The sequence below is a fragment of the Paraburkholderia oxyphila NBRC 105797 genome (assembly GCF_000685075.1).
GTDB lineage: Bacteria > Pseudomonadota > Gammaproteobacteria > Burkholderiales > Burkholderiaceae > Paraburkholderia > Paraburkholderia oxyphila.
This window is the reverse complement of the sequence record NZ_BAYD01000061.1, coordinates 1-57,671: the sequence shown is the minus strand read 5'-3', so window position 1 is coordinate 57,671 and position 57,671 is coordinate 1. Positions and strand designations below refer to the sequence as shown.

At 58.2% G+C, this 57,671-nt stretch carries 52 protein-coding genes and 4 pseudogenes (1 of these 56 running past the window's edge); 27 read left to right on the top strand and 29 right to left on the bottom strand.

Annotated features, from left to right (window positions below):
- On the top strand, positions 1-199 hold the final stretch of the coding sequence (locus BO1_RS30890) for an enolase C-terminal domain-like protein (protein ID WP_028220851.1). 896 nt of this gene lie to the left of the window's left edge; 199 of the gene's 1,095 nt are visible here — the last part of the coding sequence; the start codon falls outside the window, past its left edge; its stop codon occupies positions 197-199.
- 736 nt (positions 200-935) lie between these two features.
- A complete protein-coding gene (locus BO1_RS58160) occupies positions 936-1,655 on the top strand; it encodes an HAD-IA family hydrolase (protein WP_167338412.1) in 720 nt (239 codons plus the stop codon).
- Positions 1,656-1,868: 213 nt separating this feature from the next.
- Here BO1_RS58160 and BO1_RS61405 read toward each other — a convergent pair.
- Together BO1_RS61405 and BO1_RS53480 are read right to left on the bottom strand one after the other, a co-directional pair.
- Positions 1,869-2,126: pseudogene (locus BO1_RS61405) on the bottom strand (SDR family NAD(P)-dependent oxidoreductase); the annotation flags it as partial.
- Between the two features lie 23 nt (positions 2,127-2,149).
- Complete coding sequence (locus BO1_RS53480) at positions 2,150-3,568, bottom strand: MFS transporter (protein ID WP_407670022.1); 1,419 nt, start codon at positions 3,566-3,568, stop codon at positions 2,150-2,152.
- Between the two features lie 209 nt (positions 3,569-3,777).
- On the opposite strand from BO1_RS53480, the gene BO1_RS30875 reads away from it, so the two are divergent.
- Positions 3,778-4,728 carry a LysR family transcriptional regulator gene (locus tag BO1_RS30875; RefSeq protein WP_028220850.1) on the top strand — a complete coding sequence of 317 codons (951 nt, stop codon included), beginning with the start codon at positions 3,778-3,780 and terminating at the stop codon, positions 4,726-4,728.
- A gap of 69 nt (positions 4,729-4,797) precedes the next feature.
- On the opposite strand, the pseudogene BO1_RS61400 reads toward BO1_RS30875, so the two are convergent.
- Positions 4,798-4,984 (bottom strand): annotated as a pseudogene (locus BO1_RS61400) (IS3 family transposase); the annotation flags it as partial.
- A 326-nt stretch (positions 4,985-5,310) separates the two neighbouring features.
- Between BO1_RS61400 and BO1_RS30870 the strand changes: the two are divergent.
- From BO1_RS30870 to BO1_RS53475, 4 genes are all read left to right on the top strand, one after another.
- Positions 5,311-5,985, top strand: coding sequence for a haloacid dehalogenase type II (locus BO1_RS30870; protein ID WP_028220849.1), 675 nt, complete (start codon positions 5,311-5,313; stop codon positions 5,983-5,985).
- 34 nt (positions 5,986-6,019) lie between these two features.
- A complete protein-coding gene (locus tag BO1_RS58155) occupies positions 6,020-6,955 on the top strand; it encodes a LysR family transcriptional regulator (RefSeq protein WP_084688295.1) in 936 nt (311 codons plus the stop codon).
- 278 nt (positions 6,956-7,233) lie between these two features.
- Positions 7,234-8,550 carry a chloride channel protein gene (locus tag BO1_RS30865; protein WP_028220848.1) on the top strand — a complete coding sequence of 439 codons (1,317 nt, stop codon included), beginning with the start codon at positions 7,234-7,236 and terminating at the stop codon, positions 8,548-8,550.
- 802 nt (positions 8,551-9,352) lie between these two features.
- A complete protein-coding gene (locus BO1_RS53475) occupies positions 9,353-10,348 on the top strand; it encodes a pyridoxamine 5'-phosphate oxidase family protein (protein WP_043287287.1) in 996 nt (331 codons plus the stop codon).
- Between the two features lie 263 nt (positions 10,349-10,611).
- Here the strand turns inward: BO1_RS53475 and BO1_RS30855 are convergent, their stop codons facing one another.
- The 4 genes from BO1_RS30855 to BO1_RS30840 form a co-directional block, all read right to left on the bottom strand.
- On the bottom strand, positions 10,612-11,649 hold the full coding sequence (locus tag BO1_RS30855; RefSeq protein WP_245643948.1) for an MlaA family lipoprotein: 1,038 nt from the start codon (positions 11,647-11,649) through the stop codon (positions 10,612-10,614).
- 465 nt (positions 11,650-12,114) lie between these two features.
- Positions 12,115-12,816 (bottom strand): alpha/beta fold hydrolase, encoded by a 702-nt coding sequence (locus tag BO1_RS30850; RefSeq protein WP_028220846.1) that lies wholly within the window; start codon positions 12,814-12,816, stop codon positions 12,115-12,117.
- Positions 12,817-13,127: 311 nt separating this feature from the next.
- Complete coding sequence (locus tag BO1_RS30845) at positions 13,128-13,898, bottom strand: SDR family oxidoreductase (protein WP_028220845.1); 771 nt, start codon at positions 13,896-13,898, stop codon at positions 13,128-13,130.
- 394 nt (positions 13,899-14,292) lie between these two features.
- A complete protein-coding gene (locus BO1_RS30840; protein ID WP_028220844.1) occupies positions 14,293-15,186 on the bottom strand; it encodes a LysR family transcriptional regulator in 894 nt (297 codons plus the stop codon).
- Positions 15,187-15,657: 471 nt separating this feature from the next.
- On the opposite strand from BO1_RS30840, the gene BO1_RS30835 reads away from it, so the two are divergent.
- A complete protein-coding gene (locus BO1_RS30835; RefSeq protein ID WP_028220843.1) occupies positions 15,658-15,975 on the top strand; it encodes a DUF4148 domain-containing protein in 318 nt (105 codons plus the stop codon).
- 704 nt (positions 15,976-16,679) lie between these two features.
- Positions 16,680-17,264, top strand: coding sequence for a CGNR zinc finger domain-containing protein (locus tag BO1_RS30825; RefSeq protein ID WP_028220841.1), 585 nt, complete (start codon positions 16,680-16,682; stop codon positions 17,262-17,264).
- A 265-nt stretch (positions 17,265-17,529) separates the two neighbouring features.
- Here BO1_RS30825 and BO1_RS30820 read toward each other — a convergent pair whose 3' ends face one another.
- Positions 17,530-18,102, bottom strand: coding sequence for a CGNR zinc finger domain-containing protein (locus BO1_RS30820; RefSeq protein WP_028220840.1), 573 nt, complete (start codon positions 18,100-18,102; stop codon positions 17,530-17,532).
- Positions 18,103-18,402: 300 nt separating this feature from the next.
- On the opposite strand from BO1_RS30820, the gene BO1_RS30815 reads away from it, so the two are divergent.
- Positions 18,403-19,311, top strand: a complete 909-nt coding sequence (locus BO1_RS30815) for a LysR family transcriptional regulator (RefSeq protein WP_028220839.1) — start codon at positions 18,403-18,405, stop codon at positions 19,309-19,311.
- 421 nt (positions 19,312-19,732) lie between these two features.
- Here BO1_RS30815 and BO1_RS30810 read toward each other — a convergent pair whose 3' ends face one another.
- From BO1_RS30810 to BO1_RS58140, 5 genes and pseudogenes are all read right to left on the bottom strand, one after another.
- Positions 19,733-20,710, bottom strand: a complete 978-nt coding sequence (locus BO1_RS30810) for a zinc-binding alcohol dehydrogenase family protein (protein WP_028220838.1) — start codon at positions 20,708-20,710, stop codon at positions 19,733-19,735.
- A gap of 68 nt (positions 20,711-20,778) precedes the next feature.
- Positions 20,779-21,048 (bottom strand): hypothetical protein, encoded by a 270-nt coding sequence (locus BO1_RS59610; RefSeq protein ID WP_156992486.1) that lies wholly within the window; start codon positions 21,046-21,048, stop codon positions 20,779-20,781.
- Positions 21,049-21,574: 526 nt separating this feature from the next.
- Positions 21,575-22,098 (bottom strand): annotated as a pseudogene (locus tag BO1_RS58145) (pyruvate kinase); the annotation flags it as partial.
- Between the two features lie 220 nt (positions 22,099-22,318).
- Entirely contained in the window at positions 22,319-23,341 is a 1,023-nt protein-coding gene (locus BO1_RS30790) for a LysR family transcriptional regulator (protein WP_245643947.1), read from the bottom strand.
- 438 nt (positions 23,342-23,779) lie between these two features.
- Positions 23,780-24,133, bottom strand: a complete 354-nt coding sequence (locus tag BO1_RS58140; protein ID WP_084688291.1) for a BON domain-containing protein — start codon at positions 24,131-24,133, stop codon at positions 23,780-23,782.
- Between the two features lie 671 nt (positions 24,134-24,804).
- Between BO1_RS58140 and BO1_RS56610 the strand changes: the two genes are divergently transcribed.
- From BO1_RS56610 to BO1_RS62125, 7 genes are all read left to right on the top strand, one after another.
- A complete protein-coding gene (locus BO1_RS56610) occupies positions 24,805-25,434 on the top strand; it encodes a hypothetical protein (protein ID WP_052409668.1) in 630 nt (209 codons plus the stop codon).
- Positions 25,435-25,490: 56 nt separating this feature from the next.
- On the top strand, positions 25,491-26,933 hold the full coding sequence (locus tag BO1_RS30780; protein ID WP_028220834.1) for a catalase: 1,443 nt from the start codon (positions 25,491-25,493) through the stop codon (positions 26,931-26,933).
- A 348-nt stretch (positions 26,934-27,281) separates the two neighbouring features.
- Complete coding sequence (locus tag BO1_RS30775; RefSeq protein WP_028220833.1) at positions 27,282-28,922, top strand: L-lactate permease; 1,641 nt, start codon at positions 27,282-27,284, stop codon at positions 28,920-28,922.
- Between the two features lie 720 nt (positions 28,923-29,642).
- A complete protein-coding gene (locus BO1_RS53460) occupies positions 29,643-30,173 on the top strand; it encodes a DUF417 family protein (protein ID WP_043287283.1) in 531 nt (176 codons plus the stop codon).
- A gap of 529 nt (positions 30,174-30,702) precedes the next feature.
- Positions 30,703-32,118 (top strand): MFS transporter, encoded by a 1,416-nt coding sequence (locus tag BO1_RS53455; protein ID WP_084688289.1) that lies wholly within the window; start codon positions 30,703-30,705, stop codon positions 32,116-32,118.
- On the top strand, positions 32,102-33,073 hold the full coding sequence (locus BO1_RS30750) for a D-2-hydroxyacid dehydrogenase (RefSeq protein WP_028220831.1): 972 nt from the start codon (positions 32,102-32,104) through the stop codon (positions 33,071-33,073). Before BO1_RS53455 ends, BO1_RS30750 begins: the two co-directional genes overlap by 17 nt.
- A 419-nt stretch (positions 33,074-33,492) precedes the next feature.
- Positions 33,493-33,705: a CGNR zinc finger domain-containing protein gene (locus tag BO1_RS62125; protein ID WP_156992484.1), complete on the top strand. Its 213-nt coding sequence runs from the start codon at positions 33,493-33,495 to the stop codon at positions 33,703-33,705.
- Positions 33,706-33,744: 39 nt separating this feature from the next.
- On the opposite strand, the gene BO1_RS30745 is transcribed toward BO1_RS62125, so the two are convergent.
- Together BO1_RS30745 and BO1_RS61800 are read right to left on the bottom strand one after the other, a co-directional pair.
- On the bottom strand, positions 33,745-34,500 hold the full coding sequence (locus BO1_RS30745) for an aldolase (RefSeq protein WP_174490618.1): 756 nt from the start codon (positions 34,498-34,500) through the stop codon (positions 33,745-33,747).
- 300 nt (positions 34,501-34,800) lie between these two features.
- Positions 34,801-34,935, bottom strand: a complete 135-nt coding sequence (locus BO1_RS61800; protein WP_281179215.1) for a hypothetical protein — start codon at positions 34,933-34,935, stop codon at positions 34,801-34,803.
- Between the two features lie 446 nt (positions 34,936-35,381).
- Here BO1_RS61800 and grxC (BO1_RS30735) point away from each other — a divergent pair, with 446 nt between their 5' ends.
- Both grxC (BO1_RS30735) and BO1_RS59600 read left to right on the top strand, forming a co-directional pair.
- Positions 35,382-35,648, top strand: a complete 267-nt coding sequence (gene grxC / locus BO1_RS30735; RefSeq protein WP_028220829.1) for a glutaredoxin 3 — start codon at positions 35,382-35,384, stop codon at positions 35,646-35,648.
- A 150-nt stretch (positions 35,649-35,798) separates the two neighbouring features.
- Positions 35,799-36,038, top strand: coding sequence for a hypothetical protein (locus BO1_RS59600; RefSeq protein WP_156992482.1), 240 nt, complete (start codon positions 35,799-35,801; stop codon positions 36,036-36,038).
- Between the two features lie 407 nt (positions 36,039-36,445).
- On the opposite strand, the gene BO1_RS30730 is transcribed toward BO1_RS59600, so the two are convergent.
- The gene (locus BO1_RS30730; protein WP_028220828.1) at positions 36,446-37,843 is read right to left on the bottom strand and encodes a dihydrolipoyl dehydrogenase; all 1,398 of its coding nucleotides are present in this window, start codon (positions 37,841-37,843) and stop codon (positions 36,446-36,448) included.
- Between the two features lie 312 nt (positions 37,844-38,155).
- On the opposite strand from BO1_RS30730, the gene BO1_RS30725 reads away from it, so the two are divergent.
- The 4 genes from BO1_RS30725 to BO1_RS30710 all read left to right on the top strand — a co-directional run bounded on the left by BO1_RS30725 (position 38,156) and on the right by BO1_RS30710 (position 42,068).
- On the top strand, positions 38,156-39,001 hold the full coding sequence (locus BO1_RS30725; protein WP_028220827.1) for an NHL repeat-containing protein: 846 nt from the start codon (positions 38,156-38,158) through the stop codon (positions 38,999-39,001).
- Between the two features lie 386 nt (positions 39,002-39,387).
- Positions 39,388-40,287, top strand: coding sequence for a cytochrome c biogenesis protein CcdA (locus tag BO1_RS30720; RefSeq protein ID WP_028220826.1), 900 nt, complete (start codon positions 39,388-39,390; stop codon positions 40,285-40,287).
- A 284-nt stretch (positions 40,288-40,571) separates the two neighbouring features.
- A complete protein-coding gene (locus BO1_RS30715; RefSeq protein ID WP_028220825.1) occupies positions 40,572-41,111 on the top strand; it encodes a carboxymuconolactone decarboxylase family protein in 540 nt (179 codons plus the stop codon).
- A gap of 288 nt (positions 41,112-41,399) precedes the next feature.
- The gene (locus tag BO1_RS30710; protein WP_028220824.1) at positions 41,400-42,068 is read left to right on the top strand and encodes a peroxiredoxin-like family protein; all 669 of its coding nucleotides are present in this window, start codon (positions 41,400-41,402) and stop codon (positions 42,066-42,068) included.
- Positions 42,069-42,090: 22 nt separating this feature from the next.
- On the opposite strand, the gene BO1_RS62120 is transcribed toward BO1_RS30710, so the two are convergent.
- From BO1_RS62120 to BO1_RS62315, 3 genes and pseudogenes are all read right to left on the bottom strand, one after another.
- Entirely contained in the window at positions 42,091-42,462 is a 372-nt protein-coding gene (locus tag BO1_RS62120) for a hypothetical protein (RefSeq protein WP_156992480.1), read from the bottom strand.
- A gap of 65 nt (positions 42,463-42,527) precedes the next feature.
- Positions 42,528-43,850, bottom strand: a complete 1,323-nt coding sequence (locus BO1_RS30700; protein WP_028220823.1) for a TIGR00366 family protein — start codon at positions 43,848-43,850, stop codon at positions 42,528-42,530.
- 447 nt (positions 43,851-44,297) lie between these two features.
- Positions 44,298-44,484 (bottom strand): annotated as a pseudogene (locus BO1_RS62315) (IS6 family transposase); the annotation flags it as partial.
- Positions 44,485-44,713: 229 nt separating this feature from the next.
- On the opposite strand from BO1_RS62315, the gene BO1_RS30690 reads away from it, so the two are divergent.
- The 3 genes from BO1_RS30690 (at position 44,714) to BO1_RS62115 (ending at position 48,209) form a co-directional block, all read left to right on the top strand.
- On the top strand, positions 44,714-46,759 hold the full coding sequence (locus BO1_RS30690) for an FUSC family protein (RefSeq protein WP_028220821.1): 2,046 nt from the start codon (positions 44,714-44,716) through the stop codon (positions 46,757-46,759).
- Between the two features lie 600 nt (positions 46,760-47,359).
- Positions 47,360-47,941 carry a carboxymuconolactone decarboxylase family protein gene (locus tag BO1_RS30685; protein ID WP_028220820.1) on the top strand — a complete coding sequence of 194 codons (582 nt, stop codon included), beginning with the start codon at positions 47,360-47,362 and terminating at the stop codon, positions 47,939-47,941.
- Positions 47,934-48,209, top strand: a complete 276-nt coding sequence (locus BO1_RS62115; RefSeq protein ID WP_028220819.1) for a thioredoxin domain-containing protein — start codon at positions 47,934-47,936, stop codon at positions 48,207-48,209. Before BO1_RS30685 ends, BO1_RS62115 begins: the two co-directional genes overlap by 8 nt.
- A 648-nt stretch (positions 48,210-48,857) precedes the next feature.
- Here BO1_RS62115 and grxC (BO1_RS58125) read toward each other — a convergent pair.
- From grxC (BO1_RS58125) to BO1_RS30665, 3 genes are all read right to left on the bottom strand, one after another.
- Positions 48,858-49,127, bottom strand: a complete 270-nt coding sequence (grxC, locus tag BO1_RS58125) for a glutaredoxin 3 (protein WP_028220818.1) — start codon at positions 49,125-49,127, stop codon at positions 48,858-48,860.
- Between the two features lie 42 nt (positions 49,128-49,169).
- A complete protein-coding gene (locus tag BO1_RS58120) occupies positions 49,170-49,514 on the bottom strand; it encodes a DUF4148 domain-containing protein (protein ID WP_084688287.1) in 345 nt (114 codons plus the stop codon).
- A 232-nt stretch (positions 49,515-49,746) separates the two neighbouring features.
- On the bottom strand, positions 49,747-50,697 hold the full coding sequence (locus tag BO1_RS30665; RefSeq protein ID WP_028220817.1) for an AraC family transcriptional regulator: 951 nt from the start codon (positions 50,695-50,697) through the stop codon (positions 49,747-49,749).
- 487 nt (positions 50,698-51,184) lie between these two features.
- On the opposite strand from BO1_RS30665, the gene BO1_RS58115 reads away from it, so the two are divergent.
- On the top strand, positions 51,185-51,499 hold the full coding sequence (locus BO1_RS58115; protein ID WP_084688286.1) for a DUF4148 domain-containing protein: 315 nt from the start codon (positions 51,185-51,187) through the stop codon (positions 51,497-51,499).
- A gap of 97 nt (positions 51,500-51,596) precedes the next feature.
- On the opposite strand, the gene BO1_RS30660 is transcribed toward BO1_RS58115, so the two are convergent.
- The 7 genes from BO1_RS30660 to BO1_RS30625 form a co-directional block, all read right to left on the bottom strand.
- On the bottom strand, positions 51,597-52,130 hold the full coding sequence (locus BO1_RS30660; RefSeq protein ID WP_028220816.1) for an MCP four helix bundle domain-containing protein: 534 nt from the start codon (positions 52,128-52,130) through the stop codon (positions 51,597-51,599).
- A complete protein-coding gene (locus BO1_RS30655) occupies positions 52,127-52,414 on the bottom strand; it encodes a DUF1330 domain-containing protein (protein WP_028220815.1) in 288 nt (95 codons plus the stop codon). The genes BO1_RS30660 and BO1_RS30655 overlap by 4 nt, the downstream gene beginning before the upstream one ends.
- 175 nt (positions 52,415-52,589) lie before the next feature.
- Positions 52,590-54,572: an acetate--CoA ligase gene (gene acs, locus BO1_RS30650; protein WP_028220814.1), complete on the bottom strand. Its 1,983-nt coding sequence runs from the start codon at positions 54,570-54,572 to the stop codon at positions 52,590-52,592.
- A 129-nt stretch (positions 54,573-54,701) separates the two neighbouring features.
- Complete coding sequence (locus tag BO1_RS30645; protein WP_043287279.1) at positions 54,702-55,430, bottom strand: cysteine hydrolase family protein; 729 nt, start codon at positions 55,428-55,430, stop codon at positions 54,702-54,704.
- Between the two features lie 202 nt (positions 55,431-55,632).
- Positions 55,633-56,343, bottom strand: a complete 711-nt coding sequence (locus BO1_RS30635; RefSeq protein WP_028220812.1) for an SDR family NAD(P)-dependent oxidoreductase — start codon at positions 56,341-56,343, stop codon at positions 55,633-55,635.
- Positions 56,344-56,532: 189 nt separating this feature from the next.
- Entirely contained in the window at positions 56,533-57,258 is a 726-nt protein-coding gene (locus BO1_RS53450; RefSeq protein WP_084688284.1) for an ANTAR domain-containing response regulator, read from the bottom strand.
- A partial coding sequence (locus BO1_RS30625) for a transporter substrate-binding protein (protein WP_028220811.1) occupies positions 57,259-57,671 on the bottom strand: 413 nt, incomplete at its 5' end. It abuts the gene before it with no gap.

The following is a 57,671-nucleotide window of genomic DNA, read 5'->3' as shown; positions in this document are numbered from 1 at the left end:
GTCGCATCTGTTTCCTGAAATAAGCGCCCATCTGCTGGCGGCGACACCCACAATGCACTGGTTAGAGTATTTAGACTGGGCCGATCCAATACTTGAAGAGCCGCTGCGCATCGAGAATGGAATGGCTATGCTGACCAGCAAGCCGGGGAACGGAATCACGTGGAATGCCGACGGCATTGAAAAGTATCGGCTAGATTAAATAGCCGACGGCAGAATCGAATAGGGAGTGGGCCATTAACGTTACAACAAAAGCGAATCGATACTCTCGATTGCAGCGTCCCCTGTCCACCATCATCAACGGTGCTCCCACCGCTTTATGCGCCTCCAACTTCTCCGGGCATGCGAAAACCGCTCGCATGCCTACCGCTCACTACAACCGCCATGCGGCATCCGGGGGGACCGGACGTCCACGAAGGTCCCAAAATCTGTTGCGCACACCATTCCTGCGAGGAATGATTGTTATGCGTGCGCGACCTCTACCAACGGAGATCTTGAAAGTCGAACATGTGGAGAAAGCGATTTCAGGCCTCGGGGCCGAGATGGAGGGAGGGCCGCGCGGGTAATGACGAAAGCGAAACGTACGGAACGTAAGCTCCAATCTGACAAACAAAAAGTGCTTCACAAGCGTGGCGCGGCGGAACGGTTACGGATGCCACGTCAGATTGGGGCGCGCTGGGTTGGAAAGGTCATTGCGAGCGCGACGCTTTCTCATCATTCACCCTTTGCTTAGGTTGCGTTAGCGCGCTGACGCTGTTTCACTCGCAACATGACCACGCTCGATTTTCCGACCGGAAACGTTGCGGTTCAGATCGCTCCTCGAGATGCAGGTGGCTCGATCAAGGGGGTTGGGCCTTTATTGGCGATGCGGCGTACGGAACGAACTCATACGTATGTAGATCGGTGGAGGTATGATTTGCTGGACTGGAAATGTCGATATGATTAAGGGCAATTCGCTGGGTATTGAGGCACTGGCATTAGATACCGGAGGTACGATCTTTAATTGGCACGACCGCTTTGTTCGGGCGTTCGAAGAGTGGGTCGAACCGGTCGACGCGGTTCTGTGGCGCGACGTCGTGAACGATTGGCGACAGCGTTCCCTCAAGACAGTGCTAGGAAAAGAGCGTGCTGAAGACAGCATGGACATGGTGCATCAAAGAACGCTTGAAGAAACGCTTGCAAAATTCGGGCTGTCACACGTCGACGCTGCGCGCCGAACGAAGATATTGGACGCCTGGTATGACCTGGAAGCGTGGGACGATTTTCCAGCCTCGATCCGTTCGATTCGAGAAAAGTATCCTGTTGTCTCCTTGACGGTGCTTCCTGTGGCGTTGGTCATGGAGAACTCACGACGTAACGATTTGGTCTGGGACGCAATAATCTCGTGCGAAATGACAGGGGTGTATAAGCCTCATCCACAGGCATACCTGAGAGCGGCTGCGTGGTTAAAGCTGAAACCTTCGGCGATTCTGATGGTTGCCTGTCACAATGTTGATCTCAATGCGGCAAAAAATCTGGGCATGAGGACGGCATTTGTTCACCGCCCCGAAGAATGGGGACCGGTGCATCGTCCCGATGCGGGTCCAAACATGGATTACGATTTTGTTGTGGAAAGCTTCGATGATCTGGCGTACGAGCTTTTGTCCGACCGTCAGTAGCCGCACCGCCCCGTCCTGCCTGATACGGCACACGGCAGCGCGGTTCTCGCGCAGCACAATGATTTGCTTCGACAAAGCATCCAAAAACGAAAGCGTGTCGGCCGATCTCTCCAAGCTGCTCTGCACCTCTGCTTGGGCGGATCCGGTGCAGATTGAGCCGGCGGCATTTGACTTCGCGCTGATCCCACATCCGGACCTGTCGGAGCGCTGCGTGCCAGCGCAGTTGACGAACGCATCGAGTCGCTTCCAGCGCGCTGCAACGGCATCAGCGACGCGCCGGCCGTCGACATCCCGGCTGACATCAGCATCGAAGACCAACGTTTCTGCGCCAGTTCCGCGGCACACCGATTCGACGCTCCATGCCGCTTCGCGCGTGCTGCTGTCGAAGTTTCCGATCGCCACCGACCAGCCCGCTCGGGCAAAACGCATTGCGGTGGCCGCGCCGATGCCTTTCGCAGCGCCTGTGATCATGCAAGCGGGGGGCGCGAAATGTGTCATATGGTGTTCGTTGAGGTCATGTTCGATGTTGCAGGCGCGGAGGATCGGACGGAGGCCGGTGGCCGCAATGGCAGCAGCAGCGAGAGTCCCGCGCCAAGCAACAGCGCCACGGCTATGACCGTTATGCCGGGCAAAAGCTTGCCACCGCTCAGATCGGCCAGCCAGCCAACGATGAATGGGCTGACAAAGCCCGCGAGGTTGCCGGTACAGTTGATCAAGGCGATAGCCGCGGCCGCTCCCGCGCCTCCGATCAGTGCCGTAGGAATGCTCCAGAAAACGGGGGCAATCGAATTGATCCCAATCGCGGCGATAACGAGTGCGAGCAAGGCGACGGCAGTGTTCGAGGCGAACCAAACCGATGACAGCAGCCCAAGTGCGCCGAGCGCGCAGCATACCGCCACATAACGATGCCGTTTGTCGCGGCGGTCCGCGTGACGAGCAATCACGACCATCGCCACCGCGCTGATCAGTGACGGTACCGCCGCCAGCCACCCGATACTGCCGACGTTTGCTACGCCGCTCGCCTTGATGATCGTCGGCACCCAGAATGCGAGCCCGTAGTTACCCATCGCAATGCAAAAATATAGGAGTCCCAGTAGCCATACGCGGCCGTTCACGAAGGCGCGGCGTACTGAACAATCGACACGTGTCGCCGCATCACGAGCGAGTTCGACGGCGAGACACGCCTTCTCGTCAGAACTCAGCCAGCGCACCGACTCGATCCGGTCATAGAGTAAGAACGGTGCCGCAACACCGACTCCCAGCGAAGCGAGTCCTTCCAGCAAAAAGAGCCATTGCCATCCTGCCAAGCCGCGTACGCCGTTGAGATGTGCCATCACCCAGCCCGACATCGGCCCACCGATCACGCCAGACAAAGGAATCGCAGTCATGAATAGCGCGATGATTTGTGCACGACGTGCTGACGAGAACCAGTTAGACAAATATAGGATAACGCCGGGGAAGAAGCCCGCCTCGGCCACACCAAGCAGAAAGCGCAGCACGTAAAACGATGTGGCGCCATTCACGAACATCGTCAGGCTGGAGACAATCGCCCACGTGATCATAATCCTCGCAATCCAACGGCGAGCGCCTACTCGGTTCAGAATAAGGTTGCTCGGTACTTCGAAAATGAAATAACCGAGAAAGAAAATGCCTGCGCCCGCGCCATAGGCACTCTCGCCCAGTCTCAAATCGCTCAGCATCTGCAACTTGGCGAAGCTCACATTGACCCGGTCGATGTACGCGACCACAAATGCAAGGAACAAGAAGGGCAAAATGCGACACGCAACTTTGCGGTACAACGCGCTGTTCCGATGCGGATTCCACGCAGCGTCGCCCCCTGCTGGGCTGACGGATGCCGTGATCGATGGCGCAGCGCTGTCCGGCATGTACCGCTCGAATGACCGAATATTCATGATGTCTCCTGCGCGCGCAGGCGCGCTCCCGTTGCGTGGGCGGAACAAGGTCCACCCCGCTGGGTTATACCGTCCCCTCTCTGCCGAGCGTTCAAGTCCGGCGAACAGGCGTCTGGAGCCAAGAGTAGCGAGGCAACGCACGGATCTGCAAATCAATCTTTCGGCACACTCTATAACCGCGAGGTTATATTGAATGAGGGAAAACACCGATGCACAACACTGACTCAATCCAACGCTTCTTCCGCAGCGGGCTGAAGCTGCCGCATTTGCGTGTCCTTGTCGCACTCGCTGATCTCGGTCAGGTCACACGTGTGGCCAGCGCCTTTCACGTCACGCAGCCAGCGGTCTCCAGGCAGATTTCGGAGATAGAAAGCGCGCTAGGGGTTGCTGTCGTCAGCCGTATCGGCAACAAGCTCGAGTTGACGGCGATCGGTCAGGTGATCGTTGCGTGTGGCCGCGAGGTGCTGCGCCAACTCGAACTCGCACGGCGCGATGTCAGCGCGCTAGCATCCGGCACGGGCGGTCTTGTGCGCGTGGGAGCGGTCGTAACCATTCCCGATCCGCTCGTCGCAAACTCTGTTCATATATTCATGCGACGTGCTCCGAACGCGTCATTTTCGTTCTTTGAGGCGACACTCGACCGATTACTCAAGATGCTCGAAGACGGAGATCTCGATGTTGCGATCGGCCGCAATCGCATGACGAGTACACAGGTGCAACTGAAGCAGGAAGTCCTGCTGCAGGACCCTTTCGTATTCGTCGTTGGCGCAGCGCATCCACTAGGCGCACCCGACCGCCATCCTTGCTGGGAGGATCTGCGGCCATGCCACTGGATCACGCCGCAACTCGGTTCGCCTGCTCACGCAACGTTGATTGGAACACTTGAGGCGCACAACATTGCGCCTGCTGCGGGGAGCGTCGCGTCAAGCTCGCTGGCGCTTAATCTGTCGCTATTGAAACGTGGCGATTTCGTTTCCATACTGCCTATTTCAATCGCGCGTCAACACGTGGTGCGCGGATACATGCGCGTGCTCCCACTACCGCCTGTGGAACCACTCGGCGAAGTCGTTGCCCACTGGCGCGCCAGCATTGGCTCGCCGGCTACAAAGCTCTTCATCGAGTGCCTCTCCGAGGCATCGAGCGAACTGCTTACGGAATGACGCCCGGCAACAATTGTGCGATCGCGGACTACCCGGTGCATCGCGGTCACCCGACATTCCGGTAACTTATGCGACCCGAAGCCTGTGCCTGAAATCAGTTGTGGTTCGGTAACAGCAGTTGTGACGTGCCCGAATGCCCTTCTCACTCGTCAGACGCTCCACACGCCTTGCTGGCCACAAGCACGTGTACACGAATCTCATCGGTCATGCGCGGCGAGTCACCGGCGCCCCTGAACGCTACCCGGATGGAGCGAATCGGACCATCCTCCCCGATTTAAGAGAACGTAGGCCAGACGCCGATCCTCCGTCCCGTGGCTCAACGGGAAAACACTTTTGCATTTTGTCGCGACACTGAAAATGCGCGGCTCTTTCGCCACCTCTTAAAGTAGGGACGGTTGGGAGCCAGATTCGCTACCGCCCTTGCCACGCAAGGTCTACGGGAGCTGCGGTTGTCGTACTTGCGCCTTCCAAACCAGAGAGCTTGTCCGATTCGCGCGACAGGGTTCTATGCCTGTTCCAAGTTGACAAAAACCGTATTAACCGGTTAATCTGGTTTACACATTATTCTTGTCGGAGAAAGCAATGGCGACTAATACTCAGACGTTTGTTTTTGATGCGTACGGTACTTTGCTCGACGTCAACGCAGCGGTTAAGAAAGAGATCGCGTCGTTTGGAGAGACCGGGGAGGCGTTTGCCGGATTGTGGCGAACACGTCAACTTGAGTATTGCTGGACACGGACGTTGATGAACCGATACGCGAACTTCTGGGCTGTAACGGAAGAGGCGCTGGACTACGCTTTGCGATCATTCAATTTGGATCAGGATCGGAAGCTCCGTGAAAGACTACTTAAATCGTATTTCGAGTTGAGTGCGCATCCAGATGCACGCGACGCATTGCGTCTATTGAAGGCAAAGGGCGCCAGATTGGCGGTGCTGTCAAACGGAACGAATGATATGCTTCAAGCAGCACTGGAAGCGGGTGGATTGCTGGAGTATATGGATGCGGTGCTGTCAGTTGATGATCTCAAGATCTACAAACCGGATCCACGAGTGTATCAATACGTGTGTGACCGACTCGACGTAACGCCGGAAAAGGTGGTGTTCGTTTCGTCCAACAGTTGGGACCTCGCAGGCGGCTCGTCGTTTGGGTTCAAGGTTGCACGGATAAATCGGACAGGTGGGGCGCGCGAATATGAATTCGCAGATTTCCACAGTGAGCATAGGTCACTCGTAGAACTTGCGGAGCTTGCGCAGTAGTCTGATTGGTCGATATCAATCTCTGGAGGCGGTCATGGCCGAGATGCTTGCAAATGCGCGAATTTTCATACGCGTGGTTGAGTGTGGGTCGTTTACGGCAACCGCAAACGAGTTCGATTCGACACCCGGAATCATCTCGCGTGCGGTTTCGACTCTGGAGGATCATCTTGGTGCCTTGTTGATTCATCGAACGACGAGGCACCTTTCGATCACAGACGTGGGCGATCGGTACTATCGGCGTTTGAAGACGATCCTCGCCGACCTTGACCTTGCCAATGCGGAAGCTAGCGGTGCAACATCTCTTCCACAAGGGCGGATCCGGATTCATTCGATGCCAGGGCTAGCAGAGAGTCATATGACCGCAGCACTGGTTGCCTGGCAGGAAGCGAACCCGGACGTGAGCGTCGAACTGAAGATTGCGCAACGTATGCCTAGTCTTGTGGAAGAAGGATTCGATGTGTCCTTATTGGCTACCCCAAAATTGCCAGATTCTGGGTACATGGCGAAGACGTTGGGCTCAACGTACGGGATACTCGCTGCGTCGCCGAGTTACCTTGAAAAGCACGGTACGCCCACGAGTATCGATGAATTGAAAGAACATCGACTGGTCCGACTTGAGAGCCCATTGGGCCCAACAGACGAGTGGATTCTTGACGGGCCGGAGAGACATATAAGTATTTCAGTGCCCGTTTCTCACTTTCAAGCGAATTCAGCAAGTGCGATCGCATTTGCACTGCGCTCCGGAAGAGGAATAGGGACGCTTGCGAGTTACAACATTGTCGATGACCTGAGAAGTGGAGCGTTGGTGCGGGTATTGCCGCAGTATCGGCTTCGCGCATTTAGTATCGTTGCCTTGTATCCCAATCGCCGGTATCTGGACGCAAAAATATCAAGATTGTTGGATTTTTTGGTGGATCATGTAACACCGACTATTGCGACCATTCACAGAACTATTGAAGAGTTCAGTTAGCAGTGGACGAATTAGCGACATGGCACTGTAAATCTGGGCCGGAACAATGCTCCAGCGGACCGTCGTGGAGGCTATTGATTTGTTGCGACGTAGCAAGCTGTTGCTTACGAGTTCGGACGCGCTGCATTCGAAGGCTTGATTCTCCAGCGGATGTTGCCAGCAACTGTTGCAAACTTTGAGTTACTAGTACGGCATGCCCTCCGAGACTAATTCCGGTGAGGCATGACGGACAGAACTCATGCAATGGGTAGATTTTATATTTTGCTTAAGCGGATCGTATGCAGATAGCGGCACTGGCGGACAGGCGCGCATTCCAGCGCGTCAATCGTATCTGGCTACATTACGGTGTTTTCTGGCTAGGCGCTATCGCTGTGGGGCTCGTCGCTGTCGCCTACGCCAAGCTGATCGATTTTGGCTATGCTCTATTTTTGCGCTATACAGCGGATCGTTTCTGGTTGCCGCTCGCTATAACTCCAGCGGTGGGCGCGGTGTCAGTCTGGCTCACGAGGCGCTTTTTCGATGGGTCGGAAGGCAGCGGGATTCCCCAGGTGATCGCCATGCTGCACGGTCCACTGGAGCTCGGTGAGCGCCTGCTTACCATGCGGATTCTGGTCGGGAAGATTCTAATTTCATTTCTCGCGATTTTAGGTGGGTTCACTATCGGTCGCGAAGGCCCTACGATCCACGTAGGCGCTGCGCTGATGTTTAGCCTGCGAAAGTTCTATCCTGCGCGGTTGAGGTCCATCCGGCCTGGCGTGCTCGAGCGGCGCCTGGCATTGGCTGGGGCGGCCGCGGGACTATCGGCGGCGTTCAACGCGCCCCTGGCGGGAGTCGTGTTCGCAATTGAGGAACTCACACGCAGTTTCGAGGCACGAACAAGCGGCGTACTAATCACGGCCATCATCTTCGCGGGCGTTGTGTCACTTGGGATCCAGGGCAATTACGTCTACTTTGGGATGATCAGCATGGCAAACCGTCTGCCGGATTGGCTTGCGGTTGCTGTCGTGCTGATCGGCTGCCTCGCCGGGATTGCCGGTGGCATATTTTGCTGGCTGCTGCTCAACACTCAGCGCTGGATGCCTCCATACCTACTTAACCTGAGGGTGCAGCGGCCCGTCCTGTTCGGAGCGCTATGCGGCATCGCGATTGCGTTGATCGGTGTGCTTACGCATGGCCATACATTTGGTAGCGGTTACGCAGAGGCGCGCGGCATGCTCGAGGGCAAATCGGACGTGAGCGCAATCTACTCGGCGCTCAAGATGTTCTCGATGGTGGGCTCTTATCTGCCGGGCGCTCCAGGCGGGCTCTTCGCTCCGTCACTCGCAATTGGAGCAGGCATTGGTAACAGCTTGCACCTTCTGTTTCCGCAAATGCAACTCTCCATGCTGATCGCGCTTGGCATGGTGGGCTATCTCGCTGCAGTCACGCAGAGCCCTATTACCGCGTTTGTTATCGTCATCGAGATGACGGACGGACATGGGCTCGTCATCTCACTGATGGCGACGGCGCTCATCGCCAGCCGTGTATCCCGCATCTTCGCCCCGCCCTTGTACGAAGCACTTTCTACCCGCTATCGCGCTCGGAGTTCGAGTTGACCTCTCGTCGCGTGTAGCTGCAATACGAGCGCGGAGGTGCGCGTCGGCTATCGGCTACCTTGCCAAACGTCTGCAAGGAGGCGGACCATTCGTTACTCATCAACGTCGTGCACGTACTGCGCACACCGCTCGGCTGATTGCCCATTTCAGAACCTACGGCTGTCGACGTGTTTGTGGCGTGTTTCCAGGCGAGTACGAATTCACAGAGCGTCGCAACGCGGATTTCATCCGCTTCCCGCACGCGAATTGAGGCTCGATATTCCGCTGCGATCTGCCCCTCAAGCATCTCATGGACAATCGCCTTAGTTAGTTACGAATAGAGCCTGATAAACGCTCCTGAAGAATTTGTCGCTCATGTCCTGTATCAGGTGGTCATCGACGTACCCGCCGACGTGCCACGTACGTTGCCCCCTGAGTTCATTTTCCACCTCATCGTTGAACGGGGCAGATGCGTCAACGGCGGCTGAGGGCCTGCTGCGCCCTCTGTCCTCCTTCCTCTTTGACAGTGTTCACCTCACTGAAACAGTGTGATTCGCCCAAACCATTTGTTTCGGGTCTGAAGTCTCGTAGCATTTTATCCGTGTGTTTCTGGCCGGAGCCAGCCTGATGGATGGAGATCTATTCCCGATACCCGGATCTGCAGTCTGTTAATGCCCCGCCCGGCATGAGCGCTTTCAGAGAGGCCATGGCAATCAAAGTAATTTGCCGCGCCTGATGGAAAGCTAACAGATGGGTCCCCGTCGCTCCGGGCAGCAGGGTTTGCGTATTCCGGGCCGGACGGGACATGTATGGAGAGCGAGTGATGAGCGAATTCTCGAGTGAAAAGTCCAAATCCCCCTGGCATGCTGGTGAGCTGGCGATGCAGCAGACGACGGGAGTGGCAGAAGCCATGACTGAGGTTGGAAGGCAAGTGATCCGCGAGTATATGCCCGACCGACATCGGGAATTCTTTGAGCAATTACCGCTCGTGTTTGTCGGTACGGTTGACCATGCCCAACAGCCCTGGGCAACAGTAGTCACGGGAACGCCGGGATTTGCCCGGTCGCCCGACACGCGAACGCTAGAGCTTTACTCGCCGCTGGACAGCGCCGACCCAGCGAGCGCCGGAGTTTGGACCGGAGGTTCCGTGGGGCTGCTAGGTATCGATTTGTCTTCGCGCCGCCGCAACCGCATGAATGGCATTGTGGTGCGTGCTGACTGTGACGGGTTTAGCGTAGCGGTCCAACAAAGCTTCGGTAACTGCCCCAGCTACATCCAGCGACGATCGCTCGAGGTATCGTCTGCCCCGAGGCGAACGTCGGAAGCGCAGCGATCCGTGGGAGGCAAACTTGACCAGCGTGCGCGGGAGATGGTGGAGAAAGCAGATACGTTATTCATTGCGACCTACGCTGACGTCGAGGGCAACTACCAGGTAGACATCGGTCACCGTGGCGGAAGAACTGGGTTCGTGCGGATCGACGAAGACGGCACGCTGACGTTTCCCGACTTCGCGGGAAATTCATTCTTCAATACTTTGGGTAATATTTTGCTCAGCGGCAAGGCGGGATTGTTATTTGCGGACTTCGCCAACGGCGACCTACTCCAAATCACCGGTAGTGCCGCAATCGTTTTTGACTCCCCGGAAGTCGCGGCTTTCGAAGGAGCGGAACGCATCGTGAGATGCATGCCACAAGAGGTGGTATTCCGTCCAGGCGCGCTTGCCTTGCGTTGGAAAGATGACCCCGATGGCTTGTCGGTGAATACTGAAATGACCGGCGACTGGGCAACGGCGAGTGCGAGATTGAAAGAGCGCGCCTGACGGGAACTGCCGCCTAGCGATGCGTCAGTAATTGGGTGATCTGGTGAGCATGATGAGTTGGGAATCGGGTAGGGACGTCTTTCTGGTAGACGTACGGGTCGTGACTACGGCGACGCGTTATCGCACTCGGAGTGAACGGCCGAGAGCAGGAAGACAAAGCGGAGCGCTGAGCGGCACGGCGGTCAGGAAAACCAACCTGGTAGATTTGCCAGCGTGCCGCGGGGTGCGTCCGCACCGCGAGCGAGCACGCGATTACGACACGATCAAGGTACCGAAGCGGGTTGTGCGGGCGCAGCCACCGGGTCAGCAGCCGATGCGGCGTTTGCGGGCGTGGCGGCGGAGGACGCCACAGGCGCGGACGCCGATTGCCCCCCCGCCGCGCCACCCGCCGTCGTTGCGCCAGTTGTACCTGCGGCGCGCGCTTCGCCCGCATCTTCATAGTTCGGCAACCGGTTGTTCGAAGTACCGGACCCGCCCGAGCCATCCTTGGCGCCCGAGCCGCCCGACTCGCCCGGATCCTCATAATTTGGCAGGCTGTTGTTTGACTTGCCCGCGCCACTAGAGTCGCCCGACTCGTCGGGCTCGCTGTAATTCGGCGGCGGCGCGGCGGTTCCCTTCGAGCCGCGAATCAGCGATTCGCGCTGCTGGCGGTAGGCGTCGCGTACGAACGAATACGGGTCGAGCGCCGCCTGCTTGAGCAGGTCAGTCGCGCCGAGCAGGTCGGAGCGCCTGCTGATGAACTGCGCAATATACATCGGATCGCGCACGGCGGGCTCGAGGTAGTTGACGACGGCGAACTTCACGTCCACGCCCATGCCGATGCCGTCGCGCACCGAGCTCGGCCCGAACAGGGGCAGCACCAGGTAGGGGCCGGCAGGGACGCCGTAATGGCCCATCGTCAGACCGAAATCCTGATGGTGCTTCGGCAGGCCCGCCTGCGTCGCGAAGTCGATCAGGCCGCCAATACCGAAGGTCGTGTTCATCGCGAGACGCATGAGGTCTTCAGTCGCGTCGGTGATCTTCAACTGCAGCAGGTCGTTGGCAAAGTTGCCGACGTCGCCGAGGTTCGAGAAGAAGTTCGAGATCGCCTGACGCAACGGCTGCGGCGTAACCTTCTGGTAGCCTTTCGCAATCGGCTGCGCGATGTAGGTATCGAGTTTGTCGTTGAACTTGAAGATCGCGCGGTTGACCGGCTCGAGCGGGTCACCGGGCTTGCGGTCGGGACCGGTGGCGCAGCCCGACGTCACAAGGAGTGCCAGGGTTACCACCACCATCGTGCGGGCGGCTTGTTTATTCTTCATTGATCGACCCCCTGGATTTGCGATCGTGCGTGCTCTGCGCGGCCCTTGTCGACTGTCAAAGCGTTTTGTTCGGCACGGCCCGCTAGCGACTCACTTCCAGCGACGCGCGGCGCATTGCTCTGGACGCGTCTTGATGCATCGCGGGCGATCGAAGAAGGTCAACGGTTACAACGAAGATCCAAGGGATGTTCCATCCTATCCCAACCGCGTCCCTCCAGCAGCCAACGACTGTCGCTGCCCAGCCTGAACCCCTGACAAGTCGGGTCTGCAACTTGGTTCGCAACGTCGTCTACGCACACCACGAAAGGCTACCCGATCAGCCGCACAGAGCTATGCATAAACCTGTCCGCGCTTGAGCCGCCCGGTCACTGCCGACACCGTCAATTAGCCGGGATATAGCAAAGTCTTCGGTTCATTCGTACAGCGCGAACTGCCCCCGCGTCATCCCGCACGCCGAATTTTTGGCTACGCGCTCAAGGTCGCAGCTGCCGCGGCGAGCACCACCTCGACGACATCTCCCGGCGCGGTCACTGACGGTGTATGGTCAACGCGGCGCCGATACACGGTCGCGCCCATGCGCTCCGCCATGAACGTCTGCGTCGCCGGATTGATCATCCGGTCTTCCTCTGCCACCAGATACCAGCTCGGCTTCGTTTTCCACGCGGGCGTCTCGACCGGTGCCTGGATGCACTCCACCGATATCGGCCGCTGGACCGCCGCACTGATCGCCTTTTCCTCGTCGGTCGCATTTTGTGCAAACGCGTTCTGGAAACCCGTCGCCGGCATCCAGATGAAGCCGTTGCTTTTCGGAACCAATTCGGGCGAGTCCGGGTGCTTTTCATCGCGGTAGAACATGTCGGCCACGGTCTCACCCGCATCCGGCGCGAGCGCGGCGACGAACACGAGCGACTTTACGCATTCATCGTTGACCGCGCCGATCACGGCGCCCGCATACGCATGCCCCACCAGCACGACCGGCCCTCCCACCCATTCCAGAACAGCGGCCACGGCCTCCGTGTCCTCACGCAGAGACTTGAGTGGCACAGGTGCGCAAATCACCTGCAAGCCGGCCTCCTCCAGCGGACGGATCACCTTGCTCCAGCTCGAACCATCGGCCCACGCGCCATGCACCAGCACGGCGGTTGCGCCCGTCTTGTACGAACTCATACGAGACTTCCTCCAAAAAAATCCGCCCGTTGTTCCCCGCGCTCACTGCTTGATCGCACCGAGTTGCTTAATCAGAGTCAAGTTCTCCTCGATACAGGCATCACTTCTTCCATTGCGTGAACCACTGGCGTTTGCACAAACAATTCAGCGGCCATCAGCCCACCATCGACCACTTCCTGACCGCCGCCATCATCCGTCTCTCCGTCATCGCCCCGAAAACGCCGCGTAACAGCGCTACACCGTGCTCCGCAGGGCGCCTCGTCAGGCGGCTCACCAGAGGCCGTCGCCGCGCCACGCGGCCCAGCTCGCCCTCAGACCCCCTTCACTTCGCCACCGTCCATGCGAAGCGCCGCGCCCATGAACCAGCCCCCCTGCGGCGACAACACAAACGCAATCAATTCCGCGATGTCCTCCGGCGTGCCATATCGCGTGATCCCCACCTTCGCGGGGAATTTCTCCAACGCTTCCTCCACCGTCATCCCGTGCGCCGGCGCATACTTCTCCATGTACGAGCGGCGACGGTCGGTCATGACCGGCCCCGGCAAGACGCTGTTCACTTGCACACCGTCCAGCCCCCCCCGGTCTGCAAATGCCTTGGCCATCGCGACAATTGCGGCGTTGACCGTCGCGACCGCCGCGAAGCCCGACTTCGGCGCCTGCGCCGAATTGCCCGATGTGAAAATCACCGATCCGCTCGTTGCCTTCAGCGATTCCCATGCATTGACCGCCAGCCGTCGCGCACCATGCAGCTTGAGCGCGAAGCCGTCGTCCCACTGCTCGTCGGTCATCTCGAGCACATCCACCTGGGGCACCGCGCCGGCGATGTTCACCACGGCATCGATTCGCCCGAACTTCTTCAATGTGTGCTCGACCGCAGCTTTCGCTGCCGACGGCTCGCGAAGGTCCAACCCCAATGGGAGCGCCTCCGCGCCGGTCGCTCGAATGACCTCTGCGGTTTGCCCCAGCAGGTCCTCGCTCCGAGCGATAGCGACGACGCCACCGTAGTCCTTCGCCAGACGAATAGCCGTCGCCCGTCCGATGCCACGACTTGCTCCCGTCACGATCGCGATTCTCTGAGCCATTTAGATCACCTTGCGCCAAGTTGAACGAGTCCCACGCCTCCTTGTCTGCGTGGAGCCTATCTTCCGATCGAGTGCCGTCGAGGCAGTCGAGTTCATACCAGCAATCTCGCCGTCGTCGGTGCTCGTCACAACGCTGCTTCCGCTTTAACAATAGATCCCCGTTCCTCTCATCGCCGACCTCACGACCTGGAAGTACTTTCCCGTCATTGCTTCCATGATTCCCCGAGGCGAATCCAGGTTGACGTTTGTCCAACACACGTTTTACGACTGGAGCACATGTCAAGCTGGAGTTCCCAACAGTTCAACCATCTGCATCACTGCGATCCGTTGGATGCGAGTAGTTTCGGCGAGCGCGCTGGCATTAGCCATGAATCAGAGCTAATAGCAGCTATGCTCACAGAGCAGAGCTCGGCGCGCATTCACGCGCGATCTGCATCATCAACGAAGTCATGGCAGCCAAAGGACGTCCTCTGCGGGTCACGCCAACAATTCTCCGCCTCATCAAGGGCTGATCGATTTTCACCCCAACGAGGTGATATTCCCGCAGCAGTTTCGAAGGAATGAGGTCGGGAAGTACGCAATGGCCACAGGTCAACGACACGAGCTTGAGCATCGCGTCGACGGTCTCGACCTCGGCCGCCACGGTGGCGTCAAAGTCCTTGGTGTGCAACATGCTCCGCAATGCGTAAGTAGCCGGAAATACAACGAGGGGGGGTGCGTCCTTTCGCAGATCGACACTGGGGAGCGATGCGAATGGCGAATTTTGATGCACGACCAAGCACATGTCCTCGACGAACAGCGGCGTGATATCAAGCTCGTCCGACGCAACAGCCGAGTCGTAGACAAATCCTATCTCCGCTTTGCCGCTCTCAACGAGCTCGACCACAATCGGGGAGCTCCGGCCCAAAAGGGCTACGCTCGCCCTTGGCCGCTGCGCCATGAACTTTGCGACTACCTCCGCCATGAAGTAATAACTCAATGTATGAATCGTGGCGACATTCAAATTGCCGTCAGTCACCCCATGCTGATTCTGGATCTGGACGATCGTGTTGTCGACCAGATGGTACGCAGACGTGGTGGCTTCGAGCAGCCGTTTCCCCGCATCCGTGATCCGTACACCGCGCCCGTGGCGGACGAATAGTGGCTGTCCCACGTACGCCTCGAGGCACGCCAGTTGTCGGCTCAAGCCTGATTGGGTGAGCGAAAGCGCCTCCGCAGCGCCCGACAGCGATTCGTGACTCGCGATCTCGATGAAGAGTCTGAGCTGATGATCAATGTTGGTTTTCATGAATGCCCTCGCTCTGGGATTCCCTGTAGCGAACGTTTCCCCCACATCGACTCAACGTCGCCGCAGGACGGCCGAACAGCGGGCCATCAGCGAAGCAGGAGGCTCTCAGGCGTGATTCCCCTCGGCAGGACAGTCGAGCCGAGAGATTGATCGAGAGGCGTTCCCGTCCAGGCACGTTCGCAGTAAGTAAACGCATCATCGGCGTATTGCGAAGAGTGGTTCACATATAATAACCTTATATCGCAATTAATACAGGTTACCTACATCGAAGTTACACGCAACGAGATCTATAGGTTCGTGTCGTGTCTCGCCAACTTTCTGCTCGAAATCCCATGTCATCGATTCCGGGATTGGGAGAAAGAGTCATTCTGATGATTAGGGGTTAACCAGCACGTTCGATCCTCCTAGACTGCCCTCATCGGTTGCACAAGGCGTCGCACCGAACCATTAAAGTCATTGGAGGTATCCAAAATGAAGTCCCTGATTAAATCTGTCTCACTGGCCTTGGCCCTTATCGTGCCGGCTGCCGCGTTCGCTCAGTCGAATGCCCCAGTTACTCGTGCTCAGGTGCGCGCTGAACTCGTTCAACTCGAGAAGTCCGGATATCACGTAGGCGACGGCGATAACGCGCATTACCCCGACGCGCTTCAGGCCGCTGAAGCGAATGTAGCCGCCCAACAGCGCACGGTTGCGAATAGCGGCTACGGCGGCGTCACGAGCGGTTCATCGGACGAGGGACAGTCGACGGTGTCGAAGTCCGACTGGAATACGATGTACAACCATCCGTAAGCAGACGGCATCGAGGCACGGCTAGAAGCGATGTGTGAGGCCAACGGCTACGACGACCCGCTGATTCTTGGTCGAGGGGGTAAGCGTAAAGACGCCGGCGTCGGGGGCATTGATTCCGTTGCCGCCGCCGACACGTTGATAGCCGCCTCGATGTACAGATCAGTACGCGGCGTTGCGCCGCCACGCGAGGATGTCAACGTGGACCTCGTGTACGTGTACAACACGCCGAGGCCCACGTTGGGACGCAGGAGGTAGCGGCCGTTGATCTTGACGTTGTCGAATTTGATGCAGTTGCCGGCGCCGTTCGGTGGACCCGGCAGCACATCATTGCTCGGGTTGCCGCGCTGATCGCTACGTTGCACAAGTGAGAGTCTCCCTGTACGTCTACAACCGAGCACAACTCGGGGCCAAGCCCCCAGTGTTCGATTCCACGACTTGAACACGCCAAATATTACATTTACGCTACACTTGGAGCGGCCGCGTCAACATTCGAAATCTTCGTGCCCTCGACGGCAACAGCCAGAAGTAGGGTGTACCCTCTCTGCTTCGCCTTACAGCAGATCAGTCAGTCGGGCACGTTGTCGCCCAGACTCCTGTATATTCGGAATAACGGTTACCGGGACGGCGACGGGATTTGACGATTGTAACTTGTAAATTGCATGTTTACAGGTTACAATTGGGGCCAAGTTACTGGAGAAACGTTAATGGCCGCCCCTGAGTTCTTGGTACTCGCAGACGACTCGGCGCTAGACTTCATGAATACTGTGGCATTAGTCGACGACGGTCTCTACGACTTTTTGGGGACCGACGAAGATGTTGTTGCATGGCTGAAAACAATAGGATTTCTGGGCGAGCACGAAAAACCCTCGTTTAAGCACGGAGCGCTGGTCAAGGCTGCACATGCGTTGCGCGACGTCATTCGAAAGCTTGTCTTTCAGAAGAAGCAAGGAAAACGAGTTGATGTCGCGTTACTGAACGCGTTCTTGAGCCACTCGCGTTATAGCGTCAGGTTGGTTCGGGAAGCGACTGGAGAGCTCCAAGTCGTGCATGACTACGAGAAATCCACGCCGGAACAGTTGCTGACAGAAGTAGCCGAGGCCGCTGCTGAACTTCTGGCGACCGGAGACTTTGACCTGGTCAGGAAGTGCGAGGCTGAAGACTGCGTCTTGTGGTTCTACGACAGGACAAAAGCGCATCGCCGCCGCTGGTGCAGCATGGCGATGTGTGGAAATCGGCACAAAGTCGCGAACTTCCGAGCACGGCAAAAGCACGCCAGCCAAAGCAAATGAATTCCCGCGATGCAGGCAATGCCCAAGGGGCCAGCGAACCTCGGTCGGTAGAAAGAGTTGTGTCCGCAGACATGGCTGGCGCGGAAACCCCTAACCCGAGTTCTGCAATAGAAAACGAATAACCCCTCGCGTCTTGCAGATTTTTCGAACCTTATTCAGGTGCAGTATGGATGGCCTGAACCCGTCCGCTTCCCCGGCTGCTCGACGAGTGCTGTACGAATTTCGAGTTCACCCATCGCCTCTATCGCTCCGGATTAGGCGTCGACTACTCGGGGTTCCCGCGCATACGAAACTGTGTGACCTTATGACGATTTCCACATAGTGCCATCTCACACCATCTTCGACGGTGAGATTTCGTTCTGTCGTAGAACCACAAGCTGCAGTCAACGTTTTCGCATTTGCGAATGACCCGAAAATCGCCCCTCGCGAGCAAGTCTGCCGCGGCGACCGCAACCGCCATCAATACCTGACGCGGGGTGTCTGATGAAAACCTGCGCACCACGCGCAACTCTCCCTCGTCGTCTCCCGACAACTCAATCCGATAGTTGCCGCCGGCCAGATACTCGTTAAGTACACTCACCTCGATGGCGATGCCGACTCTCCGCCGGCATATCAACTCACGCACACGCTCCCTCAGAAGCCGCGCTTCCCGGGACAATTCCTCTGGTTCCATTCCCGTGGCGACCGGCGTCGCCGCGAGGCCCGATTGTTCGAGCCATCGAACGACCGCCTCGCCTGTAGCAAGAAGGTCGACGGTCTTCTCACCCTGTCGAACAATAGTGTTCAGAAATCCGAGAACCGCCTCATGGGCTGAAGTCATTCCCAATCGTGCGGCCATCGATCACTCCCGAAAAATAAATCGTGAATGTAACTGGTAACGGCATTATTGACAAGTTACGCAACAGTACTATGATTCAAAAGTCATCGAACATCCGGTGCCACGGTACGAGCATTGTGCTTTGGGACGCTGCAGATCGCCGTGTCGTCGCGGCGCATGGTGGCCAAACGGACGCCACGGGTGGCGGCGAAACGTCGGATGAGGTATGAGTAATTGGCATAGCTCGAACGCGTCACCCGAGGTGGCGGCATGGCATCAGAGACGATGGATTGATGCTGGGCATAGAAGAGAGGCCTTCACATGGGTCACCTGGAAGCAATCAAGATCTTCACGCGAGTAGCGGAGACGAACAGTTTTTCGAAAACTGCCGATCTGCTGGATTTGCCGCGTGGTACCGTCAGCCGAACCATCCAGACACTGGAAGAGCAGCTCGGCGTACGATTGCTTAGTCGGAGCACACGGCAGGTGAGCGTGACTGACGCCGGAAGGATTTACTACGAATGTTGCGTCAAGTTGCTTGCAGATCTCTCCGAAGCAGAGGCTGCGTTATCTAGCACGCAGTCTGTTCCCAGTGGCACAGTGCGGGTCGACACCTCCGGGACGATCGCAAAGGCGCTGATCGTGCCTTCATTGCACGAGTTTTTCGGGAAGTATCCGAATATCGAAGTCCGGCTTGGACTTGCGGACCGCAACATCGACCTGATCCAGGAAGGCGTCGATTGCGTGATCAGAGCAGGAGCCCTTGAGGAATCGAGCCTCGTGGCGAGACGTATTGGCGAGGCGAGAATTGTGACCTGTGCGTCCAGAGACTACCTCAGAACACGCGGCGTTCCAGAGTCCCTCGAGGATCTGAAAAACCACTGGGCGGTGAACTATGTTTCAGCACGCACGGGAAAACTGCTCCCGTTCGAATTCGGCGCGAACGGCAAACAGGTCAAGTTGACACTGCCCAGCAAATTGTCTGCGAACGAGGGCACCGCCTATATCGATGCCGGCGTTCGTGGATTCGGTATCATCCAACCGTCACGCTACCTCGTAACCGAATTGCTGAAGGACGGCGTACTACAGGAAATCCTTCCTACCTTCCGATGTTCGCCAATTCCACTTTCGATCGTCTACCCGCATCGCAGCTTCATCAACTCCGCAACACGCGCTTTTACCGATTGGATTACGAAAATCTGCCATCGTAATCCAGACCTTCGCGGCTGACCCAGTAACGCTTCACCTCGACGAGACGCACTTCCGTCGGCTCGCCCTGCTTTGCCGCGCCAAGTCACTCAACCTGGCCTGGATCGCGACAGCCTCACCTGACCTACTCGACTCCGACGCGGCTCTGACTGTTTCCCCCATATTCGACCTCTCAGATTCGTCATGCGCGTCCACGCCCGGCACCCTCCGTAGCGGCAGGCAACGCGTTAGCCCCTTCCTGCAAGGTGCCATGGTGGTATTCTGTCTGAGCAATACCCTGACCTTGCAGTTCGGGCACGATCTCTCTGACACAATCTATCCAGTCTTCGCGCTGCACGGGGACCATCAGGTTGCCCAATGCAGGCGCTCTCCATCCGCACACCTGTCCCTTCACAACGTGCGTCGGGCTTGCCTGCTGTCCTGCCGACGGGTACCGCCGGATTTACTCGTCAACCACTACGACCATCTTGCCGTTGGCCTCGTTCGCTTCCATCACACGGTGCGCCTCCCGGATCTCCTCGAACCGGAAAATACGCGACGGCTTCGCCGCGTACTTCCCCGCCTCAATGTCCGCCGCAATCGCTTGAAGGGGAACGTCGGACAATGGAAATCCTGGCGTCCCGAACACAAAGCTCCCAAAGAACGTCAAGTCAACACCACTGGGCATTTGCAACAACGGATTGAAGTCCGCAATAGGCGCCAACCCGCCCAGCCATCCGGCCAGGCACGCCTTTCCGTCACGACGAAGCATCGAGAGCGAATCCAGCACCGTGCTGTTACCGACTAGATCCAAAACTGCATCAAGCTGCTTGCTTTCGGGGATATGCCTGGAAAGATCCGGGCGCTCGATCTCGCAGCGGCTCACACCGAGCGCCTTCAGCTTTTCGAAACGGGCCTCGTTGCGCCCCGTGGCGATGACCGTCAACCCTGCATTGACGGCCATGTTCACCGCGGCCAGTCCGAACGACGACGTCGCCCCTCGAATAACGATCGTCTGTCCTCGTTGAATCTTGAGGTTTCGGAACAGGCAGGTCCAGGCCGTTGCATACGTTTCCGGAATGGCCGCCAATTCCGCCCATGGCAAATCCGATTCGATCACCGCCACGTTCGTTACCGCAGCACGCGTGTATTCCGCGTAGCTGCCATTGATTGTGCGACCAAGTCCCCCCATCAACGCCGCGACCTTTGTTCCTACGGTGAACTCACCTCCCGGGCACGACTCAACGATGCCGACACATTCGATCCCGCTCACAGGGGCCGCTTCCGCCCACTCGCCCCGGCGCATATGCAACTCGGCGTGATTGAGCCCAAACGCCTTGATCTTGATGACGACCGTTCCTTCCTTGGGCTCCGGCTTCGGGATGTCCTTGTACACCAGGCATTCGAGTCCGCCAAATCCATCCAGTACCACTGCTTTCATAACGCTCTCCTCTGACCTTGCTCAGTTAAATCACATCCCGACTTACATGTTCACGAATCACGTGCCTCTCAAGCAATCAGGTTCCTCGCCACCAATTCGTCCATTGCCAATGCAATCTCCTCGACAGGTGTTTCGCCCGCGAAGTCGCCCTTATCCAGCATCGTTGCATCAGCTGGTAAAGCTTCAGATTCGACTGATAGTCGTGGAAAATATCGAGTTGGATCTCCTTCTGGCAACACGACTGCAGTGCTCGACTCGCCCGCCTCACGATAAAGCGCATCGACTCCATCAGCTTCAATCCGGTTGATGCCCCCGCGAAAGCTACGCCCCTTCGACATGGAACCTCCGTGATGAACCGACCAATTCGGCGACTGACATTGATTGTCAAGACGTATCGTAGTCACCTCTCGTAACTTTTCAATATATTTTTTACCGGTTAGTGCATCAAAGCGGTCGTGCTGCCTGGACGCGCGTCCCGCCCCACTAGCCACGCTGGCTGTTCTGATGTATGCAACAGATCCTGGTTCATTGGCGTCGCCAATCGGTCATGGAAATTAACGTAATGGTATGTTTTTACTGACTATTCATCTAAACTGCGGCCACCCGGGACAGTATCCGTTCACGTGCGGCGAGCCACAATAAGGGACGCGACACAATGGAGATGGGTCCCAGAAGCACGGCAGACTGCGTTGAAAGCGGAGACAATCTGCACGTCGGGTACAGTTCACTTATTCAAAATTGATACAAGTGAAGAATCCAGATGGGCGTGGGCCCACCCACCCGGACGTTTTGCTAAATCCTCACGATCTTTAATGTGTTAGTTCCCCCGGCCCGGCCCATCGGCTCGCCCACGGTCAGCTCGATCATGTCGCCGCGCGCGACCATGATGCCGTCGGACGAATCGAGAATCTCCTGCAGCGCCGGAATGGCCTCGGCGCGCTCGATCTTCGCGATCATCTTCGTCGAGAGCTCGCCGCCCACGCGCACGGTCGTGTGAATCTCGCTGCCGATCACGCTCACGACGTCGAGCACGAGCAGGCCGTCGTTGAGCAGCAGCACGTCGGCGGGCTTCAGTCGCGCGGCAGGTCCTTGTAGTCGGGGCCGACACGCTCGTCGTTGCCGAGCTCGCACTCGGCGTCGAGGATGAAGGGCTGGCCCGGCTCGAGCATCGTCTTGCCGTTCTCGAACTTGCCTACGCGGATCTTCGGGCCTTGCAGGTCGGCCATGATCGCAACTTCGCGGCCGGCCTGGCGGGCGCATTCCCGCACCATTTCGGCACGCTGACGGTGGTCGTCGGCGGTGCCGTGCGAGAAGTTGAGGCGCACCACGTCCAATCCCGCGCGGATCATTTTCAGCAGGATGTCCGGCGTGCTGGAAGCCGGACCGATGGTGGTTTCGCGCCGCCGGTTCTTTGATGCAAAAAAATAATTCCGTACATAAGTATGCTTATTAAGTTACGAGATCAACCAATCCCCAATTCCCCGCACTGAGAAATATCTGCGTGACACGACTATCGCAAACTGTCGTCAACAATTGCACTTCTCCCGCCTGGCATCGAAGATGGAGATACGACGCCCGATGAATTCAAGCTCATAGCGACTATGAGCGTCACTCCCCTTTCGGGACGCTTTCGCGCGCAATATTAAGCAAAAGGGCTGTCATGGGCGACAACTGGCGCCCACGGTGCGTTACCGCAACAACTTGACGCCTCATTAAAGGCCGCTCGATATTGACTCGTACCAGTTGAAACTCCTGCAACAACTTTGCCGGGATTAGGCTCGGCAAAATGCAATGCCCGTGTGTCAGGGAAACCAGCTTCAGCATTGCATCCACCGTTTCAACTTCGGCCGCCACCGTCACATCGAATTCCTTCGTGTGCAACATCCGCCGCAGGGCATATGACGGGGGAAACACGACCAGTGGGGGAGCGCCCTCTCGAAGATCCACGCCAGGAAGAGAGGCGAACTCCGAATTCGCATGCACCACGAAGCACATGCTCTCCTCGAACAAAGGCGTAATATGTAGCTGGTCGGACGCTACCGCTGCATCGTACACAAATCCAATTTCCGCCTTGCCAGCTTCGACAAGTGAAATTACTTCAGGGGAGCTGCGGCCGAGCAATGCCACGCTTGCTTGTGGACGCTGGGCCATGAACTTTGCCACGACATCCGCCATGAAGTAGTAGGTTAAGGTGTGGATCGTCGCAATACGGACCGCGCCGCGCGTGACACCATGCTGGTTGCGTACTTCAACTATCGCATCGTCGATTAGTTTGTATGCGGAGTCGGTAGCGTCCCGCAGCTTCTTTCCGTCCTCAGTCAGCTCTATGCCGCGCCCGTGCCGGACAAATAAGGATTGGCCAATATATCCCTCGAGGCTGGCCAACTGCCGGCTGAGCCCAGATTGCGTGAGCGACATGGCATCCGCAGCTGCCGAAAGCGAATTGTGACTCGCTATCTCCGTGAAGAGTCGAAGCTGATAGTCAATGTTACTTTTCATGCCCGCCCCCTTACGCAGGAGTCGGCACCAAGGCATACTCAGTTTGCCGGCCTGAAACAATGCGGTTAGTAAGAAATCACCAGAAAGCATGCACGCATTGTAGGCGCATCCAAATAACATGACTGCCTTCATGTTCGCTACGATGCACGCCGAACATTTCGTCTAGATATCCCAACTCCTCGCCCATCGGGAACACCACTTCTTCCTGGCTGTCTCACAGAGCCCTTTGTGCTTGACCTCCTCGATCCTCCGCCTGATGTCCTGATTTCGGACCCAATAAAGTAGCCCAGAGATTTTATCGTAGCCACTTACGTCTCGTTCTATAGAGTACATTTTCAAAGCAACCAGGCTATCGATACGTCAGCTTGCATCTCTCACGCGCACGGTGGGTAAAGCAAGCGGCGGCAAGAAGCTGGCTTTCACAATAAAGGCTGTACCCTTCCGAAATTCCGCTGTTCCGCTTGAGCCATCAATTTGTCCAATTCTCATGCCGAGGTGGATTTGCTGGCAACACGAATACTCATCCACCTCACCGACCTTTGGCGGCCCCGCGTGCTGCTGCCCCGGGCGTCAACGTCCGCCAGGAATCCTTACCGATATATAGTTGCTTACCGACTTCACTGTCGGCGCCGAAGCAGCGGCAGCCACCGCCAATGGAATTTGCGAGGCGTCCGGCACGGTTCCCGCCAGTAACACGACACCATCCTTCGCCTTGATCCGGATGCCTGAAGCATCCAGACCTTTGGTGTGAAGTAGCGCATGTCGCACGGAGCGAACCGTCTGCCGATTCTCCGCTCGCATTTCTTTTCTAGACATCGTTGCTTCCGGCGCAGACGCCTGAGGCTCGTTGGCCTGTGCAAATGCGTCATAGGTCGAGAACAACCCACAATACACCAGGGTCAACAAACACAAAGAAGTTCTCATCGTGACACCTCTTTTGACCTATGCGATTGAAGAATCCCTTCGCTTCATCAAGCGCCTCAATCGGTAGAGTATTCCAATCAATATTAGTAACCACGAGCGCTTTTACAAAGCAAATCATGTCGATATCACGTACGGCAGCTCGCAGTCCGACACTATTCCAGGCAAACTCGCGTTGCGCGTAGTGGAGAACGATTCGCCGTCAAATTTCTCAAAAGGATTTGCGCCCCCGATATGCTGATTACTGGTGCGTGCAAACTTGAAGATGAGATATGAATTTACGGAATACCTTATACACGGTCTTCGCTCTTCATCAAGTGCGGCTGACATACTCAGGATGTCAAATCACATTGCCTCTGGACATTACTCATCGTCATATCAGGCAGTCAGTTTTGCAAGATCAGAGGCCGTAGGCTATCGTAAAGCGAACGTTCCAAAAAGCTCTTTTGTGACCTTGGAGAGGAGGCCGTGTATTCGGTAGAGCCGCGTCCAAACGTGTTGCTACTCGACTTCCACGCACATCACCTGGACGGTGATGTGCAAGGCATCGCCTCTTGGGGCCTGGCCTGATCGCGGTCGCCCATCTTTTTGGCGACCGATGATCCCGGCTCTGTGCCAGCCGCCACTTTGGCTCGTCCGAGGCCAGGAAGCCGAAACAGGCGTGAAGGATAAGGATGCAAATTCTGGACCTGATAGGACGACTGTCCAGGGATCCATTGGCCTTCGACCTCGATCTCGCGCCGAAACGGCTCAAGCATGCGTGTCGGCGTTCCAAGCAGGGCTGCGTTGTTGATCACGTTCTATTGCACCCGCAGCAATACGCAGGAGCAGATACGGACTACCCTGTATGGTCACAGCTCGCGCTCCTTCTGGCGAACCTCGCGACGATCATGAAATTCGCCCAACATCTTGTCCGTCCCGGAGTGAGGTATAAGCTGGTGTGGCTAGCTGTGGTAGTTCCGATCGTCACCAGATCGCTGGCAGCAGTCCGCATTCTATTCTCGAGGCCCGCAGGCCATCGTCTGGATCCGATACTCAGTACGAACGTGGCGAGTCACGACGACAAGCTTCGGTTTGCTCTCTCTGCCGTCACTTTTCCCAATGACGCAAGCAATCTCACCCCAACAAGCCTGGCGCTTGCGGGTGCCGTTGAAAGGCTCCGCACCTGTGCCAAAGAACTGTTTGTTCGTTTTGTCGATTCCTACGAGATGTTCTTACCGGTTTGGGGCCGCAGCCATGTTCTGAAGAACGTTACCACGATGGATATAGCTGCTCCGCTCAACCATCGCTGTCTACGGCGGTGAAGCCTGACGCATGGATTCACCTATCGTCACTTTCACTCACCCTTTCAGGAGGGCACATGTCCGGTAGAAAACTCACCACCGCCGCGGGTTGTCCCGTCTCCGACAACCAGAATACGATGACCGCCGGCGCCCGGGGCCCGGCGTTGCTACAAGACGTCTGGCTGCTGGAGAAGCTCGCTCACTTCGACCGGGAGGTAATTCCCGAACGACGCATGCACGCGAAAGGGTCCGGTGCGTATGGCACCTTTACCGTCACACACGACATCACCAAGTACACCCGCGCAAAGATATTTTCCGCGGTCGGCAAGAAGACGGACCTTTTTGCGCGCTTCACCACCGTCGCCGGCGAGCGCGGTTCCGCTGACGCCGAGCGCGACATCCGCGGCTTTGCCGTAAAGTTCTACACGGAGGAAGGCAACTGGGACATGGTTGGCAACAACACGCCAGTCTTCTTTTTGCGCGATCCTCTCAAGTTCCCCGACCTGAACCATGCCGTCAAACGCGACCCACACACCAACATGCGGAGCGCGAGGAACAACTGGGACTTCTGGACTTCGCTCCCGGAGTCGCTACATCAAGTCACAATCGTGATGAGCGATCGCGGCATTCCTGCCAGCTATCGGCACATGCATGGTTTCGGCTCGCATACGTTCAGTTTCATTAACAGCGCCAACGAGCGCCACTGGGTGAAGTTCCACTTTAAGTGTCATCAGGGGATCAAGAATCTGACTGACAGCGAAGCGGAATCAATCATCGGCAAAGATCGTGAAAGTCACCAGCGTGACCTTTACGAAGCGATCGAGCGGTCCGACTTCCCAAAATGGACACTTTACGTGCAAGTAATGCCAGAGACTGATGCTTCCAAGGTGCCATATCATCCGTTCGATTTAACGAAAGTCTGGCCTCACAGGGACTACCCACTCATCGAGGTAGGCGTGATGGAGTTGAACCGTAATCCGGAGAATTTCTTCGCAGAGGTCGAGCAGTCGGCCTTCAATCCGGCACAGATCGTTCCCGGCATTGGCTTCTCGCCGGACAAGATGCTACAGGCGAGGCTTTTCTCGTACGGCGATGCACAGCGGTATCGACTTGGGGTCAATCTTCATCAGATTCCCGTCAACGCACCGCGTTGCCCGGTTCATAGCTACCATCGCGACGGGCCGTTGCGCGTCGACGGCAACTACGGCAGCACGCTCGGCTACGAGCCCAACAGCTATGGCGAGTGGGAAGAACAGCCGGATTTCCGTGAACCGCCGCAATCTCTTGAAGGGGCAGCCGACCACTGGAACCACCGCATCGATGAGGACTACTACTCGCAGCCGGGGGCACTGTTTCGCCTGATGACGCCGGAGCAGCAGCAGGCGCTGTTCGACAACACTGCCCGCGCGATGGGCGACGCGCCGGAGGAAATCAAGCGCCGGCATATCGCCAACTGTAGCAAGGCGGATCCAGCCTATGGAGCCGGCGTGGCAGCGGCGTTGAGGCTCGTACCTGCATGAACACGAGCAAGCTGCGCAATTGAATTCGTTTCAAGAGGCGGTCAATGACGCCACAGTGTAGGGTGGCGCGGAAGGGGGAATCTTACGCCAGGCAACGGTATTCTTGATTTTTCAGGGCGTTTGATGTAGTTCGCGTAATCGAGGAGACTGCTTCGCCGTCCACCCTGCGGCCCGGCAACAATGCGTTTCGACTCCTGCAGACCGAGGAAAAGCAAAAACCTCATTCTTCTTGCAATGAGTAGCTAAATCCCACAGCGGACAGGACGGGCGACCTTGTCCCGCTTACCCGCCGGTCATGGCGCCCTCATGATTACACATGGCCCTGCGGGTGCGGGCCGAGGAGGCAGAATGTTTCCGGCAGCAACTTCACCCACGAATGCGGTCTTTGTGCAGCCGCTGACTCCTGTCGCACATTCGTTACTTTGGTCTTTCCTTGTTGCTGCCGCACCAATCTGCGTTGCACTTGTTATGCTCGGAATACTGCGTCGGCCAGCATGGCAGGCATCGCTAACGGGTCTGATTGCAGGGATCGCGATCGCGGTCGGAATCTGGGGCATGCCGGCTGGTCTCGCATTCGACGCGGTCGCGGCTGGCATGGCGCTAGCTCTGTTGCCGGTGATGTGGATTGTCTTTAATGGGCTGCTGCTATACAACATTGCCGTGAAGTCGGGCCGGTTCGATCAGTTCCGCCAGTGGATGCTGGATCATCTGCCGGACGACCGCCGGCTCGTGTTGCTCGTCGTTGGGTTCTCGTTCGGATGTTTGCTCGAAGGGATTTCAGGATTCGGCACACCAGTAGCGATTACAAGCGCATTGCTTGTCGGGCTGGGCTTCCCGGCACTTGAGGCACTAAGTTTCACATTGATCTTCAACACTGCCCCGGTGGCGTTCGGCGCGCTAGGCGTGCCGATTACGGTTCTTGGTGCGGTGACGGCGCTCGACGCTAACACACTCGGTGCGATGGTTGGACGGCAATTGCCGTTCTTCTCATTCCTGCTGCCGTTCTATGTTGTGTCGATCTATGGTGGCGTACGTTCGATTCCGAAGCTCTGGCCTGCACTTGTCGTGTCGGGCGGTAGTTTCGCGCTTACGCAATTTGCTACTTCGAACTATCTGGGGTATCAGCTAACCGATGTGCTGTCGTCCTTGACGTCGCTATTCGTGACGATTGCCTTTCTCAAAGTGTGGCAGCCGGAGCGTAATCCGGCCTTCGCGATGCAACGTCCGGCAGTACCCAAAAGCGGCGGCGCCCGGGTCGGCTACGGTGGTTGGGTGCCGTGGATTGTGCTCTCGGTTGTGGTGATCGTCTGGGTGCAAGCGCAGATCGCGTCGCATGGCGAAGTGAAAGTGCAATGGCCGGGCCGGCACAACGGCGTGTTCGTTACGCTTTATCACAAGCCGTACGCGGCGGTGTGGGATTTTCAGCCACTTGGCAATGGGACGGCGATTTTGGTTGCTGCGATTATGACGTCACTCTGGGCGCGGGTCGGTATCACTGACTTCTTTGGTTGCGTCGCGAAGACCTGGCGGCAGACACGCATTGCGATCGTGACTGTGATGATGATCGTCGGCCTTGCCTATTTACTGAACTATTCGGGGATGAGCTATACGCTAGGCCTGGGCGTCGCCTCGACAGGTCCACTGTTCCCGCTCGTCTCAGCATCGCTCGGTTGGGTGGCGGTGTTCCTCTCCGGCAGCGATACCTCGGGTAACGCGTTGTTCGGCAATCTTCAGGTCGCCGCGGCAAAGCAACTGGACCTGAACCCGGTGTTGATGGCGGCAACGAACTCATCAGGTGGCGTGATGGGCAAGATGATCTCCCCTCAGAACATCGCGACGGGCGTATCGACGACCGAACTGAAGGGTCAGGAAGGGGTGGTGTTCGCGCGGACATTCTGGCACAGCATATTGTTGACGATGCTGCTAGGCGTTCTGGTAGTTCTGCAGCAACACGTCTTTGCGTGGATGATTCCGGCATTGCCAGGTTAGTGACGTGTGCACCAAACAGTGCGTGGCACGCTTTACGGGCATCAAGACAAAACTGATGCCCGGAAACCGCATGTCGCCACCCAAGCCCACCTGAGAAAGCTCGTGGTGGAAGCGGTGCGCAGGGGAATGACGCAGACCGGGGCGGGCGGCGTCGACGTTTGGCGTAAGCCTGTGAGCGAGCCGATCCTTGAACCCGTGTTCCACTCGGACCTCGTATGGAAATCGTCCCGGCCGGTCGGCGATTGATGCAATCCGGACGGCACGCGATCGCTGACAGGCCAGCGCCTGAGCAGACGAGCTTTGCGAGATCTAAAAAGCGCTTCTGGCCGAAGGCAACGGCGGCAAAGACTCACGCTGTCCGCAGGTTGCAGCCTCACTTCGTGACTCCGTTTCGCGATCTGCGACTGAGCTTCCATTCGCTAGATGGAGAGGTCCGGCGGACGTGGCTCGCGGCCGGCCAGGTCGTGCCGGCGATCTGGCAGGACGGTCAAAGAGGCGACTTAGCCAATCGATTCGGTCGAGCATTGCACCTGTCGCTTGATACGTTCAAGCATGTTACTGAGCCAGTTGAGTCTTAGAGGAATCATCCCTGGCGCATATAGTGACATCACTTACCAACGGGAAGCGATGAAAGGAGTTTTCAACATCGCCTATCCAGGTCCTTGCCCTTCACGCCGCGACGGGCGTTGAAGAGCTCACAGCTCCAACATGGAGGAAGTCATGAATTACGTCATCAATATACTGGATCGGTCGGGTCTTTTGAAGCGAGACCTCGACTACCATTTGCTCCGCGCCGCGATGGTGATTATCTTTGCGTGGTTTGGCTACGACAAATGGCAGGTGGCTGAAATCAGAGACCTGGTGCCATTAATCACCCACGGCCCGCTTATCTTCTGGATGATTCCGGTCTTGGGCATTAAAGGTACGAGCGTTTTTCTGGGGACGGCAGAATGGACCTTTGGGTCGCTACTGCTCTTGGGGTACTGGAACAAGCGGTTAGGCATACTTGGTGCTCTTGGTTCTTGCTTCAGCTTCATTGCTACGTTCACGATCATGCCATTCGTTCCTGGTGCGTGGGACGCCGCGGCTGGTGGATTTCCTGCGATGACAACGGTTTCGGCCTTCCTTCTGAAGGATCTTGTTTTGCTGGTTGTCTCTGTGTACCTGCTCAAGCAAGACATTGTCCGAGTGATCGAGGCCCGGAGCTCTAGCGATCAGCAGAACACCCTCCCCTTCCGCCGGGCCGCATAACGGTCTGAGGAACGCGCTCCTGGCCCACGTCGAGTGGGTCGAGGAGCGCCGGGGGCCTTGCACGATACAAGACGGTTGGGTTGCAGGGATCCAGCGTGGTCTTCGATAGGCTCGTTAGGCGCACAGCAACCGTTGAGTTGATCAGACAATCCGGTCGGCACAATTGGGCCTTGCGTCTGACGAAATCAAAAAAAACGGCAACCCTTAAAATAAAATAATAGTGGTTAGCATGAAAATCTTCCATCTTGGATCTTCAATCTCCCCGCCCTTATCGTTGCAGGCTCTGTGCCCACGGAGGCGGTTACCGCGCATCATAGCTGCTATGCTCGCGAGTCCATGGCTTGGCTATTTTTTTCCTCCAATACTAGCTGCAGCGAGCCCGTCAATCGGTTCTCGTTGCGCAGCCGAGATTCAACTGGAATTCGAGCGAAGCATGTGCTCGGGAGCCGGGGTTGGCACGCAGACAATCGTTTCGGCCTGGGCTGACGACCCAGCGTAGGCAACGCCGGCAATCATGGAGACAAGCCAAATGCGTGGAGGCAAAATATCGATCCCTGCGGATAGTGGCAGTGGGGAGGGAGCAGGTTCAACCGTTTCCAAATCGAGGAAACAGTATGTCGTCGCCGGCATCGCGAGTCTACTCGGCACGACAATCGAGTGGTACGACTTCTACATTTACGGCACTGCAGCCGCGCTTATATTCAACAAGATATTCTTTCCCGCCTTCGATCCGATCACTGGGACGCTGGCGGCGTTTGCCACTTATGCCATCGGCTTCCTCGCACGCCCGCTAGGCGGCATCGTATTCGGCCACTTCGGCGACCGCGTCGGCCGCAAAACCATGCTGATGGTGACACTTCTGTTGATGGGCTTCCCCACCATCACTATCGGCCTCATTCCGCCGTACTCTAAAATTGGGTATTGGGCTGCGGCACTGCTGGTTCTCATGCGCTTCCTGCAAGGTATCGCTGTCGGCGGCGAATGGGGGGGAGCGGTCCTGATGGCGGTCGAACATGCGCCCAAAGGCAAGAAGGGCCTTTTCGGCAGCCTGCCGCAAACTGGTGTCGCAACCGGACTGATCCTCTCGTCGCTCGCGATGGCCGCTGTTGCGAGGCTGCCCGATCAGGAGATGCTTGCGTGGGGTTGGCGTGTCCCCTTCCTCGCCAGCGTGGCGCTTGTCGTCGTTGGCTGGTTCATCCGAATGAAGGTCAATGAATCGCCGGACTTCGAGGCGATGAAAAGCCGCGGTAAGGAGGTGAAAGTTCCTGTGATGGAGGTCCTCAGACATCACCAGGGCGCGTTGTTGAAGCTGGTCGGTGCGCGGCTCGGGGAAGTGACGTGGTTCTTCACCGTGACGACTTTCTCGCTGTCCTATGCGACGATGAAGGTAGGGCTACCCAAGCCGCTCATCCTCAACGGGGTGACGATTGGGGCCACGGTTGCCCTCTTCACGACACCGATTGCGGGCATCTTCGGCGACAGGATTGGGCATAAGCGCGTGTTCGCGATGGGTGCCGGCCTCGTCTGCATTTTTGCTTTTGCTTTTTTCGAAATGCTGCAGACGAAAAGCAATGCTATGGTCTACCTTGCGATGATCATCGCGATCGGCATGTGTCACGCCTTCATGTATGGTCCGGAAGGCAGCCTGTTTTCCTCGCAGTTCCCGGCGGAGGTCCGCTACAGCGGCATCTCGCTCGGCGTGCAGATCTCCGGTGCGCTTGGCGGTGGACTCGCTCCGATCATGGCGACCTACCTGCTGGCTAAAGGCCACGGTAACCCCATCTACATCTCCTGGTACCTCAGCTGCCTCACCTTCGTCGCGCTCCTTTGCGCCTTGTCGATGCGCTCGCGCGGTAAAACCGTCAGCGCGGACGATAGCGCGGAAGTGCGGCTCCCCACCACACCGATAAGGACCGGAGGAAAATCCAATGAGCACACCTCATAAGACGTCACGGATCGTATTTCTTGACAGGGAAAGCCTGTCACCTCAAACGAAGCTGAAGCCGATTCCATTCGCGCACGAGCTGACGATTTTTCCCCGGACCGAGCCGGAACAGGTTGGCGAGCGCATTGCCGACGCCGAGATAGTCATCACGAACAAGACGAAGCTTGCCAAAGCGGCGCTTGAACGCGCCAGTCGCCTGAAGCTGGTCGCCGTCGCGGCGACCGGCACCGACAATGTGGATCTGCCGGCATGCAGGGAACGCGGGATTGCTGTTTCGAACATCCGAGGATATGCGGTGAACACGGTCCCAGAGCATACCTTCGCGCTGATTTTTGCATTGCGCCGTAGTATCGTGGCCTATCGCGAATCCGTCCGGGCAGGCCGCTGGGAGGAATCAGCCCAGTTTTGTTTCTTCGACCATCCAATTCGGGATCTGGCAAACTCTACGCTCGGCATCATCGGAGACGGTGTGCTGGGGCAAGCCGTAGCAAGCATGGGACGTGCGCTGAACATGCAGGTCCGATTCGCGAGCCACAAGGGCAAGCACGACATGGGCCGACCGTATGTGCCGTTCGATGAGGTGATGCGCACGAGCGACATCATCACGCTCCATTGCCCGCTTTTGCCGGAAACGCACAACATGATCGACTGGGCTGAGTTTCAGCAAATGGAGCGCAAGCCGCTGATCATCAACACGGCACGAGGCGGCCTCGTAAACGAGGAAGCGCTGGTCCGAGCGTTAAGTGAAGGCCTGATTTCCGGTGCCGGTTTCGACGTCACGACGCAAGAGCCCCCGACGCCCGCACATCCGTTCCACACGCTGCGCGATACACACAATTTCATCCTGACGCCGCACGTAGCATGGGCGAGCGAGGAGGCCATGCAAGCGCTTGCCGATCAGCTCGTAGAAAACATCGTGGCGTTCCACGCAGGCTCACCGCGCAATCTCGTCTGAATCGAGATCAACGCGTCACCCGCGTCGCTACCTTGGCCGCTCCAGCGCGATCTTGCGCCTGATCCCGTCGCTTCGAACGCGAACTGCAAACTCAGTTCGCGTTCGAGACGCAACGAGCGCGCTTGCCAGACTACGCCAAAGCTAACAGCCCGTAGCTCACTGCTGACCGAATCGTCATTTTTGACCCGCTGTCGGAACACGCGACGTACGAGCACAGAGGAATATTCATTGAACAAAAAGAATCGCCGACGTTGAGTCCATCTCGCTCGACGATAATGTCACGTGTAACGTCCCGAATACTGTGGCACGGGAAGATAACTATTGCCTCCAGTGTCCGGAAGCGGATCAGGACACTACGTCGTGGACGCAATTGATGGAATTCTCGACGACACGGAGCGTCGGTTGTTCAGAATCGTGAAATGGGGTTTTACCGTGGGCCCATCGCCCATTGCCGGCGGTGGTGCCGCGTGGCCATCTGCGGCAACCGGCACACGATCGCAAATTTCGCGGCCCGGAAAAGGCATGGTGGCAAAAGTGATGGGGCCGCATCATGCGTGCTCAGCGACCCCGCCCCGGCTCACAGCGAGCTTCACGTCCCGTACCACACGCGCGACACCGTCTGGCGAACTTGACGCCACCGGCATCTCCGCGCTCTTCGATCACTTCGCCTGTTACATCCGGTCAGCCTGGCGGCACCAATAGTCGAACGTGCCCTTAACAATTGACGGTTTCAGCAAATAGTCGTGCGCCTCCGCAGCCAGGTCGTCCGGCACCGGCGTAATCGGCCCAAATGTACGCGCGCGCACCTGCATCCGAGCGGCCCGTTCGAGATACACTGCCAGATACGTCGCTTCCTCGACATACTCCCCAGTCGTCAACTGGCCGTGGTGTGCGAGCAAGATCGTGCGCTTGTCTCCCAAAGCCTCCGAAATAATCACACCCTCCTGGTCAGCGATCGGCACTCCGGGCCAGTCGGGCAGAAACGCGCAATCGTTGTGGAGCGGAGTCATGTCCATCTGTGCGATGACAAGTGGCTGCCGCGCCGCGACCAACGCAGAAACATACGGCGAATGTGTGTGGATAATCGCGTTGCGCTCCGGCCGCGCTTCATAGACCCAAAGGTGAAAACGCGTTGCCGGATTCGCCATGCCCGTCCCGCTGATCGTATTCAAATCCGCGTCGACCTCGATGAAATCGTCCGGTGTCGCCTCGTCGAAGCCCAGCCCGAACCGCAATGTCCAGTAACATCTCGGCTTGTCCGAACGCGCGGTGATCTGCCCGGCCAGCCCCGCCTCCTGACCTGTCATCGCTAGAATCCGGCACGCGTAGGCGAGCGTTTCCGGAAGCGTCCTCTCTTTCGGCTTCAGGTTTTGGTTCATTTCCAGCGTCGCGCGTTCGTCGAAATATCCCTTTTCCCGCAATTGCATCTTCGCCTCCATTCCCATAACGTTTGTGATTGCGCCCGATGTAACGCTCAAGCTCGATACAACCACGGCGCCCAACGTGCACCGCAAGTCGATCGCTACAGTGAAGTATTGGAGAAGAGGGATGAAGAAGCCATGAAGCCCAATTCATAGCAGTTATTCAACGGAATGAAGCCGCTCGCACGAAGCCGAGCCGATACGCCTCGATTCTTTCCTATAACCCGATCCGAATGGCCCAGAAATTGAACCACACCAACAAGTCCGCCGCAGGGATTGCCAACGGCACCAGGATCGGTTCTCGATTCATTCGTTGCCGCGCTGGTCGAGCGCATCAAATGCATACTGGTAGGTGAAGTAGCGGCGGCCCTTACAGGTCTGGTGTGTCCCCCGGGCAATCGCGGCGCCGTAGAACATCTGGATGCGCGTTCGCGAGGTCAACGGTGAGCTCGTCGGGTCGCGCGCCGTGTGTGTCAAATTCGAAGCGGATTGTCGGGTCGGATCCCCTCGCCTGCAACTATTCTCATGTGCCGCCACGGGCTGCGAGCCCCGGAAATGGCCCGTGCGCCCGCATCGATGCCGTCGCGTCGATCCCCGGGCAACACGCTTGACGCGATACGCGCCGTAGTGGCGATCGCTCACCCTCTAGCATCCGCCGGGCGCTTCGTCACTCTGGAGGCGTGACACGGCGCACCTTGCCAATTCGTTCGGCGTAGCGCCCGCGCTCCCGAATGAGCCGAATGCGCATAAAGTTGATCTTCGGAGATGCGGAAGGTGGACCTGACTGCAGCTAAATTTTTACCAGGCCGCCCCACACAGCGGCGAAGCTACGCGACGTCCGACGTTGTTCGGCGTTCGTTGCGATTCAAATCAAATGGAGATTGATAGTGTCTTCGATCACGATCTATACGAAACCGACCTGCCCTTATTGCGTTGCAGCCAAATCGCTACTGGAAGAAAAAGGTGCGCGATATACTGAAGTGCGCGTGAATGACAATCCTGCGCTGGCGAAAGCGGTGCGGGAGCAGACCGGACGCCATACGGTTCCGCAGATTTTCATCGGCGAATACCATGTGGGTGGATACGACGACCTGCGCGCGCTCGACGACGACGGCGGCCTTGTCGTAATGTTGGCTGGCCTCAAAGACAATTGAGCGTTGGAACTGAGCGGGAGCAAACGGGGCACTGCGGTTACCCGCGTCGGCCAGCTGAAACCCCGATCAGTCCGCCATCGCGCTTTCGATCCTGAGTTGGCCAAACCCTCAACCTGAACGAGCGCAGGCCAACCATTACCGGCTCGGCTTTTGCGACAACTGAAAGCCGATGACGCGATCGAGGATTTTCAGAGCCCCATACATGTCATCACCTCACTGTTCAAAGATCAGAATGGTAAGCAGGCGTTCAACCCGCAAATCGAGCACCGCACGCCTGCCCCACCGCTGCGCTTCACATTCAATCAACACCATGCGGCCGAGCCAACGGCATACGGGTCGATTGCGTTGTTTGGACAGCAACGAGCTTCGCTCGCTTGCACGCCGCCCTGATTTCGCTCCGCGACGACCGTTTGCTTACGTGGATTCAGATTCGGATTGATGGTCGCCAGGCGAGCCATACAATGCAGCATCAACCGTTAAAGTGATTTTAAGCACCCATACCGCGGAATCAATACACGCACATTGAAATCACAATCCGATTTTCAAGACAATTCAATATTTACCTGAGACCAAGATTATTTACTCGAAGCGAACATACGAATACGAGGTATTCCAACAGGCCATTCACGCCACCGCATGGAATAACAGTTATTCCTCATCGCCATGGCCTCGCACCACATCGCATCACTAGTATCTGCTATACGCTGCTATAGCGAACTCACATGAACCACACTCGCCGTTAACCGACCGACTCGCAACCTCGCGGTGCGCGCATGCATCGTAGTCGGCGACAGCGTCTAACGGGTCTGAGCCAGCTTCGCGACGGCATCGCGCAACGCCGTGCGCAACCCTTCCTCGACCACCGGATGATAAAAAGCCATATCCAACACTGTATCGACACTCAAGTTCATTTGCACACTCCAGGCGAGCAAGTGAGCAATATGCTCTGCATCCGGGCCTGTCCATTCGGCGCCGACTAGCCGGCGGCTCACCTTGTCGACGTAAACGTGCATGAGTCCAACGTTGCGCAGCATGACCCGGCTGCGCCCCTGATCTTCGAAATTCACCTCACCGACAACAAACGAATCCGCCGCAATATCGGCATATCGCTTGCCGACCACAGCAATCCCTGGATCGGTAAACACCACCGAAATCGGTGCTCGCCTATCGAGCGCAACGACACGGGGAAAACGCGCAGCGTTGATGCCCGCAGCCCGTCCTTCATCAGCCGCTTCATGAAGCAACATGAGTGCACCATTCGCGTCTCCAGCGATGAACACCGGGCAGGCCCCCGCCTGTAACGTATGGGGATCGTAGACCGGCATACCGTCGCCATCTAGTTCGAGCGACGTATTGTGCAGATCGAGACCGGCGATATTCGGTCTGCGTCCGGCCGCGACCAGCACATAGTCGAACACGTCATCGACCAGCACACCGTCTTCTCGACGATATCGCAGGCGCGCCCCGTCTTCGAGGCGCACCGCCGACTCGACTTCGCTACGCGACTCGAAACGGAATGCCTCGCCAAAGACATCGCGAGCGTAGTCAACGATCGCGGGGTCCGTCAATGGACCAACGCGTCCGCGCGGTGCAATCACAGTGACCTCGACGCCAAGCCTGGAAAGCGCTTGTCCGAGCTCCAGCCCGATGACGCCAGTCCCCACCACCGCGACCTTGGCGGGCAGATCGGTCCATTCGAACACGTCGTCATTCACCACCACGCGGTCGCCCAGCGCATGATACTTCTCAGGAATCACCGGTGAGGATCCCGTTGCAATCACCACGCTGCGCGCGAGAACGTTCGTATGGTCGCCCACTTGAAGCAATCCGTCGTCGATGAAGCGGGCGTGCCCCAACAACCGGTCTTCGTCCGGGATTCGCTCTACGCTATCAACGACGAACCCGACAAAGCGGTCCCGCTCGCGCCGGACGCGCTGCATCACCTCATGCCCGTCGATTCTCACGCGCCCGTCGACATGCACGCCGAATGCAGCGGCCCTTGACACACTGTGCGCAGCCTCCGCCGCGGCGATCAGGAGCTTGGAAGGCATGCAGCCCACACGGGCGCAGGTCGTGCCATATACGCCTCCCTCGATTAGCACGACTGAAGCGCCCTCCGCCTTCGCTGCCCGGTAGGCCGGCAACCCAGCACTTCCGGCACCAATGACCGCAACATCGACATGAACTGTACGCATGTTTCGCCTCTGCTTTTTGAAGGAAGCTAATTAACCCAAAGACGCCTGGGTTACTCCAGCAACGTTCGCTGAACTGCCCATACTGCTTGTTGCCAGTATCGGACACACATGCTCGAGGCGAAATATCCCGCCGTTGCAGATTCATGCTCATTCGGCTCACCTGTGTTCGCACCCGATATTCCAATCCGTGCGCTGCTCTGATTAGCCATTCCGGCTGGGGATAAGTGCTATGCCGTTGTGCTCGTAGTGCAATGCGCTTCGCAAAGATAGACTCTTTGAAAATGTACGAAAACCCTTTTCCCCGAGGCCCACATGCAGATCCTCGTCACCAGCGCGTCTGGCATCAACGGTAATGGATACGGTTCGTTGCTCGCGTTCTCTCTCGATGGAACGCCCTGCGGTACTTTCAGTGCGGATCCTCGCATTGCCGATCCGCGCGGCTTGAGTGTGAGCGCGGATCGTAAGCTTCTGTATGTGAACAGCGGCAGCGATCGCATACTCGCACTGAACGCGGCCGGACAAGTCGTCCACGACAGCGCGCGGATTCCGGGGCTCAACCCGGGTGGTGGCGCTCTCGCGCCCGACGGGAAATACCTCGTCGGCTCGCGCAGCGCGCGAACCATCGCCGCATTTTCACACGACCTTTCCGGCGCACCGCGGAATATACTGCCCGAAAACGTCGTCCCGTTTCCCCGCGGCTTCGCTTCGGCGGAAGATGGGACGATTTATCTGGCCTCGGGCATCGGGCCGCATGGCGAAGGTGAGAACACCATAGCGGTGTTCGATGCAAGCGGCACGCCTCTAGTCAAGCGTTTCATCACCGACGAGGCGCTCAGTCCGCTCGACCTGACAATCGCACCCAACGGCAATGTTCTTGTCTCCAGCGAATTTCCGTTTCGTGCACCCGACGCCGTGGCCACCATTCGCGAATATGATCGCGCCACCGGTGCGTTGGCGCGTGTCTTCATTCCGCCTTCCGGAATCGGCTTCCACCAGCCTCGAGGGCTGCGAATCGGCCCCGACGGAAATCTGTACTGCGTCGCGCGTGACAACGTCGTGGCCTTCGAATTTACCAGCGGGCGCTTTGTGGACTCCATCATTCGCCTGCCAGGACTCTACGGTCAGGCAGTCATTTTCTTTCCCCTGCTCACAGATTGATTGTGCCAGTCTGTGCAATGAATGATCGTGGTGTGGAATTTGAAATCGGTGCAAAGATGCTTGAACCGCTCAATCGGCTGCTCGCCATCTCAGCACGTACGCTTGCGCTTCTGACAACCGCGGCCATTCTGCTGGCTGCCGGCAACGCATATGCAGATGGAGGAGCGGGTGTCCGAGCTCACCCAGTTGGGCCGTTCGTCAGCCAGCAGTTCAGTATCAGCGCAAGCGGGAGTGACGAACAGCGAGTTGACACGGCGATAGTCACGTCAGGCCGGCCAGCCTCGAGTGCAGAACCCGGATTTCAACGCTCCAGTTCTGGAGACACCGCTGGTTTCGAGCGACCGTCCTCGCATGCCCGAAGTCCCAGTTTCCCGCAGGCACTTGGGATGTCCATGCTCGCCGGCCTTATGTTGGGTTTGCTACCCGGGACCTTGCCTGTCGCTTCGCTCGTCTGTGCCATCGTCGCCAGTGGCGGTGCACGCACCTCCGGCAAACGTGGCTTCATACTCGCGTCGAATTACACCGCGGGGACCGTCGTCGCCGGCCTTTCAACGGGACTGCTGGGGCCGGCTGCGGAAGCTCATTCATCACATCTGCTATTAGCGATGGTTTTTGTCGCCCTGTTCATCGCGCTCGCCCTTTGGCTAATGGCAGACGGCTTCGTACAAGTCCTTCCCCAGTGGCGACTCGTCCTGCCGGGCATACCGGGTACCGTGCGCAGTGCGGGGGGGTTTCTCGCGGTCGCTGGGCTCGGCGCTTTGTCAGCATGGACATTCGGTACGGCAAGTGCCGCTCACGTTGCATCCACGTTCGCGTGCAACGTCTCCTCAAACGGTGCGCTGGGATCCGCAATGGCGCTGCTCGCGGCGAGCGTTGGACTTGCCGTTCCGCTCCTCACGGTCGGCATGGTCACGGCGGGAGTCCTGAAGTGGGCAGGGCCCTGGAAAATCGGCGTAAAGGTCTACATTGCCATTGAACTCATCGCGACCGCCCTGCTGATCGTCTGGCCTTTCGCTGGCACATCGCTACGCATCGCCTTAGGGGTGCTGTGGCTGCTTGTTGTCGTCGCCGAGTTGGGCCTGCTTTCCTCGCGCGATCGCCCCGGAACCATCTGGCGCAAACCGGGCCGAGGCATCGCCGCCGCGGCGGCGATCTGGACAACGTTGATGTTGGCCGTTCCTGTATCGAGGCCCGTGAATCCCCAGGATCTGGTGCAACATCTGGCGGCCACGGCGCAAGTTTCGGTGACGCCAATGGGCAATCGACTCGTAATTCAGGTGATATGAGGCCACGACGCAATCAAGCGGGCGCTGTGCCTGCCCAGCAGACGCGCGCGCCGAAACTCAAGGGCGGCGAGGCAGCGGCGACGGGGCAACAGGCGTGACGCCGCCGGTGTTGGCCGGATGCGCCTGGCGGCCCGCGTGCCACATCTGCAGGAAGATGCGTGCTCGCTTGGTTTGAGCCTGATGAGCATGAAGTTGAGACTTCGGCGACTTACCCGAATCAATCGGAAATCCTAAAGTGGATTCACGCCATTCGATGGGCGCATTCATCATCAAGGAGCCAACCTATGAGCCGTATTACGATTCCCACAATTGAAACCGCAACCGGAGCAACGGCGGACGTGTACACCCAGGTCCGCAACGTCGCGGGAGGAAGTGTACCTAACCTGTTCGCGGCGCTCGGCTATCTCGCGCCGAGCCAATTGGCAGCCGTGCTAAACGCCGAAGGCGCAGTTGGGGCTGGAACGCTGAGCAAGCAAGACGTGGAGACGATCAAGCTGCTCGTCAGTGTCGAGTCCGGCTGCGACTATTGCGTCGCAGCCCATAACATGCTCGGCAAGTTGGTGGGTCTGTCCGCCGACGCACTTGGCGCGATCCGCAAGGGACAGCCGACGGGCGATGCAACGCGCGATGCGCTGATCCGGTTCGTGCTGAATTTGCAACGCACCAGCGGGACCATCAGCGACACGGAATTCGCGGCAATTCGTGTAGCCGGCTATACGGATGCTCAGTTGGCAGAGATTTCGCTCGTCATTGCGCTGACGATCTTCACGAATACCTTCAATCGCATCAACGACACTGCGGTCGATTTTCCGCCCGTGAAGTAACCTGCGCCCAGTTTTGCGCCGTAGAGGTCGGGAATCGACCTCTACGGCATTGCGTGTGCCTGGACGCTCAAGAAGTGGGGCGTTCTTTTTTCTGACAGCTGCTGCGCGCCAATCACATGGCAATGGAATCGAATATAGCCGTCAGAGAGCCATGCTTCGCAAGAATGGGTGTTATTCGCCCTGCCTACCTAGCGGCGTACCGCGAGTCCTCCGAAAATCGAATTAAGGAGAGCGGCAAGGTCCGCTTATCCAGTACCTAAACTTCGACCAATCAACCGGAGACTCATCATGTCACTGCAGGACAAGCTTGACCAATTCAAAGCCGACTTCAAAGGCGGGAAGCTGCCATTCAAAGTGTCACCAGAAATTCATCCGATCATGGAACGTGCCACGGCGGAACTGATCGCCAGCGGACAGGCAACCCGCGCCATCAAGGCCGGTGATCGTGCGCCGCAGTTCCAGCTCAAGGATCAGAACGGCAACGAGATTTCGTCGGCCGACCTGCTTGACAAGGGGCCGCTCGTCGTCACGTTCTATCGCGGCGTCTGGTGCCCGTACTGCAATCTCGAGCTCCAGGCAATCAACGAAATCCTCCCGAAGATCGAGTCGCTCGGCGGGAATGTCGTCGCCATCTCGCCGCAAATTGGCGTGAACAGCCGCAAGTCGGTGCGCGAGAATCAACTACGCTTCCCGGTGCTGAGCGACGTGCAAAATCAGACTGCAGCGGCATTCGGCCTGCGTTTCGAGTTGCCCGATTATCTGGTCGAGCTATACAAGAAGCTCAAGAATGACCTGCCGGCGTTCAACGGCGACCCGAGCTGGACGCTGCCGATGCCCGCTCGTTATGTGATCGGGGAGAACGGCATCGTCATGTATTCGGAAATCAATCCCGACTACACGCGTCGCCCCGATCCGTCGGACATGCTTCCCGTTCTCGAAAGAACGGTCAATATCTGACGCACCGGCGCGCCGCACCGACTCAAGCGGCGCTGCCTTTTTTATCTCCGGAAACCCCATGACTGCACGCCCCTTTCTCATTACGGGCGCCACTAAATGCATCGGACTGGCACTCTCGAAACGTCTGATGCGAACTGGCCATCGTGTCATCGGTCTGGCGCGCGAAGATGACGTCTGCGTCAAGCTTGCGTGATGTCGTTGATTCGCTTTCAACGCGCAGAAAATAATTAAGAATAACTAATTTATCTCGATCTGCGTAGCGAACCGAAAAATCAGCGAGGCGTTGTTCTCTGTCGACCTGGACATCGCCCGGCCGCTCGCGGAAAGTCATGACGGCCGGATCAGCCTCGAGCAGAACCCATTGACCAGGCTCGGCGCGATGATGGAGAGTCATCCGGTGCCGGAGCTGGGAATGGGCACCATAATGGCGCCCGCAGAAGCGGGGTAAAGCGCGAACGCTCAGAAGAGATACATCCCCGCGACGAACACCACGCCCGAGAACAGCAAAGTGGTCACGCAGTAGCCCATGATGTCGCGCACGCCGAGGCCCGCGATCGCGAGCGCGGGCAGCGCCCAGAAAGGCTGCGCCATGTTGGTCCACGCTTCGCCATAGGCGATCGCCATCGCCGATTTGCCGAGGTCCGCGCCCAGCGCCTGCGCCGCCGGCATCACGAACGGCCCTTGCACGACCCAGTGGCCACCACCCGAAGGCACCGCGAAGTTGATCAACGCCGAGCTCAAAAACACGAGCAGCGGGAATGTGTGCACGTTCGCAATATCGACGAACCACTTCGTGATGACACCCGCAAGACCCGAGTGGTCCATGAGTGCCTGAATGCCCGCGTAGAACGGAAACTGGATCAAGATGCCGGCGGCGCCCTTCGCGGCGCTGCCCACGGCGCGCGCGTAGGCCATCGGTGTCTTGTGCAGCACAATGCCCGCGGCCAGGAACACGAGGTTCACGGTGTCGATGTCGAGCGCGAAGCCCTTGGCGTGAAAGCGCAAGCCAAGGAACACGAAGCACAGCGCCGCCACCAGCAGCGAGAGCGCGCGGCTTTCCTCGATGCGCTCGGCGAAGGTCGCGTCGGGGCCGAGCTTGCGCTCGACGCTCGGCGGATCTTCGAGCAGCGCCGGGTCGACCGAGACGACGTCTTCGGGCTTCGGCATCATGAGACGCACGAGAATCGGCAGCAGCACGATCAGTCCGATCGTGATGAACGCGTTATAGCCCGTGAAGATGGTCTGCGAGACCGGGATCAGGCCAACGGCCTTTTCCATCGGGTTGCCCTTCGTGGCCGCCACGAGCGGCACGGAGCCGGAGAGCCCGCCATGCCATGTGAGAAAGCCCATGTACGCCGCTGCGACGAGCAGCCGGTAGTCAGCGCCACGCACGCGCCGCGCCACTTCGCGCGAGAACATCGCGCCGAGCACGAGGCCGAAACCCCAGTTGATCGCACAAGCAACCGCCCCCACGAAGGCAACGAGCATCACGCCCTGGCCCGGCGTGCGCGCGCAGCTCGCCAGCGCAACCAGCATGCGCTTGACCGGCACGGAACTTGCCAGCGCGTGACCGGTCACGAGAATCAGGACCATTTGCATGGCGAACGCAAGCAGGTTCCAGAACCCCGAACCCCACATCAGGACGAGCGCTTCGGGCGGCTGCGGCGTGAGCGCAAACGCCAGCACAAAGGTCACGACGGTCAGGAGAATGGCGAAGATGAGCGGGTCGGGCAATATCCGATGCACTACGCCCGTAAAGAAATGAGAAATACGCTGAATCACGATAGTCTGCTCCTCGTCTGCTGATACGGAATCGGCCGCTTGTTTTTCTTCGCTGCGAGCCCAGGCCGCGATTCTTGCACATGACGGCGCAATGCGTGCGCACGCCGGCAATTTCTCCGGGCGTCCGCCCGCCAGTTTGGCGGCGAGTGTTGATTCCCGGGCAAATCACGATTGCGCATTTACATCAGGTGATGCAGGCTCGCGATGGGCTGGAATGACGAACACCTGCATCGTTTGACCTTTTAACGGTTACATGATGTGCGCGTCGAGCGAAGCGAGTGGTCTTCAAAAATTGAAAAACGCATATGCATTTGGATAAGTCGTTGATTTTATTAGAAAACTCGGATGCATGAAAAACCACACGATGTGGTCCGCCACGCCGCCCTCCACCGGGTTCTGGTGCAAATGGGAATGTCGGTTGAGACGCGTCCTTATAGACAGGATACCTTACCGATCGGACAGGACAGCATTCCATACGGAAGGCGCAACGGCTTCCTTCAGGCCGAGCTTCGCGAGATCGCACTGCCCCTTGCGAACTCGATACCTGAAATCGTCGTCGCAGCGCTCCTGAACCGTTTGAAACCGAGGCATCATTCGTTCTGGATTTGATATGGCGATGGTCCTTGGTGAGCACTATCGTATCCGCGGCTGGCATCCGACCGAACCCTGCCGATGTTAGCAATCAAACGGCAAGAGGCCATGTGTCGGCACCGTAAGTGATTTGTCTTCGACGGCGCGACGCGCACGAAGTCATGTGCGTTCGCAAAGGCGGATTTCAGCGAAACGTTGCACACTGTTGTTCGCTCCACTGCGAGCCCGGCCGGATTGCCGGGGAGAGCCTGTTCTCACACGCGATTGTTCCGATGAATTTCCCTTCGCTGCGCGACTGGATTTTTTCTCTAAAGACCTTCTTCGCAGGGATGCTCGCGCTTTACATCGCGTTCTACTACGACCTTCCGAGGCCCTACTGGGCGTTGGCGTCGGTCTATATCGTGTCGAATCCGTTTGTCGGCGCGACACGGTCGAAGGCGCTTTATCGCGCGATCGGCACTGCCCTTGGCGCGGTCGCCTCGGTTGCCCTCGTGCCGCCTTTCGCGGAGACGCCTTATCTGTTGAGCGCCCTGATAGCGTTATGGACAGGCGTATTTGTATACATTTCAATCTCGACGCGAGCCGCACGCAATTACGTTTTTCTGCTCGCCAGCTATTCGCTGTCCGTCATTGCGCTACCGGCATTGTCGGACCCATTGAGTATCTTCGATGTGGCTGTGGCGCGAACCGAGGAAATCACGCTTGGCATCGTCTGCGCGAGCATCGTCGGCAGCGTTTTTTTCCCGAACCGGCTCGCACCAACACTGATTGAGCGAACCGACTCGTGGTTCGTCGAGGCCGCTGTTTACGCGAAAGAGTCGATGGAGGGGCGGGTCGCGGGAGCTCTTGTTTCGGGCAGCCGCCAGAAGATGGCGTCGAGTGTCCGCGGTTTCGAATTCCTGTTGAGCCAGTTGGCCTACGATCATGTCAGCCCTGCGATTCTCGCTCGCAGCGAGCAACTGCAAGGCCGGATGCAACTGATACTGCCCATCACCTCGGCGCTCGCGGACGTACTCGCGGCCACGCAGAAATCAGGCCTTGTCATTCCTGCAGGATTCGTCGAACTGCTGCGCGATATTGGGCGCTGGATGGACGCGCCGCTCAGCGAGGAACCCGAGCGCGAGGCACCGCTATTCCGGACGCGTATTGTGCAGCTGGATCCGCCCCGCCAGGAACTGACGACATGGCACGATGCACTATTGTCCAGCGCGCTCTGGCGCTTGCGGCAACTGGTCGATTTGTGGGCCGATTGCCGGACTTTGCGCCATATCATCGTTCACGAAAGAGGAGACTGGAGTCCGCGGTTTCGTCATTGGCGGATCGGGACGCGGCACGCCTTTCTCGACCATGGTCTTGCCCTCTTCTCCGCTAGCTCGGCGGCGCTGGTCATCTTCGTTTCGTCGTGCCTGTGGATCGCTTCAGGTTGGCAGGACGGTGCGGCGGCGGTGTCGTTGGGCGCCATCGGCGTGTGCTTTTTCGCCGCGCTCGACGAGCCTGTGCCGATGATGATCACTTTCCTGAAGTGCGCGACGATGGGCGTCATCATTTCGGCATTCTATTTGTTTGTCGTGTTGCCGAGTGGTCAGGAATTCCCTTTGCTGGTCATTTTCTTCTCGTTCCTGTTCATTCCTCTCGGACTGTTGATGTCACGTCCTAAATGGGCGTTGATATCGACGCTCGTAGCGTTGACGACCGCAACATTTCTTGGAATCGACAACGTCTATGATGCCAACATTCTGAGCTTCCTGAACGGCAATCTTGCGGGACTAGCCGGCGTCATATTCGCTTCGGTGATGACGGGGGTAATCCGTCCGTTCGGAACGGATGCCGCAACTGCGCGACTGACCCGGTCAAGCTGGAGGGATGTCGTTTTGAGCGGGTCCGCATTGTCGCTCGATCAGCAGCGCGATCTGAACGCGCGCATGCTCGACCGGCTCATGCAGCTCATTCCGCGCGTAGCACCGAGCGAGGACTACAAGCATCCGTCAACTGAAAGCCTGCGCGACATGCGCATTGCGCTCAATACACTCGACCTGCGCAGACTCTCGGGCAAGTTTTCTGGAGAATTGCCGGTAGTGTTGAATCGCGTGCTCGACGAAGTGCGTTCGCACTATGAACAATGCCTCGAGTCGGGCGAGCGACAACCCGTACCGCCCTCGCTAGCAGTCGACATAGATGCCGCCATGGCGCGGATTATGGCCGACTTCACCGCCGCCCCAGCAGCGCCTGGCTACAAGCTGCGCAAAGGTGCGCTGCATGCGCTCATTGGACTCCGGCTGTCGCTGTTCCCAGGTGCGAAGCCCGACGACGTTTCATGATCGGGGAGCGTTCATCGCCCCGCAGCGCCTTCTGAAAAATACAGGCAGGGACTTTGCTCGTCGCTCGCTTCGCACCGAGATGACAGCGTGGGTGACTGTCGTTCCGCTGCAACCGACCTCCTGCCAGACGGAATGTCGTATGACTGGAGAGGGTCGAAGCTATGTGGAAACTCCCGGCGCGAGACAGACGCAGCCCTCTTTGCCACTTATCCTTGTGGCAGTCTCTGCTATCCAACAACGACTCATACGTGGGAATGTCACTTTGCGCCCCGTACCAGGCATTTTGGAATGCTCGTGGTAACGGTTCTGACACAGATCTCGAAGACGCGACACCTTCAGCGAGGGTCTGCCTGACCCACAACTGTCCTAGAACTTTTTGGCATCTGTCCCTCAGGCCTGCTGACCCGCACACGCTACTGCGGCTACGCGTCGGATTGGGTTTGCCGGACCTGGCGTTCCCCTCCATCGCCGCGCCGTCGGCCACGAGGGTCGACCGTGCCCATTCCACGCGGGAATAATTTCTATGACGGCCGCCTGTCTTCTGGTGTGCCGTCGGCTCGGCGATCATGTGCTCACCGTCAACCTACTGGGGAAACACCGATGACCACCTTCAACGCCTACACTATCGAAAACGCACCGGCCAGCTCCAAAGCCTTGCTCGAGGGCACGCAAGCGACCTTCGGCTTCGTGCCGAATCTCCAGTCCTACATGGCGGACTCGCCCGAGCTGCTGGCAGGATACTCGGCACTCTGGGATTTGTTTGCCAAGAGCACGTTGACGCCACACGAGCAACAGGTCGTCTATCTGACCTCGAACTTCGAGAACAACTGCCATTACTGCATGGCGGGACACAGCACACTGGCAAAAATGATCAAGATGGACCCGGCCGTAATCGCCGCCCTGCGCGACGGCGCCGCGCTGCCCGACGCAAAGCTCGAAGCACTGCATCGGTTCACGACAATTGTGGTGCGTGAACGCGGTTTCGTCCCCGACACCGAAGTCGACGCGTTTCTCGCTGCTGGCTACACCCGTCGCAACGTGTTCGAAGTGATCCTCGGCGTCGCGACCAAGGTGATGAGCAATTACACGAATCATGTCGTGCATACGCCCTACGACGCCTTCATGAAGGGCAACGAGTGGACGAAGCCGCAGGTAGCAGCCGAAGCGGGCGTGAGTGCCTGAAACACGTGTCCGATCGCCGGGGAGCAACATTTCACTGCAAGAGAAACTCGACGCGTTCAAGGCGGATTTCAAGGCAGGCAAGCCACCGTACAACGCACCGTCCGAAATCTACGTCATCATGGGGGCATGGACGCTGCCAATGCCGGCGCGCTACGTGATCGGCCAGGATGGGATCGTGCTGTATTCGGAGATCAATCCCGTCTACACCCAGCGTCCAGATCCGAGTGATATGTTGACGGTGCTCGAATACGCGATCTCCAAGACATAAGTGGATATGCAGGTGATTGCCGACTTCGAGCGGCCTCTTTGCTTTCTGTCACGGAGTAATCATCGTGACACAACGCGCTTTTCTGGCAACGGGCGCGACGAAAGGCATTGGCCGCGCGGTAAGCGCGCTGCTTGCATCGGCAGGGCATCAGGTCATTGGCGTAGCGCTCAAAATGGGAGTTTCCGGGCGATGTCGTCAGATTGGATCTCGGTGATCGCGCGGGAGCCGACGCAGCCCTGCGTGAGCTGGCGCAAAGCTACCGTGTGGACTAGATCGTCAACAACGTCGGGCTAGTTCATTCGCAACGCGTCGGAGAAATCGATCTCGATGTGTTCGACGAGGCCGTCTGACGGACATCACCGTGAATTCGGTGGCGCCTGGCCTACCAAAACGGAACTGATTTGGGCCAACAACCCGCTACCTCATGCGACGCATGCGTGCAACGGGCCGCCGGAACTCTCAAGCAATATAGTCACGCAATCGCCCGTACCTCGTAGCAGTTTAGTGCCTCGCAGTGCTGGCGCGCTGCCACATGCGCACACAACCACCAAAGTCAGTTGTAGTCTGTGATTTAGCTGTACGGACTAACTGCCTTTAGCGATTGTGTACGCCGTCTCTGCATCCCAAGTCATTGCCCCACGACTTGTTTCAAAATTCCTGATTGTCCGGATCAAGAAACGTGTCTAGACGACCAGTTTGCTCAAGTTCGTGCAGGTCATCGAACCCTCCTATGTGCTTCGTGCCGACGAAAATTTGTGGCACTGTGGAACGTCCGGTTCGCGCTGCAAGGGCCCAGGTGGCAGCACGATCACCCTCGATACCAATTTCGTTGAACAGCACGCCTTTGCTGCGCAACAATTCTTTGGCCGCAATGCAGTCAAGGCACCCCGGACTAGTGTAGATCGTTACGGTTCTCATATTAACTACCACTCGGTCAATTGTGATAATCAATAATCAAAATTAATGCCCGCGATAAATGTCTGTGCTATCCGGTTGAGCAAGCGTCACGGCGTGCTCGCGACGATGGAGAAAGCCTGATTCAGACCGACCCGCTCCCGGAAATCCATAGGCCCCTTGGTTTGCCGTACGAGCAGCATCGCGATCAGCAACATATTCCACTGCTGCATTCGGCGCTGCGTCAGGGTAATACAAACGGCTCCGCGGGTATTGGCCCGCCTGCTCGGCAGCAATGAGTTCAGCGCGAACCTGAGCGCGCGTGGTCTGCGTCGTGGCAGGTTGTGCGTGACTCACCAATGGCAAGCTCATAGCAGACACAACGATGGCAGCGAGGTAAAAACGTTTCATGATGAAGCTCCTTCAAAGGGTTACCGTCTCCAACGGCTTACCCGAACTATAGGAGCGCGCATCTGTCTCGTTAACGGTCGAACGGCTCAGCAAACTGCTCTTTCGAATCAATCGGCAAACGGACCTTAAGTGCAGGTCAGCTACCCGGATGACGTGTCGCGCGAGTGCTGTCCCTGGTGTCCGGTTATGAATCTACATAAAATGTCCCGGTCAGACCGGGCAATGTGCCCCATTAATCCGACTGCAATTTGCCGCGCAACGCGCGGTAGCGCGCGGGGGTCGCTCCTATCATGCGTTTGAAAGTGCGTTGAAATGCGGCATCCGATTGGTAACCCACCTTCTCACCGATATCAGCGACCGGCAGCGCCGACTGCACAAGCATGCGACCGGCAATGGTCATACGGACCTCCGTCAGCACGTCGGTCGCAGATCGGCCTATCGCGTCCTGGAACTGTCGCACGAAGGTCGCTCTCGACATATTGCAAAGCCCTGCGAACTGATCAAGTGTCCATTGCTTCTCTGGTGACTCAAACATGGCCGAAACGGCCGCCTGCAATCGAGGTCGCGCGGCCAGTGCAAGGAGGCCGTGCGGCGCCTGCTGCGCTTCGCTCGCGAAGCGCAGCGTGAGCGCAAACAGCGCAGCAGACAGATGACTCACCAGCGTTTCGCTGCCGGGCCCCTCCTCGACAGACTCCTCTCTCATGAGTTCGATCAATCGTGAGAGCCGTGAACTCGCAGTGGTCACTCCCACCCTGGTATCAGCATGTGCCGTGCTGCGCACTACGAGCTGTGCCGGGAGGTGGTCACGCAACAGGCGGTCCGGTACTGCGCCGACCAGGAAGCGCCCGCATAGCATGTCAGCACGCGGCCCGGATCCATCATTTTCAGCAACCGTAACCGACACGTTCCGTCGCTCGGCCATCGGCCTTGGTATGCCGCCGCTGCCGTCGTGAATTCGATGCGGGCCACCCGCTGGAAAAACGATAATATCGCCGGCCACGAGCTTCTCCGATACTCCAGCCCCGTGGTCAAGCACGGCATCACCGGACAGCAGTACGTGATAGGGAATCTCTCGAGCTGCCGCATGGCCTTGCGAAATTGCCCATGGAGCGCCGAAGTGACAGCGCACGTCCAGGCGGCCGCTGACGGGAATGAGCGAAAGAACCTGACTTAGCAAATCCATTTGAGTCGATTTAGCGGGTTTATGTGCTGATCAAGAATTTGCACGGCTGGCACCAGCGCACAAAGTATGCCAGACCGTACTCAAAACGATACTACCTGAGCACCAAAAGATCTATCACACGGACCACCCAGCTTATCGGGTGACATTTTGCTTACACTTTTGAGGAAGTCTTGAAAACATCTCAAATAGGTGTAGCGATCGTCGGCGCCGACAGTGCCAGACTGCCACCAAAGCGTGCGGCAAAGGCAGCTCGCGCCTCTGTCGTCCTGATTGAAGGCGGTCCCGCATGACCTGATATGAGGTTCACACATACCCTGTCAACACCTCAGGCAAGCAACTCTTCGACACTCAAGCGCAGATTGTCAGCTTGAGCCAAATGAGCATCCTGTTGAGCCAATGCGACATTCAACCTGCGGATGATCGACATTAGACTTCAATCACACTGGTCGAACCAGACCGCGTCTCAACATTGAAAGAGGTAGAAATCATGAAGTCATTTATTCAGTCCGTTGCCATTGTTGTCGCCCTCGCCGCTCCGGCTGTATCGTTTGCAACGCCACCCGTTACCCGGGCTCAGGTACGAGGCGAACTCGTCCAACTTGAAAACGCTGGTTATCGCGTCGGTAATGGTGACCGCACCAACTACCCGCAAGCGATTCAGCAGGCGGAGGCTAAGGTGGCCGCGCAACAAGCCGCTGCAACAGATGGTTATGGTGGTGTCGCAAGTGGTTCGTCTGACGCCGGACAGCCGCGGGACGTTCGTGTATCGTCGTACTCGGCTCCGATTTACGGCCGCCACTGAAAGTGACAGGGTGCAAAACGCGGCGTGGACTGTGGAGTGGGCTCCCGAAGGAGCGCAATAGTTCACGCCGTAATGCGTCCAGGTGCGCCGGTTACGGCTAGACGGGAGTCAATCGTAGGCCCGCGTGCAACTGCGCGAGTTCGTCCCTACCGGTCACTTTTATCTTCGATGTCAGGTTGCCGCGCGCCACCGTCGCGGCTAGCTCAACGGCCCTGCGCACCGGGACGATGATCGAACGTGTGATCAGCGCAGCGATAATCGCGGCGAGCAGCACAGCCACGACTGCGAGCGCGAGCGTGAGTGCTATCTTCTCCCGATAGCCTGTTGCGGCGGCTTCGCGCGACGCTTCGGCGCCCTTGCAGTTGCGTGCGACGTCGTTGACGACCAACTCTAGCAGCCTCGTGAACGACGCGGCCGAAGCGCCAATAGCGAGCTTGCGGGCATCGGCGAACTGCGCGTCGCCCGTTTCCGGCATGGCGAGAAGTTTCGAATCGTCCTCAATGTGCTGTGCCCACGCGCTGCGAATCTCCTGATATAAGGGCTTTTCTTCGGGTGAAGAAATAAGCGCCTCGTAACGGTTCATTGCATCGGCCATTTCTTCGAGCGCTTTATCGTGCACCTCTTTCGTCACACGCCTTCGACGAGAACGGCGCGATAGCGCGCGCCCTTGAATCGGTGCTGTGCGACTTCCTGATACGCCGGGCTGTCGTACCACGCACGCGCGGCCACAGTCGACGGAAACTCCACGATCACAACGCCCTCTGGCGCTTCCCCCTCAAGAACCTGTTGAGGGCCGTAAACAGCGAGAATCTTGACTGGATGACCTGTGAACGTGTCGCTCACCTTGCTTTGGTAGATGTCGAGCTCACCCTGATCCTGCGTGGTTTCCTTCGTGAAGATGATATAAGTTGCCATGCCGTACTCTCCTGGACTGGTGTGAAGGTGTACACGACGATGCGACGAAGCCGCATCGGGCCTCGATACGCAGCGTCGGTGCAGATGTCGATCCATCAAATGGGCGAGGTGTCGCGCGCCTGGAAAGGGCGTCGTGCCCCCTGGCAGCGCGCAGCATGCCGCCAGAAGGTTGCGCTTACAGCGACTCGCCGAGCTGACCGAGGATCGCTGGATTCTCTAGCGTCGACACATCCTGCGTGATCTCCTCGCCCTTCGCGAGCGAGCGCAGCAGGCGGCGCATGATCTTGCCCGAGCGCGTCTTCGGCAGGTTTTCGCCGAAACGGATGTCCTTCGGCTTCGCGATCGGTCCGATCTCCTTGCCGACCCATGCGCGCAGCTCGTTCGCGAACTTCTGGGCCTCGTCGCCGACGGGGCGCGGGCGCTTGAGCACGACGAACGCCACCACCGCCTCGCCCGTCGCCTCATCCGGCCGCCCGACCACGGCCGCCTCCGCCACCAGCGGGTTCGCCACGAGCGCCGATTCGATCTCCATCGTCCCGAGCCGGTGGCCGGAGACGTTGAGCACGTCATCGATGCGGCCTATGATCGTGAAGTTGCCGGTCTGCTTGTCCCGCACGGTGCCGTCGCCGGCGAGGTACAGCCTGCCGCCGAGCTCCTCGGGGTAGTAGCTCTTCTTGAAGCGCTCGGGGTCGCCCCAGATCGTGCGGATCATCGACGGCCACGGACGCTTCACGACGAGAATCCCGCCCTGCCCGTCCGGCACGTCCTGCCCGGTCTCGTCGACGACGGCGGCCATGATGCCAGGCAGCGGCAGCGTGCACGAGCCCGGCACGAGCGGCGTGGCGCCCGGCAGCGGCGTGAGCATATGGCCGCCCGTTTCGGTCTGCCACCAGGTATCCGCGATCGGGCAGCGCGAGCCGCCGACGTTCTCGTAGTACCACATCCACGCTTCCGGATTGATCGGCTCGCCGACGGTGCCGAGCACGCGCAGGCTCGACAGGTCATAGCTCTTCGGATGAACCTTCGGATCGGCATCGGCGATCTTGATCAGCGAGCGGATCGCCGTCGGCGCCGTATAGAACAGCGTGACCTTGTGCTTCTCGATCATGCTCCAGAAGCGGCCGCCGTCGGGATAGGTCGGCACGCCCTCGAACATCACCTGGGTCGCGCCGAGTGCGAGCGGGCCGTATGCGATGTAGGTGTGGCCCGTGATCCAGCCGATGTCGGCGGTGCACCAGAAGATGTCGGTCGGCTTCCAGTCGAAGGTCCACTTGAGCGTCTGCGCGGCCCACAGCAGGTAGCCGCCGGTGCTGTGCTGCACGCCCTTCGGCCGCCCCGTCGAGCCCGAGGTGTAAAGGATGAAGAGCGGGTGCTCGGCGCCCACCCACTCGGGCGCGCAGCTATCGGCCTCACCCTGCGCGAGCTCGTGCATCCAGAGATCGCGGCCTTCGTTCCATTGGACCTTGCCGCCCGTGCGCTGGTAGACGATCACGCTCTTGACGGCTTCGCAGCCGCCCATCGCGAGCGCTTCGTCGGCAATGCTCTTGAGCGGCAGCGCCTTGCCGCCGCGCATCTGTTCGTCCGAGGTAACCAACGCCACGGCGCCGACGTCGACGAGCCGCTCGTTCAGCGATTTCGACGAAAAGCCGCCGAACACCACCGAGTGCGGCGCGCCGATCCGCGCGCAGGCCTGCATCGCGACGATGCCCTCGACCGACATCGGCATATAGATGACGACGCGGTCGCCCTTCTTCACGCCCCGCTTCTTGAGCGCATTCGCGAAGCGGCAGACGCGCTGCAAGAGGTCCTGATACGTGACGCGGGTGACGTTGCCGTCGTCGGCTTCGAAGACGATGGCGACGGTGTCGCCCTTTCCCGCTTCGACGTGGCGGTCGAGGCTGTTGTACGATGCATTCAGCTCGCCATCCTCGAACCAGGTGTAGAACGGCGCATTCGATTCGTCGAGCACCTTCGTGAACGGCTTGTGCCAGGCGAGCGTCCCGCGCGCGAGTTTGGCCCAGAAGCCTTCGAAATCACGCTCGGTTTCGGCGACCAGCGCCCGATAGGCTTCCATGCCGGAAATGTTCGCCTTGGCCACCACTTCGGCGGACGGCGGAAAGACACGGCTTTCGTGAAGAACCGATTCAATCGCGGACATCGACATTCCCCTTCTTTAAGTTAAGACTGAAACCTGTATCCTGCTCGATCTATGGTGCTCAGGAAGGCAGTTCGAAATTGGTGATCACGGACTGGCGGAAAGTTAATGTCGACTTGGGTGCGGCGTGGTTCAGCGCTTCAGTTGCTGGATCGTCTCCTCGGTCGTCCAGAGCGCATGAGCGAGGAAGCGGTAGTTTATGATTGCCGCGAGATAACCGTCGCCCTCCGGCACACGGGGGCCAGCCGTGGCATCGCGCACTACCAGAACTTCGAACCCTTGTTCGATGAGTTCACGCAGATGTGACTCCACACAAAGGTTCGCCGCCATGCCCGCGAGAATGACTTGGGAAACGCCCTGCTTACGCAACTGCAGAACCAGGTCGTTCGTCTCTGGACCGTAGACTTTGTGAGGCGACGCAATGATGGTCTTACCATCCAGGATGTAGGGCTTGTATTCCTCAAGGAAATCCGCCCCAGAGCCCTCGAACTCCTCCAAGGTATTCGGACCTTTGCGGCCGAACATGTTGATGCTGTGCATCACTTTCTCCAACGGCCCGCCAAAGTGCCAATCATGGTCGGCAGGATAGTAGTAGTGCGGCGATACAGCGACAACCAGGCTAAGGTCCTTCGCGGTCTTGAAGAGCTGGGCGATGTGCTCGACCGTCTTGTTTTCACTGATACTTTGACCAAAATACGGCCAACTCACGCCGTTCGGGCTAAGAAAGTCATTTTGCGGATCGATGACGACCAATGCCGCCTTCGTCCGGTCCAACTTGAAGTCGGACCCTGGAAGTGCCGGATCGGCGGGATCTGCATACGGTTCATGGCCGATTTGCTGCGGTGTGCCTTCGCTACTCATACAATCCTCTCTGGATATATGCAAACGACGCGAGGTTCCAGATGAGACGAAAGTACACATCTTCTGGCACCTTCATTTCCGTCGCTTGCGTATTCGCTTCGAACGTCGTGCCAACAGCCAGGACCGCATTCCTCAATTCTGGCTGTTGGCTGGCCTCCATGAACATCTTTCCACGTGGGAAGCAATCTTTGTAATGCCTCTTTCAGTGGCCCGCGCTGAGACCACCATCCACGTGCAGAATCTCCCCGGTTACGAACGGTGCCGAGTCGAGATACAGCACGGCATTCGAGATGTCGCTCATCTCTCCCATTCGGCCCACCGGGTGTAGCCCACCCAAGACCTCGAGCATTTCGGCCTTGTGCATTGGCGTCTTGATCATTCCGGGAGCCACCGCATTTACTCGAATACCGGCCTTCGCGTATTCAATCGCGAGCGATTTAGTGGCGGCGTTCAAACCACCCTTCGTAATCGCAGCCAACACGCACGGCACGCCGTTGATCGCATGATCGACGATGCTCGCCGTGACCTGAACCACGTGGCCGCTCCTGTTCTTTTCCATCTCGGCAATCGCGAGCTGCGTGATATGGAAGAAACCATTCAAATTGACATTGAGAACCGCCGCATAATCTTCAACCGTGTATTGCGTAAATGGCTTCGCAATGAAGATACCGGCATTGTTGACGAGCGTATCGATTCGGCCGAAGCGCGCAACCGCTTCGCCAACAACCCGTTGTGCGACTTCGCGTTGGCTGATGTCGCCTGCAACGGCGAGAACGTTCGGGTCGCCCGAAGGCTGCACCGACCGCGCTGTCGCAACAACGCGATAGTCACGTTGACGGAATGCGTCCACAAGGTCAGCGCCGATGCCTTGCGACGCGCCAGTAACGATCGCGACTTTCTGTGAATTGCTCATGAGAGACCTCGAATAATAGACGGTTTAAAATAAACCCCGTGGGGGTCTGTTTAGAAAGGTCTTCACATCTCGATTTTTGAGCGTCGGACCTTATCTACTGCTGCGAGCACCTCAAACATCCAACCATCGCGGAGGCCCGCTGCGGTGCTCCTTACTATTCGCGTATGCCTTCCGCAAAGCCTCGTGCTTTTATCGCCTCCTAAACTGTTCGTGGGCTCCACTGTCGACAGTGCCCTTTTGCGCCTGGGTACAGACCGAGCCCTGTTGAGTCTCGTGCGTGTTGAACGACAGAATATCGTTGGCGTTGATGATCGCGGAAGCGATGTCCTCTGCGGTCACGCGCTTGCTCATCGCCTGTTCGCGGATCACCTTGTAGGCATCGTCTTTCGTAATGCCCCGCTGCTGGCACAGAATGTCCTGCGCCTCGGCGATCTTCCGAACGCCGACAAGCTTCTCTTCGAGCCTGCTGATGCGCCTGCGCTGCTTCACAAGCTCGGTGGTCAGCTCGCGCGCGAGCACGAGCGAGCTGAGCAGACCGAATGAGCGCACCGGCGAAGCGACAACACCTTTTGCGCCAATCCGCAGCACCGCTTCGATGATCGTCGGGTTCTCATAGGTGATGACCGCAATGACCGGCGGTGCGCTGTCACCTGCGCACCAGCTGAAGTCGTGCTGGAGAATGTTCGGATGCAGCGCCATGAAGACGAGGTCGGTCCCCGCAGGCGGGAGTGACAACGGCGGCCAGAACGCCTGCACCTGGCATCCGATTCGCTGAAGTTGCCGCGTCAGGCCCTCGCCGTCCTGGTCCTGCGGGTGAAACACGCAAACGCGTAACGAGCGCAGATTTTTGAGGATTTGAGGAACTGCCCGTGCGGCCGGTCGCATCGCTCGCACCCCATTGCGTGGACTGCTCATTCAAGCCTCCAGTGAACCGAGCGCGACCGTCCAGTCGCCGAGCGAATGGGTGACCAGATACGGGTCCGGGCTCACGGCACGCTTGGACGCCCGCACGATCGTGAACTCGCCTTTCGAGTTGACGCGGCCGATGCGCGGGTACAAGCACGTGTGATGATTGGTCGGCTCGATGCGCACGCGCCCCTGCGGGGCGATGAACTCGGCACCCAGCAGCTCCGGCATCAGCGCGTCGATGTCGTCGTTGCCGCTCGCGCGCATCGCATTGGCGAACAGATGCACCTGGAAATAGGCCGCTTCCCAGCACGCGTTCGGCACGGCTTTTCCTTCGAAGCGATCGCGAAATTTCGACAGGCAAGCGTGATTCTCGTCCGAGTCAATTGTCTGAAAATACGGCGCCGAGGTGAAATGTCCAG

Coding starts and splice junctions, on each gene's coding strand:
- BO1_RS53450 (WP_084688284.1), bottom strand. CDS start 57,258: ATGAGCAGTCCACGCAATGGGGTGCGAGCGATGCGACCGGCCGCACGG.
- BO1_RS30745 (WP_174490618.1), bottom strand. CDS start 34,500: ATGCAATTGCGGGAAAAGGGATATTTCGACGAACGCGCGACGCTGGAA.
- BO1_RS30850 (WP_028220846.1), bottom strand. CDS start 12,816: ATGAGTTCGTACAAGACGGGCGCAACCGCCGTGCTGGTGCATGGCGCG.
- BO1_RS53455 (WP_084688289.1), top strand. CDS start 30,703: ATGCGTGGAGGCAAAATATCGATCCCTGCGGATAGTGGCAGTGGGGAG.
- BO1_RS30840 (WP_028220844.1), bottom strand. CDS start 15,186: ATGAAAACCAACATTGATCATCAGCTCAGACTCTTCATCGAGATCGCG.
- BO1_RS58155 (WP_084688295.1), top strand. CDS start 6,020: ATGGCCGAGATGCTTGCAAATGCGCGAATTTTCATACGCGTGGTTGAG.
- BO1_RS58115 (WP_084688286.1), top strand. CDS start 51,185: ATGAAGTCATTTATTCAGTCCGTTGCCATTGTTGTCGCCCTCGCCGCT.
- BO1_RS30750 (WP_028220831.1), top strand. CDS start 32,102: ATGAGCACACCTCATAAGACGTCACGGATCGTATTTCTTGACAGGGAA.
- BO1_RS30875 (WP_028220850.1), top strand. CDS start 3,778: ATGCACAACACTGACTCAATCCAACGCTTCTTCCGCAGCGGGCTGAAG.
- BO1_RS53475 (WP_043287287.1), top strand. CDS start 9,353: ATGAGCGAATTCTCGAGTGAAAAGTCCAAATCCCCCTGGCATGCTGGT.
- BO1_RS30725 (WP_028220827.1), top strand. CDS start 38,156: ATGCAGATCCTCGTCACCAGCGCGTCTGGCATCAACGGTAATGGATAC.
- BO1_RS30810 (WP_028220838.1), bottom strand. CDS start 20,710: ATGAAAGCAGTGGTACTGGATGGATTTGGCGGACTCGAATGCCTGGTG.
- BO1_RS30665 (WP_028220817.1), bottom strand. CDS start 50,697: ATGGATTTGCTAAGTCAGGTTCTTTCGCTCATTCCCGTCAGCGGCCGC.
- BO1_RS56610 (WP_052409668.1), top strand. CDS start 24,805: ATGCAAATTCTGGACCTGATAGGACGACTGTCCAGGGATCCATTGGCC.
- BO1_RS30720 (WP_028220826.1), top strand. CDS start 39,388: ATGTCCATGCTCGCCGGCCTTATGTTGGGTTTGCTACCCGGGACCTTG.
- BO1_RS59610 (WP_156992486.1), bottom strand. CDS start 21,048: ATGTCGAAGGGGCGTAGCTTTCGCGGGGGCATCAACCGGATTGAAGCT.
- BO1_RS30790 (WP_245643947.1), bottom strand. CDS start 23,341: ATGAAGGCAGTCATGTTATTTGGATGCGCCTACAATGCGTGCATGCTT.
- BO1_RS30645 (WP_043287279.1), bottom strand. CDS start 55,430: ATGAGTAGCGAAGGCACACCGCAGCAAATCGGCCATGAACCGTATGCA.
- acs (WP_028220814.1), bottom strand. CDS start 54,572: ATGTCCGCGATTGAATCGGTTCTTCACGAAAGCCGTGTCTTTCCGCCG.
- grxC (WP_028220818.1), bottom strand. CDS start 49,127: ATGAGAACCGTAACGATCTACACTAGTCCGGGGTGCCTTGACTGCATT.
- BO1_RS30715 (WP_028220825.1), top strand. CDS start 40,572: ATGAGCCGTATTACGATTCCCACAATTGAAACCGCAACCGGAGCAACG.
- BO1_RS58160 (WP_167338412.1), top strand. CDS start 936: ATGATTAAGGGCAATTCGCTGGGTATTGAGGCACTGGCATTAGATACC.
- BO1_RS58140 (WP_084688291.1), bottom strand. CDS start 24,133: ATGAGAACTTCTTTGTGTTTGTTGACCCTGGTGTATTGTGGGTTGTTC.
- BO1_RS30845 (WP_028220845.1), bottom strand. CDS start 13,898: ATGGCTCAGAGAATCGCGATCGTGACGGGAGCAAGTCGTGGCATCGGA.
- BO1_RS30835 (WP_028220843.1), top strand. CDS start 15,658: ATGAAGTCCCTGATTAAATCTGTCTCACTGGCCTTGGCCCTTATCGTG.
- BO1_RS30820 (WP_028220840.1), bottom strand. CDS start 18,102: ATGGCCGCACGATTGGGAATGACTTCAGCCCATGAGGCGGTTCTCGGA.
- BO1_RS30870 (WP_028220849.1), top strand. CDS start 5,311: ATGGCGACTAATACTCAGACGTTTGTTTTTGATGCGTACGGTACTTTG.
- BO1_RS30685 (WP_028220820.1), top strand. CDS start 47,360: ATGACCACCTTCAACGCCTACACTATCGAAAACGCACCGGCCAGCTCC.
- BO1_RS30865 (WP_028220848.1), top strand. CDS start 7,234: ATGCAGATAGCGGCACTGGCGGACAGGCGCGCATTCCAGCGCGTCAAT.
- BO1_RS30710 (WP_028220824.1), top strand. CDS start 41,400: ATGTCACTGCAGGACAAGCTTGACCAATTCAAAGCCGACTTCAAAGGC.
- BO1_RS53460 (WP_043287283.1), top strand. CDS start 29,643: ATGAATTACGTCATCAATATACTGGATCGGTCGGGTCTTTTGAAGCGA.
- BO1_RS30730 (WP_028220828.1), bottom strand. CDS start 37,843: ATGCGTACAGTTCATGTCGATGTTGCGGTCATTGGTGCCGGAAGTGCT.
- BO1_RS30690 (WP_028220821.1), top strand. CDS start 44,714: ATGAATTTCCCTTCGCTGCGCGACTGGATTTTTTCTCTAAAGACCTTC.
- BO1_RS30655 (WP_028220815.1), bottom strand. CDS start 52,414: ATGGCAACTTATATCATCTTCACGAAGGAAACCACGCAGGATCAGGGT.
- BO1_RS58120 (WP_084688287.1), bottom strand. CDS start 49,514: ATGAAACGTTTTTACCTCGCTGCCATCGTTGTGTCTGCTATGAGCTTG.
- BO1_RS53480 (WP_407670022.1), bottom strand. CDS start 3,568: ATGAATATTCGGTCATTCGAGCGGTACATGCCGGACAGCGCTGCGCCA.
- BO1_RS30780 (WP_028220834.1), top strand. CDS start 25,491: ATGTCCGGTAGAAAACTCACCACCGCCGCGGGTTGTCCCGTCTCCGAC.
- BO1_RS30855 (WP_245643948.1), bottom strand. CDS start 11,649: ATGAAGAATAAACAAGCCGCCCGCACGATGGTGGTGGTAACCCTGGCA.
- BO1_RS30815 (WP_028220839.1), top strand. CDS start 18,403: ATGGGTCACCTGGAAGCAATCAAGATCTTCACGCGAGTAGCGGAGACG.
- BO1_RS30635 (WP_028220812.1), bottom strand. CDS start 56,343: ATGAGCAATTCACAGAAAGTCGCGATCGTTACTGGCGCGTCGCAAGGC.
- BO1_RS30775 (WP_028220833.1), top strand. CDS start 27,282: ATGTTTCCGGCAGCAACTTCACCCACGAATGCGGTCTTTGTGCAGCCG.
- BO1_RS62125 (WP_156992484.1), top strand. CDS start 33,493: ATGGGGTTTTACCGTGGGCCCATCGCCCATTGCCGGCGGTGGTGCCGC.
- BO1_RS30825 (WP_028220841.1), top strand. CDS start 16,680: ATGGCCGCCCCTGAGTTCTTGGTACTCGCAGACGACTCGGCGCTAGAC.
- BO1_RS62120 (WP_156992480.1), bottom strand. CDS start 42,462: ATGACTCTCCATCATCGCGCCGAGCCTGGTCAATGGGTTCTGCTCGAG.